Here is a 55,937-nt window from a genome sequence, read left to right as displayed (position 1 = left end):
CCGAGCCGGTGGTCATCCGCACCGCGACCACCAACGCGGCGGCGGCCCGGGTGGCCGAACGCCTCGGCTTCCCGCTGACCGGCACGATCGTGCTGGACGGCGCCGAGGCGTTCGTGTTCACGAGTCGACGATCGTGACCTGACGGGTCTCCGACGGCCCGTCCCAGGTCCGGGGCAGCGGCGTCGGCACCTCCGGGGCGACCCGGGCGACGAGCGCGTCGAGCACGTCCTCGGCCCGGCCCACCCACAGGTGCTTGGCGCCGGCGAACGGCACGACCTCGGCCTGGGGGATCGCGGCGAACCGCGTGCGCGCCTCCTCCGGCCGGAGGTAGTCGTCGAACTCGGGCACGAAGCAGTGCACCGGTCGGCCGGACTCGGCCCAGTTCCGCAGGTGCTCCGGCTGGGTGAAGCGCAGCGGCGGGGAGAGCAGGACCGCGCCCCGCACCACCGGGTCGCAGCCGTGCATGAGCGCGAGGTCGGTGCCGAACGACCAGCCGAGCAGCCAGATGTTCGGCAGGTCGTGGAAGTCGGCGTACTCCAGGGCGGCGGCGACGTCGAACCGCTCCCCCACCGCGTTGTCGAACTCGCCCTGGCTGCGGCCGGCCTCGCTCGCGGTGCCCCGCGTGTTGAACCGCAGGACGGCGATGTCGGCCAGCGCCGGCAGCCGCCACGCGGCCTTGCGGATGACGTGCGAGTCCATCATCCCGCGGTGCGTGGGCAGCGGGTGCAGGCAGACCAGGGTGGCGCGCGGAGTCCCGGACTCGGGCAGCGAGAGCTCACCGATCAGCTCCAGCCCGTCCGCGGTGTGCAGCGTGATCGGCTCCCGGTGGGCGGGCAGCACGGTGTTGGCGCGAATCTCGGTGCTCACAACCCTCGATCCTGCCACCGGACCTCACTCGACCGGAGGTCGAGGAGGAGCTGGATGTGACGGAACTCGCCGTTCGGGGGTGACCGCTCACCACCGCCGGCGGGCCGGCCGGCGGTGGTGCCGGCCGTTCCAGCACCCGCTGTGCCAGTGCCGGCGGTCCGCGGCCGAGCCGTACTCGTCGGCGGGCCAGGCGACCACGTGCGGGGTTCCCGGGGCGATCTCGTGGTCGCAGCCCGGACACCGGTAGGTCTTCACGGTCTGGCTCCCGGAGACGGTGCGGACGAGCCAGTCGCCGTCCTGCCCGGTCTCGTGCCGCGCCCAGCTGGCCGCGCCCAGCGGGCGCGGCTCGTCGCCCCCGGAGGCTCCCCCGGGGCGGCGGGGTCGGTTGCGGCGCGGCACGGCAGAACGGTAACTGGTCCGCTTCACCCGGAAGAGGCACGCACCACGCCGTGGGACGGACCAACCCCACCACCGGGTGTGGTGGGCACCCGGCTCACCCCGATCCGGGCCGGGGTGGCGTCCGTTCGCTGTCGTCGCCGTCGCTGCCTGTTCCACCGGCCGGCCCGGCACAATGGGAGCATGCCGAGGTACGAGTTCCGTTGCCGCGCCTGCGGGGACACGTTCGAGGTCAACCGCCCGATGAGCGCCGCCTCCGATCCCGCGACCTGCCCGTCCGGCCACGACGACACGGTCAAGCTGCTGTCCACGGTCGCCGTCACCGGTCGCGGCGGCGCGAGCGCCCCGGCTCCGAGCGGTGGCGGCTGCTGCGGCGGTGGCTGCTGCGGGTAACCCGTTCGTGTCGCGGCGTTGATGCGACGCTGAGATCAGCACCGGCCAGCCGGGGGTTGAGCGTGATGAGCGCGGCTCCGCACGATCCGCTTGGGCCGTTCACAGTGGAGGACTGGCTCAGGCTCGACCCACGACCGGGCGGCTCTCGCATCGAGCTGATCTTCGGGAAGTTCTGTGTGTCGCCTCCTCCCGCCATGCACCACCAGTACGTCGGCGACGTGCTCCGCACGGTGTTGACCAACGCGCTGCGGAGGGCCGGCCGCACCGACCTCCATGCGGTGACGGCGATCGGCGTCGAGCTCAGCACGGAACAACGGAACGCGTTCGTCCCGGGCATCGCGGTGATCGACACGAAGCCGGTCGGAGGGAGTCTCAGACCGGAGAACCCGCTCCTCGCCGTGGAGATCTGGTCTCCCGGCAACCGGCGGCGCGAACGCGAGGACAAGCGGCTGGCTACGCCGAAGCGGGCGTGCCCTACTTCTGGGCGGTGCACCAGGACGGAATCCCGCAAGCGCCGACCATTGTCGCCCACCGTCTGGTCAGCGGCCGATACGTCGAGGACACCACGGCCAATCCGGGAACCAGCGTGACCAACACCGGCGCCCCTGTTCCGGTGACGTTCGACCCCGCGGTCCTCTGGCCCTCGTGACAGCCCCCTCCCGCCCGGGGGGCGAGCCCCGCGTCCAGCCTATCGGCCATGCCAGGCGGGAAAAACCCGAACAAGGCCCACTGTGGACAACCTCCGGGCATGTGGATAACTCCGAGCCCGAAAGGGTGAACATGACGAGAGGGTTCGCCAGGTGTGGTCCAGTGGAAGGTTGTCCCTCTGACAGCGGGTCGCACTGGACTGCCATCGCCTACCAGTTCGACAACGGCCGGTAGCGATCGCCAGACCAGGGGCCAGCACGGTGAGCACCCCGGCTCCGGCACCCTCCCCTCGATCCCGGCGATCTCCTTCCGCAGAGCGAGTCCCGCCTCCCTCCCAAGGACGAGAGAAAACCATCGCCAGCGGGAGCCCGTGGCGTTCCGGGCCGACGAGAGTGGAAGGCGCACCGAGACGGACAAACTGTCCACAGTGGAACCAGAGAAGATCCACAGTGGACACATGGTTCGCGCTGACCGCCCGTGCGCGTCAGGAGACCCGAGCACCACGACATCGAGGTCTCCGGTGTGGCCGAGTACCTGAGGGGGATCTCATGTCCAGTCGCCAGAAGAGCCGCGTTCGTCGAGCCGGAGTCGTGCTCACCGGTCTTGCCGCCACCCTCGCCGCCGTCGCGGTCGCCGCGCCCGGCGCCAGCGCCGCGGAGCCGGCCGCCGCGCCGCCGGCCGAGTCGCACCTGGTCGGCAAGGGCGGCGGCAAGCTGCACTGGCCGGGGTTCGAGAACCACCCCGTGCGGTTCGAGATCAACGCGCACGGGAACCCGGCGACGAGCCGCGGCACGTTCCGGGTCACCCACCACCTGCCCGACGGCACGCTGTTCGCCCAGTTCGACGGCGAGGTGGACTGCCTGATGACGGGCGGGAACACCGCGGTCACCACCGGCGTGATCAAGCGCGCCACCGTGCCGGGGCTGCCGCCGAACGTCCAGCTCGTCGGGAAGCGGGTCGGCTTCACGGTGCAGGACAACGGCCGCGCGGACCGCGTCGGGTGGAGCTGGGCCACCAACGGCTTCGAGGAGAGCGTGCCCCGGTGCTCGGGTCCCGCGCCGTTCTACAAGGTCGAGCAGGGCGGGTACGTCGTGCGGGGCGTCGACTTCTGAGCGAGGGGACGGGGTGGTGCGGGCGAGGGAGTCCTCGCCCGCACCACCCTCCCACGTCATGCGGAGTAGTCGCGGAATCCCTTGCCGGTCTTGCGGCCCAGGCGGCCGGCGGTCACCAACTGCTCCAGCAGGGGCGCCGGGGCGAAGCCGGCCTCGCGGAACTCCAGGTAGAGGGTGCGCTGGATGGCCAGCGAGACGTCGAGGCCGACCACGTCGAGCAGCTCGAACGGCCCCATCGGCATGCCGCAGCCGACCTTCATCGCGTTGTCGATGTCGTCGGCCGAGGCGTAGTGCGCCTCCAGCATCCTGACCGCGTCGTTGAGGTACGGGAACAGCAGCGCGTTGACGATGAAGCCCGCACGGTCGCCGCAGGACACCGGCTGCTTGCCGAGGCTGGCGCACACGGCCTTCGCGGTGTCCACCACGTCCTGGTCGGTGGCGATGGTGCGCACGACCTCGACGAGCTTCATCACCGGCGCCGGGTTGAAGAAGTGCATGCCGACGACGTCGCCGGGGCGCGAGGTCGCGGCGGCGCACTCGATGACCGGCAGCGACGAGGTGGTGGTGGCCAGGACCGCGCCCGGCTTGCACACCTCGTCCAGGGTCTCGAACACGGCCTTCTTGACCGCGAGCTCCTCCACGACGGCCTCGATCACGAGGTCGCAGTCGGCGAGGTCGTCGAAGCGCACGGTGGTCTGGATGCGGGCCAGCGCCGCGTCCCGGCTCGCGTCGTCGAGCTTGCCGCGCACCACGGCCTTCTCCAGCGACCCGCGGACGGCGGTCAGCGCCTTGGCGGCCTTCTCGTCGCTGCGGGCCCGGAGGACGACGTCGTAGCCGGCCTTGGCGAAGACCTCCACGATGCCCGTGGCCATCGTGCCGGTGCCGACGACGCCGACCCGCTGGACCGGCCGGGTCGCCGGGGCGGCCTCGCCGGACTCGGTCGGGGTGTGCCCGTCCGGCACCACCACGGGCGAGTCCGGCTCGTCGTAGGTGTAGAAGCCGCGCCCGGTCTTGCGGCCCAGCAGCCCCGCCGTGATCATCTGCTTGAGCAGCGGCGCGGGGGCGTGCAGCCGGTTGCGCGACTGGTGGTACATCGTGTCGAGGATCTCGTAGGTGGTGTCCAGACCGATCAGGTCCAGCAGCTGCAGCGGCCCCATCGGGTAGCCGCAGCCCAGCCGCATGGCGGCGTCGAGGTCCTCGCGCGAGGCGTACCGCGTCTCGACCATGCGCACGGCGTGGTTGAGGTAGCCGAACAGCAGGGCGTTCGCGATGAACCCGGCGCGGTCGTTGATCACCACGGGGACCTTGCCGAGCCGCTTGGCCAACTCCACGACGTCGTCGACGACCTCGGGCTCGGTGACGACGGTGCGCACCACCTCGACCAGCTTGAGCACCGGCGCCGGGTTGAAGAAGTGCATCCCGACGACCTTGCCGGGGCGGCTGGTGTGCACGCCGATCTCGGTGACCGACAACGACGAGGTGTTGGAGGCGAGCACGACATCCGGCCGGCACACCCGGTCCAGCTCGGCGAAGACCTTGGCCTTGAGCTCCATGCGCTCCGGCACCGCCTCGACCACGAAGTCGGCCTCGGCCAGGTCGTCCATCGAGGTGCTGTAGCGGATGCGGTCCATCAGCGCCCGCTGCTCGCCCTCGTGCAGCTTGCCGCGCCGCACCGCGCGCTCCGTGGAGTGCACGATGTGGCCGCGTCCGCGCTCAACGCCCTTCTCGTTCGCCTCGACCGCGATCACCCGCAGTCCGTTGCGGGCGAACACCTCCGCGATGCCGGCACCCATGGTGCCCAGGCCGACGACGCCCACCGTTGTGATCTCCCGGGCCAAGGCCATCCTCCCGCTGCGTCGAGGGTCGGGCACACCGACGGCCGGTCACCCTACGCGCCAGTAATGTCCGTGATCCTGCCACGGCCTCCCTGACGGCCGGGGTGAGGTTCGCCACCCATCCCGGTCCGCCGGACGTCACTCGTCGAAGTGCCGGTCGGCGAGGTCCCGGACGCGCCGCACCGCCTCCTCGGCCTGGGCTCCCCACGCCCGCACCACGACGGTGTCGCCGCCGCGCGCGTTGAGGCCCATCAGCCCGAGGACGCTGCGGGCGTCCGCCTCCGTCCCCGCGTACTCCACCACGACCTCGGCGTCGAGGTCGGCGATCGACCGCGCGAGCAGCGCGGCAGGGCGCGCGTGCAGGCCGACCTCGTTGCGCAGCACCACGTTCGCGGACACCGCGGGCCCCCGCTCAGCGGCCCCGGCGCTCGGTGGGAGGGTCGACATGCCCGCGGCGCCCGCCGCGAACTCCTGGTCGGGTCCGCCGGCGACCTCGCCCGCGGTCCCGGCCGCCATGGCCGCCGCGGCCACCACGCCGTCCAGGTCGGCGCCGCCCTGCGCGGCCACCGCCGCCGCCACCGCGCCCTCCACGAGCGGCGCCTCCACCACGTGCGCGCGACGCGGCGCGCTGAGCCCCTCCACCACGAGCTCGGCGGTCATCTGGGCGCTGCCGAGGTCGTAGAGCAGGACCACGCCGTCGCCCCGGTCCGCGCGGTCGACGGCCGTCGCCACCGCGTCGTAGTCGGTGCCGAGGTCGCCGTCAGGTCCGCCGCCCGCCGGCAGGACGGGGACGTCCGGGGCCATCTGGGCGGCCAGCTCGGCCAGCCCCTCCGCAATTTTGGCGCTGTGCGAGACCAGAACCAGTCCGACCGTCATCGCGCACCCGCCGCCGTGGCCAGGGCGCGCAGGACCAACGCCGTGGACCGCGCGCCCGGATCGAGGTGGCCGGCGCTGCGCTCGCCGAGGTAGGAAGCACGCCCCTTGCGCGCCACCAGGGGTTTCGTCGACTCGGCTCCCCGCTCGGCCGCCTCGGCCGCCGCCGCCAGGACGGCTGGTACGTCGCCACCGCCCTCCGCCGCCGTCGCGGCGGCGTCCGCTGCCGGCGCCAGCGCGTCCACCATGGTCTTGTCCCCGACCTCGGCCCGGCCCCTGGCGACAACGCCGCCCAGCGCGGCCCGCAGCGCCGCCGCGACCGCGACACCGTCCACTTCGGACACATCCGCGAGGGAGGTGGCCGCGCGCAGGAACGCCGTTCCGTAGAGCGGACCGGAAGCGCCGCCGACGGTGGAGATCAGGGTCGTGCCGACCGCCTTCAGCACCGCCGCCGGCGTCGTCTGCCCTGGACTGTCCACTTTGGCCGCCACCGCGAGGAACCCGCGTCGCATGTTCTCCCCGTGGTCGGCGTCCCCGATCGCCCGGTCCAGCTCGGTCAGCTCGTCGCCGTGGTCGACGACCGCCGCCGAGACCGCGCGCAGCGCGACGACCAGGTCCTCCGCCGTGCAGGTCACGCTCACGCCCCCCACCGCAGCGCCGGGGTGCGCACCGGCGCGTCCCACAGCTCGGTCAGCTCGTCGTCCAGTCGCAACAGCGTGACGCTCATGCCCTGCATCTCCAGGCTGGTGACGTACGGGCCGACCAGCCGCCGCTCCACCCGGACGCCCCGCTCGGCCAGCAGCCGCTCGGCGATCCCGTGCGCCAGGTACAGCTCGACCAGCGGGGTGCCGCCCATCGAGTTGGTGAACAGCAGGACCCGGTCGCCCTCGGCGAACGGCAGGTCCTCGACCACCCCGGCCACGAGCCGGCGGACGATCCCGTCGGCCGGCTCCAGCGGCGCCCTGGCCCGGCCGGGCTCGCCGTGGATGCCGATGCCGATCTCCATCTCGTCCTCGGCCAGGGTGAACGTCGGCTCGCCCAGGTGGGGGACGGTGCAGGCGGTCAGCGCCACGCCCAGCGAGCGCACGCCGGCCACCACGCGCCGCGCCAGCGCCTCGCAGGCGGCCAGGTCGTCGCCCCGCTCGGCCGCCGCGCCGACGATCTTCTCCAGCAGCACCGTGCCGCCGACCCCGCGCCGCCCGGCGGTGTAGGTGGAGTCCTTGACGGCGACGTCGTCGTCGATGACGACGGTGCGCACGTCGATGCCCTCGGCCCCGATCAGCTCGGCGGCGGTCTCGAAGTTCAGCACGTCGCCGGTGTAGTTCTTGACCAGCAGCAGCACGCCGGCTCCGCCGTGCACCGCCGCCACCGCGGCCTGCACCTGGTCCGGCGTGGGCGAGGTGAACACCGCGCCGGGGCAGGCCGCGTCGAGCATGCCGAGCCCGACGAACCCGCCGTGCAACGGCTCGTGCCCCGAGCCGCCACCGGAGACGACCGCCACCTTGCCGCGTCTCGGGGCGTCCACCCTGGCGACGTACGCCGGGTCCTCGTGCACCCGCAGCAGGTCGCCGTGGGCGGCGGCCAGGCCGCGCATCGCCTCGACCACCACGGTGGACGGATCATTGATGATCTTCTTCACGGCGGGTCTCCTTGCCGTCCGAACAGCCGGCGAACACGCGTGCGACCTTCCTACCCGAGCCGAAGCCGGCGTCCAAGCAAGAACCAACACCGCGCCGCGCCCGCCACCGTCCACCAAGGACCGGACGCGACAGAAGCCGTCCGCCACATCACTCACGCGGCCGCGCGAACTGGCCCGAGATCGCGACCAGCACCGCCCTCGCCTCGTCTCCCCACAGAGCGCGCTCCTCGAAGTAGGAGAACAGCACCAGGTAGTACGCGACGTCGTTGGGGTCCCGCAGTGCGATTTGCCCGGTGAAGGTCTCCACAGTCGCCAGCGTTTCGTCATACACAGTGAAGGTGTTCATGGGACCCACTTCGACATCCCTACCCAAAGGCAGGATGCCGATCCGCACGGATGGAAGCCGGGACAGTGCGACAAGCCGGTCAACCTGGAGTGCCATGACCGGCGGCGGGCAAAGCTGCCACAGGACGGCCTGCTGGGTCAGCAGAAAACAGAACCGTTTGTCCGGATCCCGAAGAACGGCCTGCCTCTGGAGCTTGAGCGCGATGGCACGCGTTGTGTCACCCTGTGCTGGCTCCACAGCCATGTTCATGGCCCTGCTCATGTATTCAGGGGTCTGCAGAAGCCCGGTGACGAGTGCGGGAAGAAAGTACCGCATACTTGTCGCATTGGCCTCCAGAGTCGCCAGCTCCCGTTGACGATGGTGAAGCCCTCGACGAACCGACGCCCTGATGTTCCGAAACTCCGTGATCGCCACCCTGGCGAGCCCCAGAAGTTCCTCGCTCGTGGTCCTGTCCACGGAAAGCGCGTGCAGGATTCGCTCGACGTCCACGAGAGATGGAAGGACTCTGTCGTTCTCGATCCGGGATATCTTGGTCTGGCTCATGTTGCGGCGCCGGGCGAGCCGCTCACCGGACAGGCCCGACGCTTTGCGCAGCTTTCGAAGCGCCGACGCGAGACGCCGGCGATCCTCCCCCGCCCGCTGTGGGTCGAGCCTCACTCCTCGCGGTACTCCGAGAAAGGCACGGAGTGCAGCAAGGCCAGCCGCTTCAACTCCACATATGGGCTCGGGTCCTCGCCCTCCAGCAGCTCCCGGCCAATCTGCGTTCCGTCTTCCCGGTAGTGCATGAGCACCACCTCGGAGTCGTCGAACAACCAGAAGTCCTGCGCCCCGGACACCGGATCAGGGCAGTCGGTCACATCCAGAATTCGGATCTGCTCCCCCGCCGCCGAGCTGTGCCGGTAGAAGGCGAACTCGAACCGGAGGTACTCCGACAAGGGCCGTGTCACGACGTGGACACGGCCAACAGTGCGTCCCGTCATTCGGTAATTGCGCACACGCACCAGCCACGGATCGTCGTCCGCGACGTCCAGGCGGCCGGTCTCGCGCCAGACGCGGTACTCCTCGTCCTCACTCGCCACCCCGTAGGCCGGGAGGGTTTCCAACCGGAAGGCGTCGCGCTCGTACGCGTCGAAGAACGCTCGCCAGTCGTCACCTTCCAGGCGCATCGCCAACCTCCGTGAACAGCGACTCGGTCTCCACGGGCCAACCTCCTCGGTGGGGCGCGAACGCGGGGGGCACCTTAGGAGGGTGGTCACTCAGCGTCAATGGCTAGTCGCGTTCTCGCATAATCCGATGCCGGCGCGGGCCAGGGGCACCGGGGCGGGAGGGGCGAGTTAGGCTCACCTAAGCGAGTGAATCCGCAGGTGGTGAGGGGGCGAGACCGCCGGCGGCCGGAGAAGGAGTGACGAGTGACCCGTTGGATCAGACCGGTGGCCGCGGTCGTGGCCGCCGCCGCCCTGCTGTCGGTGACCGCGTGTGGCGACCGGTCGGCGCAGAGCCAGTCGCAGACCGCGCAGCCCCAGGTGGCCCAGGGCAAGGACGGGTTCCGGGACGCCGACCGGCGCACCGCGGAGTTCGGCACCACCGCGAAGCCCGGCGAGTTCCCCCGGACGATCAAGCACGCGAAGGGCGAGACCCGGCTGGAGAAGCGGCCGGAGCGGGTCGTGGTCCTCGACACGGGCGAGCTGGACAACGTGATCGCGCTGGGCGTCCGCCCGGTGGGCGTGGCCTACACCGAGGGCTCGCCGAAGATGCCGTCCTACGTGGGCGACCGGGGCGGCCAGCCGGTCACCGTCGGCAACAACAACAACCTGAACCTGGAGGCGATCCAGAACCTGCGGCCGGACCTGATCCTGGGCTCGGTGCTGCGGCTGGACCAGCAGTACGACAAGCTGGCCGCGATCGCCCCGACGATCTTCACCCTGCGCCCCGGCTTCACCTGGAAGCAGAACTTCCGGGTCAACGCCGCCGCGCTCGACAGGGCCGCCGACGCGGACCGGCTGATCGCCGACTACGAGCGGCGCGCCAGGGAGGTCGGCGAGCGCGTCGAGCAGAAGGCGGGCCGCCGGCCGACGATCTCGATGCTGCGCTTCATGCCGAACAAGGTGCGGCTCTACGCCGCGAAGTCCTTCGTCGGCACCATCCTCGCCGACGCCGGTCTGCCCCGGCCCGAGTCGCAGCGGGTCGAGGACCTCGCCGTGGAGATCAGCACCGAGAACCTCACGAAGGCCGACGCCGACTGGATCCTGGTCGGCAGCTACGGCGACCCGGCCAAGACGGGGATGGACGCGGCGCTGGCCGGTCCACTGTGGAGCCAGCTCGGCGCGGTGAAGGCCGGGCACGCGCAGCCCGTCGCGGACGAGACGTGGTTCCTCGGCCTCGGCCTGCTCGCGGCGAACGCGGTGCTCGACGACCTCGAACACCGGCTCACCCAGGGCTGAGCGTTCTTCTTCCCGAACGGGAGGGTGTGGTGACGCCACACCCTCCCGTTCGTGCTTCCGGCAGGGGCTACCGGCCGTGGAGGAGACGGACGAGCCGGACCAACCGGCGTACCGTGCGCGAGCCCCGGTCGAACGTCATGGGGTGCAGCACCGCCGCGAACCGGCGACGGGTGACGGCCTGCGCCCTGGCGAACTCGCGGAGGCCGTCCTCTCCGTGGATGCGGCCGAACCCGGAGTCGCCGACCCCGCCGAACGGCAACGCGGGCACGGCGACGAACGACAGCACCGAGTTCACCGCGACCATGCCCGCGCGGACGCGGCGCGCCAGCTCGGCGCCGCGCGACCGCGAGAACACCGCTCCGCCGAGCCCGTAGCCGCTGGCGTTCACGCGGCGCACCGCTTCGTCCACATCGGACACCCGGTTCACGACGACCACCGGGCCGAAGGTCTCCTCCGCGACGGCGGGGGAATCCTCCGGCGCGTCGACCAGCACCACCGGCTCCACGTAGGGCGGGCGGACCGAATCCCTGCTGCCCACCACGGCCCGCGCGCCGCCGTCCAACGCATCGCAGACATGTCTGCGGATCACGTCCACCTGGGCCGGCATGGTGATCGGCCCGAGGTCGGCCCCCGGCTCGCCGCCGGGCCGCAGCCCGGCCGCCCTGGCCACCAACAGCTCGACGAACCGGTCGGCCAGCGGCTCGACCACGTACACCCGCTCGACGCCGACGCAGGTCTGGCCGGCGTTGGACATCGCGCCCCACAACGCGGCCTCCGCCGCCGCGTCGAGGTCGGCGTCCTCGTCCACGATCAACGCGTCCTTGCCGCCGCACTCGATGAGCACCGGGGTCAGGTTCTCCGCGCAGGCCGCCATCACGCGTTTCCCGGTGGCCGTCGACCCGGTGAAGGCGATCTTGTCCACATCGGACCGGCAGAGCGCGGCGCCGGTCGGGCCGAACCCGGTGACCACGCTGAACACGGGCTGTTCCGGCACCACCTCGGCGAAGGAGGCCGCCAGCCACTCCCCCACGCCGGGCGTCAGCTCGCTCGGCTTGAACACCACGGCGTTGCCGGCCGCCAGGGCATAGGCGATCGAGCCCATGGGCGTGAAGGCCGGGTAGTTCCACGGTCCGATCACGCCGACCACGCCGAGCGGCAGGTACTCCAGGGACGCCACATGGTTGTACATCAGCAGGCCGGAGGGAACGCGCCGCCGGCGCAGCACCCGCTCCGCGTTGCGCGCCGCCCAGTGCAGGTGGTCGACCACCATCACGAGCTCCAGGCGCGCGTCGTCGAGCGGCTTTCCGGTCTCCGCGCAGACCAGCGCGGCCAATTCGTCGAGTCGGCGCACGAGGAGCCGGCGCCAGTCGGCCAGTCGCCGGGCGCGCCCGGCGAAGCCGAGCCCGGCCCACCACTCCCCGGCGGACCGCGCCTCGCGGACCACCGCCGCGACCTCGTCCGGGCCGTGCACGGGATGCCTGCCGACGACCTCGCCGGTGCGGGGATCGAGCGAGACGAGCGTCTCCGGCCCGTCCTCCTCCGCCCTGTCGTGCGGGGACATCGTTCGTCCTGGTGCCAGAGGGCTCATCGACACGCCTCCCTTGGGGCCGGCGGACGGGTTACCGAAGAGTAGCGGCAAATGCCGCGTTGTCCACCGAAACCGGCGTCCCCAACAGGTGTGTCGTCCCGACCTCGACCCGAGCCAGGCGCGTCAGGCCACCAACCGCACCCCTCCCCACCCCGACCGGCGACGAAGACCGAGGCGGAAACGGAGACGGGGACGGTCCGCCACCGCTAGACCGACATCCCCGCCGACTTGATCAGCTTCGTGAGTTCACACGCTCAGACCCGGAGTCCCAGCCACCCGGCGAAGGAGTTCAGGCTTTCCGAGCGCCTGCGTTCGGATTCCGCGATTCCTCGCAGGGTCTCGCGCACACCGGGATGAAGGCGTGTCTGCTGGGGAGCGATTCTTCGCGCGCAGTTCAACGCGTCGAGCGCCTTCGCGGGCTTCCCGGCGAGGAGCCATGCCCTGGCCGTGTCCTGCCAGTGGTGTCCCGCTCGTGGCGGCGCGATTCCCCGTGGGATGCGCAGCTGGGTCCCGTCGTGCGCCGCCTTCCCGGGGTCCCCCGCCTCCATCTCGACGGCGCAGGCGTGGATGCTGACGTTCGTCGGGCCGAACAACGTGCCGTACGCCGAGCTTTCCACTCCGCGCACTTTCTTGGCGAGGAGAGCCGCCTCTTCGAGATGTGCCCGGGCGACCGGGAGGTTTCGGGCTCGCGCCGCCGCGATCGCGCCGCAGAGATGCGAGTAGCCGCGCACCGCGACCGCCGCTTCGCCAGTGCCCTTGATCTCGGACAGGGCCTGCTCGACGAGCTTGAGACTCACGTCGGTCGCGTCGAGGTACATGAGGACACGGGCGCGTTTCACCTTCGCCTGCGCGACGTACAAGGGGTCGTCCGCGTGGCTCGCCGCCCACTCCATGCGGTCGACGGCCGGAGTGCACAGGGACATGTATCCGAAACGCCTGCAGAGACGCTCGGTGGTCACGTATCCCGAGGCCAACAACGAGTAGGCCCGAGCTCGCTCGCCCTCCGTCCTCGCTTCCCGCACCGCGCCATGAATCTGCCGCAGAATGCCCGGCAACCGCGTGAGGGCGTCTCGCCCCCGGTCAACCCGGTAGACCGCGTTGACTCTTTCCACCTCGGCAGCCAACTTCTCCGGCGGACTCGGCTCGACCGGGCGGACGTACACCCCCTCGGCGAGGATGGCGCGCAGTTCCGTCATGCCCTCCAGCGGGCCATCTTTCTCCAGGGTCTCCCGGTACGGAATCCCCAGAAGATCGTCCGGGTCGACGCGGAGTGCCCGCGAGACCGTCGCGATGTAGGCGGGGGACGCCGGTTCCCGCCCCTGTTCGACTGCCCTGACATACGAGAGCGAGTAGTGGGTCCGGCTCGCCAGCTGCGCCTGTGTGAGTCCTGCGAGCCTGCGGGCCGCCGAAATCTTCTGACCGAGAGCGACCACGGGAAACCTCCCGAGTGAGCTGAGCGCCTCCAGGGTAGGGGATCACCCGCACGAGCTGTCACCGCACTGTCACTCCAGGTACTTGATCTCCGACAGCGTGAGGGCGCGGGTGGGACGTGGCAGCGGGCAGCCGGTCCTGCCGGGAGGCCCCCAGCTTCCGGAGCGACCGGCGCTGGGAAGCACCGCGTCCCGCCCGCGTCCAACGAGAGCCGGGGGTGGTCCCGTGAGCGTTCACCTCGTTCTGCTGGTCGTGTGCGTCGTCGTGTGGCTGGGCGTGCTGTGGCCGGTGATCGTGAAGATCCGTCCCGTGCGGAAGCTGTGGCGGCGGTGGAACCAGTGGCGACTCAACCGGGCGGCGGCCCGCAGGCGGCGGGTGTGAAGGCACCCACGGGCAGGGTCTTGCCTGGCCTGACATCCCGAGGATCGCAGTCCACTGTGGAGACAGAGCCGCACAGCTTTTCGTTACCCAGAGGGGGAAACGGGGCAGCGGGCTGGTGCCCGGTGCCGGCTCAGCCCTTGGGGAGCTTGGGCAGGACGGCCTTGGCGACGCCGATCGCCTTCGCGCACGGGTCGAGGTTGGCCTTCTTGATGTTGTTCATCTCGACCCGCACCAGCTCGGCGCGGTTGCCGGCGGTCTTGCGGTGCTCCCAGGAGATCTGGCAGGACGGGTAGGCGCCCTCGTCCTTCTTCCGCTGCCGGGCCTTCACCCCGCCCAGGTCGACGGCCTCGCCGTTCTCGTTGGCAGCGGCCGAGCCGAGCAGGAGGTCGACCGAGACGTCCATGCCGGAGACGCCCCAGGTGCACTGGCTCAGGCCGTTGCGCCGCTCGCTGGTCTCGCCGCCGAGGGCCTCGGCCCGACCGGCCTGGTCGAGCAGCGAGCACGGCTCGACGGTGGCCAGGGTGCCCGGCTCGGCGGGACGCTGGGGCGGCTGCTTGCGGATTCGCTCGACGACCTGCTCGGCGACCCTGCGCGCCGGGGCGCACGGGTCGCCCTCGTCGACGGCGACCTGGAACGAGACCCCCATCGGCAGCCGGCCGCCGTGCGTGACGACCTTCAGGAAGCAGGTCTTCCCGATCGTCTCGCCGTCGACGTTCGCCTGGAGGCCGCCGATCTCGGCGTTGGCCTTGACCCCCAGCAGCGAGTCACCCACCGTCACCGAGATGCTCAGCTTCTTGCCGGCCTTGTCCTTCATGTAGTTCGAGCACTTGCTGTAGCCGGCCATCGAGGGCTCGCCCGGGGTGCCGAGCTGGCTCAGCATCTCCTTGTCGAGCAGCTTGCACACGTCGACCTGGCGGAGCTTGTCGACGGCGAAGGCGGGGTCGACCGGCCCCTCCGGCAGGTTCGGCGTCGTCCCCGTGGTGCTGCCGGCGCCGGCCGCGGGCACGGTGCTGCGGGGAAAGGTCACCTTGGCCAGGTCCACGGACGAGCCGCAGCCGGCGAGCACGACGGCGGCGGAGGTCAGGACGACGGCGAACGACGCGAGTCGGGTGGAGCGGGGCACGACGAGCACCGTAGCGAGCCGGGCGCGTTCCCGGAGGCAGAACCCGCGATTGCCCCGGATGGCGGACACGAAACGGCGTGGTCAGCGTCACGCTCCGGTTCGGGAACGATACAGAAGATCAACACGCTGGGAGGAGTGCGGGCAACGGGGCCCAAGCCGAGCCAGTGCGAGCACGAGGAGCAACGCCGAGCATGCCAGTGACGAGTGACCAGACCCGTCGCGGCCGTCAGCACCGAGCCCCGCTGCGGGACGCGGTGGCCAGGGCGGCCCGCCGTCTCGACGAGTGGACGTTGGAGGCCTTCAACCCGGTCTTCCCCCACCGCGGCCGTCGCCGCTGACGCGACGCAGAACCCACACCGCGCCCGTGCGCCCTCCCCTCCCGGGGACGGCCGCACGGGCGCGGCCGCATAACCTGACCGACCTCGGCCTGATCACCACCCATCGGCTTCCTGCCACTCCACGCACCTCGGCCGCCGTCCGCCGGACTCACGAAACTCGTGCACAGCAGCCCGAAGGTGATCGAGGGTGATAGCCGCATTGGTGGGAAACTCGGTGGCGGAGTCGATGTCCCGGTAAAGCCGCGCTGAAGAGGGCTCCCCGAGCGTTACTTGGCCGGCCGGATCGTCGGGTCCGAAGTAACGCAGGGCTGCCATCCCCGCCTCAGGATCGATGTCGAGCCGTAGTTCGTGGTCGGGCATGTCGTCCCACTTCGGCCTCTCAGCCACATGCATGGCGGGGTTGTGGTTGAACCCGGCAGCGGCGGCGGTGAGCCTGTCGACTGCCGAGTCCACCTCCTCACGAGTACGCGCGAACATCGGGAGCGCGTCCTCGACCTCGGATTGCAGGTAGATCTCCAGCGTGTAGTTCGCTCTCGCCACGTCGGCCTGATCACCACCCGTCGGCTTCCTGCCACTCAACGCACTTCGGACGGTGTCCACCGGACTCACGGAACTCGTGCACAGCAGCCCGAAGCTGATCGAGGGTGATGGCCGCGTCGTCCGGAAACGGAGTGGCGGAATCGATGTCCTTGTGCAGGCTCGCCCCGGGCACGGGGCGATCGGACTTCGTCACCCAGGGACAGTCGAAGTCCGGGCCGACCCAGGCGAGCGCCGCAACCCCGAGACGAGGGTCAACGTCGATCTTGAGCCCGTGGTCCGGAAACTGGAGAGGGCCGAACCTCGGGCGCTCGACCACGAACGCCGTCGGGTTGTGGTTGAACGTGGAGGCTGCGGCGATGACGCGTTCCAACGCGGCGTCGACCTCCTGCACGGTTCGGGCGATGATCGTGGCATCGTCGGTCGCGGCCTCCAGGCCGAACTCCAGCGTGTAGTTCGCTCCTGCCATCTCGGTCCGGACTTCACCACTCGTCCGCTTCCTGCCACTCCACGCACGTCGGCCGCCGCCCACCAGAGCGGCGGAACTCCAACACCGCCTCACGCACCTTCTCCAAGGGGATGACCGCGTTGGCCGGGAAGGGCTCACCGATGCCACGATCGCGATACAGAACGGGCGCGTGCGGAATCTCCGGCTCGGACAACGACATCGACGGGGCACTGAAGTCCGGGCCGAAGTAGGCCAGCGCACCTATCCCCGCAGCCACATCGACGTCGAGCTTCAGGCCGTGGTCGGGGACCTCCGCCGGGCCGAATCGAGGCCGCTCCACGATGTGGAGCGAAGGGTTGTGTTTGATGCCCTTGGCTTCGGTCAAGCGCTCGAACAGGCGGGCCAGTTCGTCGTCTGTCCGAGCGGCTTCGCTGAAAGCTCCCTGTCGGGCCTGCAGGTGGAAGTGCGCGCTGTAGGTCATTCGCTCCGACCTCTGTAGATCTTCGTGCCTTCGTCGTCGTGGATGATCAGCATCTGACCCCGTCGGAGGACCTGGGAGAGCAGGGCGTCACAGCCCCAGGTCGCCGTGTCCACCGTGTTGTTGATGGCCAGCTCCACACACGTCGTGTCGCTCTCCCGCATTCTGTAGGCGACTTTCATCTCCACATGCTTGGCAGCCCCCGGCTTGGTCATCTTGGTCGGCACCAACCCTCGCGTCCACAGGGGTGCGCCAGGTCCTTGTCGAGGCCGTCTTCCTCTCTGCCGCTGCGCACCGCGAAGCGGTTGAGTCTTTTGTGGAGACCTGGAGGAGTTGGGCGAGCTCGGCGAGGTTCTGCTGGGCGGAGGCGAGCCAGGCGCAGACCTGGGTGGGCTCGTCGGACCAGGTGCCCTCGGTGGCGGTCACGAGTGCGGTTTGGCTCTCCTGCGGGGAAATCGCCGCGACGGCGATCTCCTGGGCGGGGAGCCGGTCGGCGGCGGCGCGCACTTCGGCTGCCGCATCCTCCACAGCGGACACGGGGTCGAGGGTGGTGACGGGGGCGGTGGGGGGAGCGCGGTTTCGTTCGCGATCACTCAAACGGCAGAGCGCCCGTGTGCGGCCTCGGGAAGGGGCCGCACCGGGCGCTCTGCCGTGGTGGGGTGTTGCTGGTGGGCTCAGTGGTGGCCGTCGACGCCGGGGGGTGGTTCGGGGAGCTCGTCCGGCGCGGGGGCGGGCACCGCGAGCGGGCGCAGCTTGGCCCACAGGCCGAAGACCAGCGCGGTGGCCAGCATGGCCAGTCCGCTCCACAGGTTGATGTTCACGCCGGCGGCCTTGGCGACGTCGGCGTCGGTGGTGAAGCCGAGGCCGAGCACGGTGAGGACCACGCCGTAGACGGCGAACAGGAACCCGATGATCCAGCGCAGGTCGAACAGCCCGGCCCGGCGCGGGGCGGACGGGGTGGCGGTCCGGTCGGTCACGTCGTCCTCCTGACCTCAGCCGAAGATGATGTTGAGCACGAGGGTCAGCGCGAGCACGCCGCCGGCCAGCAGGTACGGCGAGCGGTACCAGCCCGCGTCCTCGCCGTGCGTGGAGTGCGTGCGCTGCTCCTTCGGCGTGAGCCCGTAGACGAAGCCGACCAGCTCCGCCTCCGGCCGGGGCCGGGTGACCAGGCTGACCGCCACGCTCACGGCGATGTCCAGCACGAAGGCCACGCCCGCGCCGAGGAAGCTCGCGCCCTGGCCCGGCAGGCTCAGCACGCCGGCCTTGTTGAGCACGAACACCGCGACCGCGCCGAGGGTGCCGGCCACCAGGCCGCTCCAGCCGGCCGCCGGCGTCATCCGCTTCCAGAACATGCCGAGGATGAACGTGGCGAACAGCGGGGCGTTGAAGAAGGAGAACAACGCCTGGATGTAGTCCATGATGTTGCCGTAGCCGGAGGCGATGAACGCGGTGCCGATGGCCACCAGCACGCCGGCGGCGGTCGCCCAGCGGCCGACCCGCAGGTAGTACTCGTCGGGCTTGTCCCTGACGACGTAGTCCTGCCACAGGTCGTAGGTGAAGACCGTGTTGAACGAGCTGACGTTGGCCGCGACGCCGGCCATGAACGAGGCCAGCAGACCGGTGATCGCCACCCCGAGCACGCCGTTGGGCAGCAGGTCCCTGATGAGCAGCGGCAGCGCGTGGTTGAACTCCAGCCCCGCCTCGCCGTGGCCGGCCTTGAGCGCGGCCACCTGCGGCACCGCGACGGCCGCGATCATGCCGGGGATGATCACGATGGCCGGGATCAGCGCCTTCGGGTAGGCGCCGATGATCGGGGTGCGCATCGCCGCCGACATGCTCTTGGCCGACATCGCCCGCTGCACCTCGGCGAAGTTGGTCGTCCAGTAGCCGAAGGACAGCACGAAGCCCAGGCCGAAGACCAGGCCGATGACGCTCGTCGTGGCGTCGCCGATGCCGGTCAGGTCGGTCGCCGGCCACGCCGAGAGCTGCTCGCCGCCGCCCGGGCTCGCGGTGATCTTCTCGACCAGCCCGCTCCAGCCGCCGACCTTGATCAGACCGATGATCGTCACCGGCAGCAGCGCGGCGACGATGACGAAGAACTGCAGCACCTCGTTGTAGATGGCCGCGGACAGGCCGCCCAGCGTGGTGTAGGCCAGCACGACCAGCGCCGCGATCACGATCGACAGCGGGATGGGCCAGCCGAGCATGAGGTTGAGCAGCAACGCGAGCGCGTAGAGGTTCACGCCGGCGATCAGCACCTGGGCGCAGGCGAAGCTGATCGCGTTGACCAGGTGCGCGCCCTTGCCGAAGCGCCGCCGCAGGAACTCCGGCACACTGCGGACCTTGGAGCCGTAGTAGAACGGCATCATCACCAGGCCGAGGAAGACCATGGCCGGGATCGCGCCGATCCAGTAGTAGTGCACGGTCGGGATGCCGTACTGGGCACCGTTGGCGGCCATGCCCAGCAGCTCCAGCGCGCCGAGGTTGGCCGAGATGAACGCCAGCCCGGTCACCCACGCCGGGAGCGACCGGCCGGACAGGAAGAAGTCCAGGCTGGTCGACACCGAGCGGCGGGCCAGGTAGCCGATGCCGAGGACGATCACGAAGTAGATCGCGAGCAGGGCGTAGTCGAGGGGGCCGGCGTCAAGCCGTAGATCCGATGCCGCGAGCACGGTCACCCAACCCCACCTCCCAAAGTCAACAACGTTGTCAACAGGACCGAACAGCAATCACCAGATCCGGTGAGTGGTGGCGGACACTACCGCACAGACTGTGACATTCCTAGCGCCATCCCGCCGGTCGGGGCGAATTTGTTGTGGCCGAACACTAATTCATCCCGGTGACCATGCCATCTCGGCCCCGTCACAAGCCAGCCATGGTCGGGCGTCGGAAGCGGGCAGGCCAGACGGGGAACGCCAGAACCGGGGCGATTCCGCGCCGCGCGCGACAAACCCCGCCCACCCGCCGCCCGGTGCTCGCGCGGCCGTCCGGCGGGCCGACGTCAGCTACTGGGCGTGACGGGCGCGCGGGCACGAACTCGCACAGGTCAACACCACGGAGAGCCACGACGGACGCGTCGCCGGAGACCGGAACGGCCCGCCGCCGCGAGCACCGGGGGGTCGTGCTCAAGGGCGGCGGGCCGCCGGGGCGCCCGCGGCGCTCCGAGGGGAAGGTCGGTGGGAGGGGCCGGTCAGGCCCCGATGGAGACGACCGCGGTCCGGTCCGCGGCCGCCCGGGAGCCGGCGTCCGGGGCGAGGGCGTCCCCGTCGGGCGCGCCGCCCGCGCCGGCCCAGTTCAGGGCCACCTCGCACAGCCGCTTGGTCTTGCGGCCCTCGTCGAGCCGCCAGACCGCCACCAGGCGGCGGCCGGGCGGCCCACCCCATCTGCCCAGGTAGTCCTCGGCGACGGTGAGGGCGTACTCCTGGGCGCCCCTGGCGACGTAGGGCCCGTGGTCGTCGATCTCCTCCACGTGTTCCAGGACCCGCTGCCCCCGCACGACGCGGAACAGTTCGACCCGGTGCCAGTAGCTCCACGCCATCCGTGCGCAGCCCCTCTGATCGAGGCGCGGACCCCCGCCGACGACGGCTGCCCGCCGGTCGGCCCGATCATGGCGCCGTCGCTGTTCCGCTGTAACGTCCGAGTGCGTGCCGTGACGAGGCAACACTGTCGGTGATGGCTCCGCACAGTAGTTGGCAATTGCCGACCGGCACATGCCCCAGATGGGTGGCGGGACGCCCCGGACGCGAGATGCCGCTATCGGGTGATGAGACACCCGTCTGGTCCCCTGCACGATCACAGGAGGTTGTCGATGACGACCGAGAGCCCCACCGTCCGCCGGCGTCGGCTCGCGATGGAGCTGCGCCGGTTGCGGGAGGCCGCGGGCCGGACCAACGAGGAGGTGGCCCGGCACCTCGGCTGCTCCCCGTCCAAGATCAGCCGGATCGAGCTGGGCCGTCGGCCGGCCAGCCCCGGCGACGTCCGGCTCCTGCTCGACTTCTACGGCGTGGACGGCAACGAGGCCGACGCGCTGCTGGCCATGGCCAAGGCCGCGAAGCAGAAGGGCTGGTGGCACGTCTACGAGGACGCGCTGCCGGAGAGCTTCCAGGTCTTCGTGGGCCTGGAGAGCGAGGCGTCGGGCATCCGCACGTTCGAGCCGCTGCTGGTCCCCGGGCTGATGCAGACCGAGGACTACGCCCGCGCCGTGCTGCTCACCGCGGTCGGGGCCGACCCGTCCGACGTGCAGCGCCGGGTCGAGGTCCGGATGAACCGGCAGAAGATCCTCCAACGCCGGGAGCCGGTGCACCTGTGGGTGCTGCTGGACGAGGCCGTCCTGCACCGGCCGGTCGGCGGGACCGCCGTCATGCGCGAGCAGTTGGAGCGACTGCTGGCGGAGGCGAGCGAGCCGCATATCACGTTGCAGGTGTTGCCGTTCGAAGCCGGCGCGCATCCGGCGATGTCCGGAGCGTTCGTCATACTCGACTTCCCGTCCTCCGCCGATCCCACCATCGTGTACTTGGACAGCCTCACCGGCGGCCTGTATACGGAAAAGAGCGCTGAGGTTCAGCGCTTTTCCTTGGTGTGGGAGCACCTGCGGGCGAAAGCGTGTGCTCCCGACGAGTCCGCCGCGATCATCGCGGCGAGGACGAAGGAGTTGGTGTGACCGACGACGGCGGCAAGCGGTCCGGACCTGCCCGGCCGCGGGCTACCTGGCGGAAGAGCAGCTACAGCGACAACATGGGGAACTGCGTGGAGGTGTCCGCCCGCCCCGGCGGGGTGGCGTTGCGGGACTCCAAGAATCCCTGCGCACCCGGCCTGCTGTTCTCCGCGACCACGTGGGGCGCCTTCATCCACGGCACGAGGTCCGGCGAGTTCGACCTGGGGTGAACGCGTCGACGGGAAACACCGGAGGGACGGCCCGGCGGGCCGTCCCTCTTCCTTTTCCCGACGGCCGGCCAACGGGCCGACAAAACCCTCCAAACCCACACGGGTCATGTTTGGCGGGCATTACGGGAAATCATTACCGAGCGTTTTCCGGATCGTGCCGGTTTTCCGTCCCAGCTACCCGTTCAGAGCAGCGCGCACGGTCGCCGCGAGCTCGTCGAGCTCCGCACGGGGCCGCACCCGCCAGTCGGCGCTGAGCCGGAAACCGTCGCCGGGGTGCCGGGGGATCACGTGCAGGTGGGCGTGGAAGATCTCCTGTCCGGCCGCGACGCCGTCGGCCAGGAAGAGGTTCACGCCCGCGCAGCGGACGCCGCTGCGGCGGAGCGCCGCCGCGAGCCGCTGACCCACCTGGAACATCCTGCCGCCGACATCAGGGGGGAGGTCGGCGAGCCCGACGGCGTGGGCGCGCGGGATGACCAGGAGGTGCCCGGTGGTCACCGGGCGCAGGTCGGCGATGCCGAGCAGCTCGCCGTCGTCGTGGACGACGCTGGCCTCGGCGCGCCCGTGCGCGATCGCGCAGAACACGCACTCGCCGTTGACCGTGGCCGGTAGGTCGATGCGCCCGCTCATGCCCCCGACGCTAGGCGCTCGGCGGGTGCGCCCCAAGGAGGCGACCCGCGCAGCCCGACCCCAGGTCTCATTCCCGCGCCGCTATACGGCTCCCGCAACATTTGCACGTACATGCTTTTCTGCTACGGTTGTCCCCGTCAGCCCACCCCTCGCCCGGAGGAAGCTCCCATGAGCGCGTTGTTCGAGCCGATCACGCTGCGCAACCTCACCATCCCCAACCGGGTCTGGATGTCGCCGATGTGCCAGTACTCGGCGGCGCACGACGGGCCCGACGCCGGCGTGCCGCACGACTGGCACCTCACGCACCTGGCCAGCCGGGCCGTCGGCGGCGTCGGACTGGCCATGGTCGAGATCACCGCCGTGCGCCCCGAGGGCCGGATCACCCCGGGTGACCTGGGTCTGTGGAACGACCGGCAGCGGGACGCCTTCCGCGTCATCACCGCGATGCTGGAGTCGCACGGCGTCGTGCCGGGCATCCAGATCGGCCACGCCGGGCGCAAGGCGTCCACCCGCGCCCCGTGGGAGGACAAGGGCTCCCCGCTGCGCCCCGACGAGGGCGGCTGGCAGACCGTGGGGCCCAGCGCCGTGCCGTTCGGCTCCTTCCCGACGCCGACCGAGCTGAGCCGGGACGAGATCGCCCAGGTCGTCGCCGACTTCCGCGCGGCGGCCCAGCGCGCCCTGGACGCCGGCTTCAAGGTCATCGAGGTGCACGGCGCCCACGGCTACCTGATCCACTCGTTCCTCTCGCCGCACAGCAACCAGCGCACGGACGAGTACGGCGGGTCCTTCGAGAACCGCACCCGGTTCGCGCTGGAGGTCGTCGACGCGGTGCGCGAGGTGTGGCCGGCGGAGCTGCCCGTGCTGTTCCGCGTCTCGGCCACCGACTGGCTGAGCGAGAACGAGGCCGACGAGCGCGAGGGCTGGACCGGGGAGGACACGGTCCGCCTCGCGAAGGAGCTCCAGGCGCACGGCGTCGACCTGTTGGACACCTCCAGCGGCGGCATCGCCCCGGACGCCCGCATCCCGGTCGGCCCCGGCTACCAGACGCCGTTCGCGACGCGGGTGCGCGAGCGGGTCGGGCTGCCGGTCGGCACGGTCGGCCTGGTGACCAGGCCGGAGCAGGCCGAGGAGATCATCGCCTCCGGCCAGGCCGACGTGGTGCTGCTCGGCCGCGAGCTGCTGCGCGACCCGTACTGGCCGCGCCGCGCCGCGCTCGCCCTGGACGGCGACGCGGGCTGGCCCAACCAGTACGCCTGGGCGATCTGAGGTCGTACCGTCCCGAGGGGTGGCCGAGATCTTCTCGGCCACCCCTCGCGCCGTCCACGCCGGACTCCTCCCGCCGCACCGTCCACGGCGGACGCTCCTCCCCCACCGTCCAGGGACCGGAAAACGCCTTGCGCGACGCGAGCGGGCGAAGGAGGTTGGACGCGTGGGGATCGTCGTGTCAGTGAACATCGCCCGGTCGGCGAGCACCGGCCCGTGGGCCGGGCGGCTGGGGCGCAGCGGGATCGACAAGCGTCCCGTCGACGGGCCCGTCCGGTTCGAGGTCGGGGGCGTCGCCGGGGACACGGTCTGCGACCGCGAGCACCACGGCGCCTCGCACCAGGCCGCGTACGCGTTCACCGTCGACGAACTGGCGTTCTGGAGCCAGGAGCTGGGGCGCGAGCTGGGCCCGGGCAACGCCGGCGAGAACCTCACGCTGCGCGACCTGGACTGCAGCGACTCCCTGGTCGGGGAGCGGTGGTCGGTGGGCTCCGCGGTGCTCCGGGTGACCGGGCCGCGCTCGCCCTGCCGGGTCTTCGCCGGCTTCTGGGACGTGCCCCAGCTCGTCCGGCGCTTCAGCGAGCGCGGGCGCACCGGCGCCTACCTGGCGGTCGAGACGCCCGGCGAGGTGCGCGCCGGGGACGAGGTGCGCGTGCTGGACCGGCCCGCGCACGGAGTCACCGTCGCCGAGCTGTTCGCCTTCACCATGCGCCGTCGGCCGGAGCTGGCCGACCACGTCGCCGGCGCGTTGGCCGACCTGCCCGCGCCGTGGGCCGCGACGGTTGCGGCGGAGATCGCCCGGCGCTGACCAGCGACACCGTCCAGCCAGCAGAGTCCAGCCAGCAGAGTCCACCCGGCACCTGTCCAGCCGGCACCGTCCGCCTGGCACTGTCCAGCCAACACTGGCCACCCGGCACTGACCACCCGGCACTGACCCGTTGGCGCCGACCGGTCGCCCGAGCGACACCGGCGTCGGGCCGCCCGGACGCGAGGGGTCAGTTCTGCGCCGCGGCCACCTGGGCGCGACGCCGGCTCCCCAGCCAGGCGAGCCAGGCGAGTCCGCCGAAGGGGATCTCGACGGCGTAGGTGAAGAACGAGAACAGCAGGACGGCCGCGGCCACCGGGCCCGGCGCCGACCCGAACGCGACCAGCAGGGCGACCGTGCCGTTCTCGCTGACCCCGACCCCGCTCGGCGTGATCACCGCCGTGGTGAGCAGCCGGCCGAGGGCGAAGGCGGCGACCGCGGGGCCGAACGCGACCACGGCGTTCGTGGCCTCCAGGCACCACCAGAAGAGCACGCCCTGCAGGGCCATGTAGACGACCATGCCGACGCTGAGCTGGAGCCAGGCCGTGCGCATCAGGTCGACCGTGTCGTGCCGGAGCTTGTGCAGCGCGTCGCCGATCCGCCCCGGCGCCGGGCGCCACCGCTTCGGCAGCCCGCGGGCGCACCGCTCCAGCAGCGCGCTGATCCGCCGGCTCGCCGCGTCCGAGACCAGCACCGCCACCAGCACCGCGAGCACCACCACCAGGGTGCCCACCGCCACGCCGGCGGCCACGGTGAGCCGCTCGTCGGGCAGGTGCCCGGAGACCATCAGCGCGGCCAGGCCCACCGCCGGCAACGCCAGGCGGGAGAGCATGTTCCACACGCCGCTGACCACGGTGGAGATCGCGATGGCCCGCCGGCGGTGCCCCCAGGTGCCGGCCATGGCGAAGGTCACGGCGACGCCGAAGGCCCCGCCGAAGGGCAGCAGGTTGCTGACCGCGCTGCCCACGGCGTTCATCGTCAGCGCCTGGGTGTTGGTCAGCCCGGGCAGCGACCCGGTGAGCACGTAGGTGTAGGCCCACAGCCCGGCGAGCCAGAGCGCGACCAGCCACAACACCATCGGCCCGCTCACCGCCGAGAACTGGTCGCCGATCGACTCCCAGCTCACGCCGGCCACCTTGGGCAGGGCGAACGCGATCAGGGCGACCGACAGTCCGAAGGACGCGATCGTCGCCGTGATGCGCACCCAACGCATGCGCAACGTGCTCACTCAGCTCTCCGTCAGTGTGGCCAGCGGGTGCCGGTGCACCCGACCGGGTGGCGTCCCCCGTTGGACGTACCACTCCGTGCCCAGTGTCCAACGGAACAGAGGTCGGGGAATCCGGAGGAGTGCGGCCAGGGTCCGGGTGGAGTCCCCTCCGGTCGCCTGCGTCACATGCGCGGCCATGCTCTGCCGCTTCGCCGGGGTGTATCGGCGAACATCCACCTTGTGGGTGATGGCGGCGCGGGGCGAGTAGGCGGTCTCGAACGTGCGCGGGTCGAACTCGGGCGGGAAGGGGTAGACCTTCGACGCCAGGCGCAGCCCGCGCAGCAGCAGGTCGCGGTCGACCGTCGCCTCCAGCACGACCGGTGTGCCGGCGATCTCGGCGGCCCGCGCGCCCACGTGGTGCACCCGCACGTGGTCCGGGTGCCCGTAGCCGCCGGCCGGGTCGTAGGTCGTCAGCAGGCTGGCGTTCTCCTCGCGCAGCAGGTCGGCGAGCCGGGTGGCGGCCTCCTCCACGTCGGCCGAGGCGAACGGCGTGGGACCGCCGGGCGCGGCGACGGCGGCGCCGTCGAGCCCGGAGTCGGCGTAGCCGAGGAACTCCACCCGCGCGCAGCCCAGCGCCTTCGCCGAGGCGTGCAGCTCCGCGGTCCGCACCGTCCCGAGGGAACCCTCGCCGACCGCCTCGGGCGCGGCCAGGCCCTGCTCACCGGCCGTGGCCACGACCAGCACCACCCGGTGACCCTCGGCAGCCAAACGGGCCATTGTCCCGGCCGTCAGCAACGCCTCGTCATCCGGATGCGCATGAAAGAAGACACAAGCGTGTCGCATGCGCCCAGCCTGCCAGGAGGTGCACGATCGTCGGGGGAAGACGGGCAGGGGGAGTCAGCGCAGTGATCGTTCACGTCAGCGACTGCTTTCACCCGCGCCTGGGCGGGATCGAGGTCCAGGTCGGGGAGTTGGCCAGGGCGCAGCGGGCGGCCGGCGCGGAGATCCACGTGATCACCGCCACACCCGGCGGGGACGCCGGAGCCCCCGATCCGGGCTACCCCGTCCACCGGGTGACCGCCGCCCTGCCGTGGGAGCTGCCGGTGCACCCCCGCGCCGGCCGGCACGTCCTGCGGCTGCTGCGCGAGATCCGGCCGGACGTCGTGCACGTGCACGTCGGCGCGGTGTCCCCGTTCGCGTGGTCGGCGGTGCGCTGCGCCGTCCAGGCCGGTCTGCCCACCGTCGTCACCGTGCACAGCATGTGGGACCCGGTGACCAGGGGCGTCTACCGGGTGTTCGACCAGCTCACGCGGTGGAGCGGCTTTCCGCTGGTCGTCTCGACCGTCAGCTCGGCGGCGGCCGCGCTGGTTCGGCAGGTGTCGCCGGAGCTGGAGGTCGCCGTCGTCCCGAACGGGATCGACCCCGCGCAGTGGCGCGCGGAGGCCAGGTCAGCCGGCGCCGACAGCGACGACAGCGCCGGGGACGTGCACGTGGTGGCCATCGGCCGGCTCGCGCCCCGCAAGCAGCCGATCGCCCTCCTCGACGCGCTGCGGGTGGCCCGCTCGCGGCTGCGCCCCGAGGTGCCGATGCGCGCCACGGTGGCCGGCTCGGGTCCCGCGCTCGGGGCCATGCAGCGCTACCTGCGGCGACACGACATGGGCGACTGGGTGCGGCTGGCCGGTCGGCTCGACCGCGCCGGCATCCACGAGCTGCTGCGCGGCGCGGACGTGTTCGTCAACCCGACCGTGCGGGAGTCCTTCGGCATCGCCGCCCTGGAGGCGCGCACCGCCGGGGTGCCGGTCGTGGCGAGGGCCGGCACCGGCGTCGCGGACTTCGTGCGGCACGGGGAGGAGGGCCTGCTCTGCCACAGCGCCGGCGGCCTCGGCACGGCGGTGGCCCAGCTCGCCGGTGACCACCAGCTCCGCCAGCGCATCGCGGCGCACAACCTCGCCACCGAGCCGACGCACTGCACGTGGCCGGCGGTGACCAGCGCGTTCCAGCGGCTCTACGAGCGGGCCACGGCGATCACGTCGGGGAACGCGTCGCTCGCGCGCCCCCTCCCCTCGTGACCGGCGGGCCCCTTCGGAACAGGCGGGATCAGAACAGGCGGAACTCGTCGGACTCGATGCCGCGCAGGGCGTCGTAGTCCACGACCACGCACCGGATGCCCCGGTCCTCGGCCAGCGTGCGCGCCTGCGGCTTGATCTGCTGCGCGGCGAACACGCCCCGCACGGGGGCCAGCAGCGGGTCGCGGTTGAGCAGCTCCAGGTACCGGGTGAGCTGCTCCACGCCGTCGATCTCGCCGCGCCGCTTGACCTCGACCGCGATGGTCGCGCCGGCGCCGTCCCGGCACAGCAGGTCCACCGGGCCGATCGCGGTCGGGTACTCCCTGCGCACCAGCGACCAGCCCTCGCCGAAGGTCGTCACGTGCTCGGCCAGCAGCTCCTGGAGGTGGGCCTCCACGCCGTCCTTGACCAGGCCGGGCTCCGCGCCCAGCTCGTGCCGCGAGTCGTGCAGGATCTCGTCGAGGGTGATGACGAGCTTCTCCCCCGCCTTGTTCTGCACCGTCCAGACGCCCTCGCCCTCGGTGAGCCAGCACGGCGGGCTCATCCAGTTCAACGGCTTGTAGGCGCGGTCGTCGGAGTGCACCGACACCGACCCGTCCGCCTTGACCAGCAGCAACCGCTGGGCCATCGGCAGATGCGCGGTCAGTCGGCCGACGTAGTCCACCTGGCAACGGGCGATCACGAGACGCACCTGGCCAGCGTAATGACCCGCTGATCGGCGGGAACCGCTGGGCCGCGCGGGGGTCGCCGGCCGGCGAGGACCCCCGCTTCCAGCTCCGGGCGGACGTCGCGGGGTGGGCCGGGCGGCGACTGTGACGAAGTCGCCCAGCGTCACTCGACAGCCCTGCGTGATGATCGCGGACGCCTCCTCGCCCGAGCGGGTGCGGCGGGAGTTCGGTGCGCGGCCGAAGGGGCTTCCGCAACAAACCTGACAGATTCTCGGCGCAGAACCTCGGTTCGTTGCGTGGTGGTACAACGGTTCTACGCCCTTCCGGCACTCTCCTGGGTGACAAAGCTCACTCTTCGTGACCGCGTTCACCTTGCGGGATCCTGGTCCGAACGGGCTACCGTCGCGCCTTGTGCTGACCCCCCAGACCCTGCTGCGCACCAAGCCCGTCGAGCAGATCGCCGACGAGGGCGCGCACACGAAGCTCAAGCGCAGCCTGGGCCTGCTGCCCCTGGTGTCGCTGTCGGTCGGCGCCACCCTGGGCACCGGGATCTTCGTCGTGCTCGGCAACTCCGCGCCCCTGGCCGGACCGGCGGTGGTGCTGTCGTTCGTGCTGGCCGGCCTCGCCGCGCTGTTCTCCGCGCTGTCCTACGCGGAGCTGGCCGGGGCCGTGCCGGTCTCCGGCTCGGCGTACTCCTACTCGTACGCGACGCTCGGCGAGCTGGTCGCCTGGATCTGCGGCTGGTGCCTGCTGCTGGAGTACGGGGTGTCGGTGGCCGCCGTGGCGGCCGGGTGGGGCGAGTACCTCAACTCGTTCCTCGACTCGGCGCTCGGCCTCCGCATCCCGGACGCGCTGGCCGCGCCGCCCGGCGGGGGCGGGATCATCAACCTCCCGGCCGCGATCGTCGTGCTGCTGGCGACCGTGGTCCTGTTGGGCGGCATCCGGGAGAGCGCGGCGGTCACCACGGGCACCACGCTGCTCAAGATCGGCGTCCTGGTGTTCTTCGTGGCGGTCGCGGTGACCGGCTTCCGGTCCGGCAACCTGACCCCGTTCTCGCCGCAGGGGCTGAGCGGCATCGCCAGCGGCGCGTCGCTGGTGTTCTTCTCCTTCATCGGCTTCGACGCCGCGTCGACCGCCGGCGAGGAGGCGCGCAACCCCCGGCGCGACCTGCCGCGCGCGATCGTGATCTCGCTGGCCATCGTGACCGCGGCCTACGTGCTGGTCGCGCTCACCGCCGTCGGCGCCGTGGGCGTGGACGTGCTGAGCTCCTCCAAGGCGTCGCTGGCCACCGTGCTCCAGACGGTGACCGGGATGGGCTGGCCGGCGACGCTGCTGGCCTTCGGCGCGGTGGTGGCGATGGCGTCGGTCGTGCTGACCGTGCTCTACGGCCAGACCCGGATCCTGGTGGCGATGTCCAGGGACGGCCTAGTGCCGAAGCTGTTCTCCCGGGTCAACCGGCGGGCCGTGCCGGCGGCCAACACGGTCCTGGTCGGCGTCGTGGTGGCGCTGCTGGCGGGGCTGGTGCCGCTGGGCCAGCTCGCCGAGGCCACCAGCATCGGCACGCTGGTCGCCTTCGGCCTGGTCAACATCGGCGTCCTCGTGCTGCGCCGGACCCGGCCCGACCTGCCGCGCACCTTCCGCGCGCCGCTCGTGCCCCTCACCCCGCTGATCGGCCTCGGGCTGTGCCTGTGGCTGGTGTTCGGGCTGGCGAAGGAGACCTGGCAGGCCTTCGGGATCTGGACCGCGGTGGGTCTGGTCGTCTACCTCGGCTACGGCATCCGGCGCTCCCGGCTCAACCGCCCGTCCGCCGGCGAGGCGGAGCGCCCCGACCCCGCGTCCTGACCGCACGGCAGGATGGCGGCGTGGAGACTCTGGACAGCCGTGAGGTCTATGCCAACCCGTGGATGACCGTCCGCGAGGACCGCATCCGCCGCGCCGACGGGTCGACCGGGATCTACGGCGTGGTCGACAAGCCGACCTTCGCGCTGGTCGTCCCGCTGGACGGGGACCGGCTCCAGCTTGTCGAGCAGTTCCGCTACCCGATCGGGCTGCGGCGCTGGGAGTTCCCCCAGGGCACCGCGCCGGAGCCGGAGCCGCTCGCCCCGACCGCGCTCGCCGCCCGCGAGCTGCGGGAGGAGACCGGGCTGTCGGCCGGCCGGATGGTCGAGCTGGGCCGGCTCGACCTCGCGCCGGGCACGTCCAGCCAACGCGGGTGGGCCTTCCTCGCCACCGAGCTGACCCAGGGCGAGCCGGCGCGGGAGCTGGAGGAGCAGGACATGCGCGCGGCCTGGTTCACCAGGGCCGAGTTCGAGGACATGGTCCGGCGGGGCGAGATCACCGACGCCCAGTCGCTCGCCGCGTACGCCCTGCTCCTCCTGCACGAACGCCGCACGGCCGGCTGAGGCGCCCCGGCCCCGCCCATACCTGATCTTGCGGGACACTCGCTGAGCCGGGTGAGCCCCGGCTCTCGCGATTCGGCCCCAGGACGGGAGAACCGCACCCGTGTCCGAGCAGTCCGCGCTGGCCGCCCTCCGCTCCGACCTTCACGACCTGGAAGCTCGCGTCGTCGGACTGGAGGGGAAGATCGAGGTCACTCGGGCCGACACCGCCGCCGCTCGCACCCTGGCTCGTGCCGCCCTGCGCGCCGTCGCCGAGTTCCGGGACGTCCAACGCGACCACACCCGGATTCTCGACGCGATGCGCGCAGACCTCGACGGCCTGCGCGTCACCCTCGACGACATGGGCAACAAGGTCGACACGGGGTTCGCGGTGGTCGGCGCGGGGTTCGCGGAGATGCGCCGGGGGTTTGACACGCTGCTGGCGGGGCAGGATCAGATCACCGATCTGCTCCACCAGTTGCTCGCCCGCCGGACCGGCACGAACGCCTGAGCGGCTGGCGGGCGCGGCGCGTTCCGGACGCGGCCACGAGTGTCCACTGTGGACACATGGCGGACGCGTCGACTGGGCGAGCAGCGCTTTTCCCGCTCCGCCAAGGACTTTGACCACGCCATAAAACATTCAGTCTTGACTGTTTGTTGGGGAGCGGGCACGGTGTGGCCATGGTCACGGCCGTGCCGGCCAGGAGCCGGCAGGAGGAACGCAGCCAGCAGACCCGCCAGCGACTCATGGCGGCCACCGTCGAGTGCCTCGCCGAACTGGGCTGGTCCGGCACGACGACCACCGTCGTCGCGGAACGGGCCGGGGTCTCCCGGGGCGCGCAGCTCCACCACTACCGGACGCGCGCCGAACTCGTGCTCGCGGCCGTCGAGCACCTGGCCGAGGTCCGCCGCGAGGAGGTGCTGCGCGAGGCCGCCGCGCTGCCCGCCGGCGAGAACCGGACGGCGGCGGTGCTCGACATGCTGGCCCGGCTCTACACCGGGCCGCTGTTCCAGGCCGCGCTGGAGCTGTGGGTGGCCGCCCGCACCGACCAGGAGCTGCGCGCGGCGGTCGTGCCGTTGGAGGCCAAGGTCGGCAGGGAGTCGCACCGGCTCACCGTCGAGCTCCTCGACGCCGACGAGAGCCGCCCCGGGGTCCGGGAGGCCGTGCAGGCCACCCTCGACCTGATGCGCGGGCTGGGCCTGGCCAACACCCTGACCGACGACGGAGCCCGCCGCTCCCGGCTGCTGGCGGAGTGGGCCCGAACCCTGGACCGGACGCTGGGCCGGGCGGCACCGAACCGGACCGGGGCAACGAAGAAGGGGACGAGGGAGGCACCGTGAACACGGCGAACCTGGTCGACGACCTGCGGGCCGAGGGCAACGAGCTGGACGCGCTCGTCGGCGACCTCCCCGCCGAGGGCTGGGCCACGCCCACGCCGGCTCCGGGGTGGAGCGTCGCGCAGCAGATCGCGCACCTGGCCTGGACCGACACCCAGGCGTTGTGGGCGATCAAGGACCCGGACGGCTTCACGGCGGGACTGGCGAAGGCGGCCGAGGACCCGACCGGGTTCGTGGACGCGGGCGCGGCGGCCGGCGCCGAGGAGGAGCCGGCGCGGCTGCTGCACCGCTGGCGCACCGGCCGCGCCCAGCTCGCCACCGCGCTCCAGCACTTCCCGGTCGGCAGCAAGATCGTGTGGTACGGCCCGCCGATGGCGGCCGGTTCGATGGCCACCGCCCGGCTGATGGAGACCTGGGCGCACGGCCTGGACGTCGCTGAGGCGTTGGGCGTGCGCCGCGAGCCGACGCGCCGCCTGCGGCACGTCGCCCACCTCGGCGTGCGCACGTTGACGCACTCGTTCCTGGTCAACGGGTTACCCGCGCCCTCGGACACGGTGCGGGTCGAGCTGGTCGGCCCGGACGGCGAGCACTGGGCGTGGGGGCCGGAGGACGCCGACAACCGGGTGAGCGGCCCGGCACTGGACTTCTGCCTCCTCGTGACGCGCCGCCGGCACCCCGACGACCTGGCGCTGGACGCCGTGGGCGAGATCGCCCGGCAGTGGTTGACCGTGGCGCAGGCGTTCGCCGGTCCCCCCGGGCCGAGCCGCGCTCCGGAGCGCGCGTGACCGCGCCGCTGCGCGTCGGGAACGCCTCCGGCTTCTACGGCGACCGGTTCTCGGCGATGCGGGAGATGCTGGAGGGTGGCCCGCTCGACGTGCTCACCGGGGACTACCTCGCCGAGCTGACCATGCTCATCCTGGGCAGGGACCGGATGCGGGACCCAACGCGCGGGTACGCCAGGACCTTCCTGCGGCAGATGGAGGAGTGCCTGGTCCTCGCGAGGGAACGGGGCGTCCGGATCGTCGCCAACGCCGGTGGCCTCAACCCGGCCGGCCTCGCGTCGGCGCTCGGCGAGGTGGCCGCCGGGCTCGGGCTCAACCCGAGGATCGCGTACGTCGACGGCGACGACCTGCGCGAGCGCGCCACCGAACTCGGCTTCGGCTCGCCCCTCACCGCCAACGCCTACCTCGGTTGCTGGGGCATCGTGGAATGCCTCCGCGCCGGCGCGGACGTCGTCGTCACCGGCCGGGTCACCGACGCGTCCCTCGCCGTCGGCCCGGCGGCGGCGCACTTCGGGTGGGCGCGGGACGACTGGGACGCGCTCGCCGGCGCGACCGCCGCCGGGCACGTGCTCGAGTGCGGAGCCCAGGCCACCGGCGGGAACTTCTCCTTCTTCACGGAACTGTCCGATGTGGACAGACCGGGTTTCCCGGTCGCCGAGATCTCGGCGGACGGGTCCTCGGTCATCACGAAACACCCCGGAACCGGGGGCGCGGTGACCGTCGACACCGTCACGGCCCAGCTCCTCTACGAGATCGATGGCGCCCACTACGCGGGGCCGGACGTCGTGACGCGCTTCGACACCGCGGTCCTGACCGACGACGGCGCGGACCGCGTGCGGATCATCGGGGTTCGCGGTGTCCCGCCGCCTCCGGATCTCAAGGTCTGCCTGAACACCCTCGGCGGGTTCCGCAACGCGACGACGTTCGTGTTGTGCGGCCTGGACATCCCGGCGAAGGCCGCGCTCGTGCGACGCCAGCTCGAAGCGGCGGTGGGCGCGGACGGTCTCGTGTGGACACTGGCCCGCACGGACCAGCCGGACGCGGACACCGAGGAGACCGCGAGCGCCCTGCTGCACGCCGTGGTCAGGACGGCGGACCCGGCCAGGGCCAAGGCCTTCTCCCGCGCCGCGATCGAGCTGGCCCTCGCCTCCTACCCCGGGTTCCACGTGACCGCGCCGCCTTCGGACGGCACGCCGTTCGGCGTCTACTCCGCCGCGTACGTCCCGCAGAGCGCGGTCGAGCACCGGGCGGTGCTCCCCGACGGCTCGTCGGTGGTCGTGCCGCCTCCGCCGGAGATGGCGCCGATCCCGCCCGCGCCAACGACATCGCGGCCCGGTCCGTTGCCGAAGGGCAGCACGCGGCGCGTGCCGCTGGGTCAGGTCGTCGGAGCGCGGTCGGGAGACAAGGGCGGCTCGGCCAACCTCGGCGTCTGGGCGCGGTCCGATCCGGCCTACCGCTGGATCGCGCACGAGCTGACCACCGACCGGTTGCGCGAGCTCCTGCCCGAGACGGCGACGCTTCCCGTGGAGCGTCACGACTTCCCCCACCTGCGCGCGGTGAACTTCGTCGTGCACGACCTGCTCGGGGACGGGGTGGCCTCGGCCACCCGGTTCGACCCCCAGGCCAAGGCGCTCGGCGAGTGGCTGCGCTCCCGACTCGTGGACGTCCCGGAGGTTCTGCTGTGAACACCGAGGTTCCGTCGAACGCCCCGTCAACACCGAACGCCCAGCCGACATCGAACAGTGAGATCTCGCCGAACACCGCGGCTCCGCCGTACGCCGGGGAGACGCCGGAGCGCCGGGCGTTGCGGGAGACCGTGCGCCGGTTCACCCGGCGCGAGATCGTGCCGCACCTGGCCGAGTGGGAGCGGGCTGGCGAGGTCCCGCGAGACCTGCACCGGCTGGCCGCGGACGTCGGGCTACTCGGCGTCGGTTTCCCCGAGGAGGCCGGCGGCAGCGGCGGAAACCTGCTGGACGCGCTGGCCGTCTCCGAGGAGGTGATCCTCTCGGGCGGCTCCTCCGGCCTGGTCGCGGCGTTGTTCACCCATGGCATCGCGCTCCCGCACATCGTCGACCAGGGCGATCCCGGGCTGGTCGAGCGGTTCGCGCGGCCGACGCTGGCCGGGGAGCTGATCGGCGCGCTGGCCGTGACCGAGCCGGACGGCGGGTCGGACGTCGCCTCGCTGCGCACCACCGCCGTGCGGCACGGCGACGAGTTCGTGGTCAACGGAGCCAAGACGTACATCACCTCGGGCGTCAGGGCGGACTTCGTCACCGCCGCGGTCCGCACCGGCGGCCCGGGGCACGCCGGGGTGAGCCTGCTGGTCATTCCCCGGGGCACACCGGGGTTCACCGTGACCCGGCGCCTGGACAAGATGGGGTGGCACTGCTCGGACACCGCCGAACTCGCGTTCGTCGACGCCCCGGTGCCGGTCGCCAACCTGGTCGGCGAGCAGGACCAGGGTTTCGCCGTGCTCATGCGGCAGTTCCAGGTCGAGCGGCTGAGCCTGGCCGTCCAGGCGCACGCCACCGCGCGGCGCTGCCTCGACCTCACGGTGGACTGGGTCCGCGCGCGGACGACGTTCGGCCGCCCGCTGATCTCCCGCCAGCTCGTCCGGCACCGGCTGGTGGAGATGCGGCAGCGCGTCGAGCTGGCCGAGACCTACGTGCGGGCGGTCGCGGCGCGGGTGGCCGCCGGCGGCGAGGCCGTCGCCGAGGTGTGCATGGCCAAGAACGCGGCGGTGGAGGCGTGCCAGCACGTGGTGGACGCGGCCGTGCAGTTGCACGGCGGGTTCGGCTACATGCGGGACGCCGAGGTCGAACGGCACTACCGGGACGCGCGCATCCTCGGCATCGGGGGCGGCGCGAGCGAGGTCCTGGCCGAGCTGGCCGCCCGACGGATGGGGTACACGGCATGACGGTCCTACGGTCCACTGTGGACAGACGAGCACCGGAGTTCCGCGCGAACCGCGAGGCGATGCTGGCCAAGCTGGCGGAACTGGCGACCGAGCACGGCAGGGCGCTGGCGGGCGGCGGACCCAAGTACGTCGACCGGCACCACTCGCGGGGCAAACTGCTGCCGAGGGAACGCGTCGAGCTGCTGGTCGACCAGGACAGCGCGTTCCTGGAGCTGTCCCCGCTGGCGGCGTGGGGCACCGACTTCGCCGTGGGCGCGAGCGTCGTGACCGGTATCGGCGTGGTCTCCGGCGTCGAGTGCCTCATCGTCGCGAACGACCCGACGGTGCGCGGTGGCGCGAGCAACCCGTGGACGCTGCGGAAGACCTTCCGCGCGACCGACATCGCCCTCGCCAACCGACTGCCGGTGGTGAACCTGGTGGAGTCCGGGGGCGCGGACCTGGCGAGCCAGAGCGAGATCTTCATCCCCGGCGGCCGGCTGTTCCGCGACCTCACGCGGTTCTCCGCCGCCGGCATCCCGACGGTGACCCTGGTGTTCGGCAACTCCACCGCCGGCGGCGCGTACGTGCCGGGCATGTCCGACCACGTGGTGATGGTCCGGGAGCGGGCCAAGGTGTTCCTCGGCGGCCCGCCGCTGGTGCGGATGGCCACCGGCGAGGAGGCCGACGACGAGGAGCTGGGCGGGGCGGAGATGCACGCCCGCACGTCCGGGCTCGCCGACCACCTCGCCGAGGACGAGCGGGACGCCCTCCGCATCGGCCGGCGGATCGTCGCGCGGCTGAACTGGCGCAAGCGGGGGCCGGGCCCGTCCCTGCCGCCCCTGGACCCGGTGCACGACGCCGAGGACCTGCTCGGCCTGGTGCCCACCGACCTCCGCACGCCGTTCGACCCGCGCGAGGTGATCGCGCGGATCGTGGACGGCTCGGAGTTCGACGAGTTCAAGCCGCGCTACGGCACGAGCCTGGTCACGGGGTGGGCCTCGCTGCACGGCTATCCCCTTGGCGTCCTCGCCAACGCGCGCGGCGTGCTGTTCAGCGCCGAGGCGCAGAAGGCGGCCCAGTTCATCCAGCTCGCCAACTCGGCGGAGGTCCCGCTGCTGTTCCTGCAGAACACCACCGGCTACATGGTGGGGCGGGACTACGAGCAGGCGGGGATCATCAAGCACGGCGCGATGATGATCAACGCGGTGTCGAACAGCGCGGTGCCGCACCTGACCGTGGTGATGGGCGCCTCCTACGGGGCCGGCAACTACGGGATGTGCGGCCGGGCCTACGACCCCCGCTTCCTGTTCACCTGGCCCAACGCCAAGTCCGCGGTGATGGGGCCCGCCCAGCTCGCCGGCGTGCTGTCGATCGTCGCCCGCCAGGCGGCGGCAGCCAAGGGCCAGCCCTACGACGACGAGGCCGACGCGAACCTGCGGGCCATGGTCGAGCACCAGGTGGAACAGCAGTCGCTGGCGCCGTTCCTGTCCGGCCGGCTGCACGACGACGGCGTGATCGACCCGCGCGACACCCGCACCGTGCTCGGCATCTGCCTGTCGGCGATCCACAGTGGACCGGTCCGCGGCGCGGAGCGGTTCGGCGTGTTCCGGATGTGAGGGGACCAGCGTGATCACACGTCTGCTCGTGGCCAACCGGGGCGAGATCGCCCGGCGGGTCGTCCGCACCTGCCGCGCCCTCGGCGTCTCCCCGGTCGCGGTCTTCTCCGACCCCGACGCCGGAGCGCCGCACGTCGCCGAGTCCGACCTCGCGGTGCGCCTGCCGGGTGCCACCCCCGCCGACACCTACCTGCGGAGCGACCTCCTCGTCCGGGCCGCGCTGGACGCCGGCGCGGACGCGGTGCACCCGGGATACGGCTTCCTGTCGGAGAACGCGGACTTCGCGCGGGCGGTGCTCGACGCGGGGCTGACCTGGATCGGCCCGCCACCCGAGGTCATCGCCGCCATGGGGTCGAAGGTCGAGGCGAAGGAGCTCATGGCCGGGGCCGGTGTTCCGGTGCTGCCGGAGCTGGACCCCGCCGAGGTCACCGAGCGGGACCTGCCCGTGTTGGTCAAGGCCTCGGCCGGCGGTGGCGGGCGGGGCATGCGCGTCGTGCGCTCCCTGGCCGACCTGCCCGCCGAGATCGCCGCGGCGGAGGCGGAAGCGGCCAGCGCGTTCGGGGACGGCACCGTCTTCTGCGAGCCCTACGTGGAGCGGGGCCGGCACGTCGAGGTCCAGGTGCTCGCCGACCAGCACGGCACGGTGTGGGCCTTCGACGAGCGGGACTGCTCCCTCCAGCGCCGGCACCAGAAAGTGCTGGAGGAGACGCCTTCTCCCGCCGTGGACGAGAAGCTGCGGGCGGCGCTCCGGTCCGCCGCGACGGCCGCGGCCACCACGATCGGATACGTGGGCGCGGGCACCGTGGAGTTCCTGCTGGCTCCGGACGGCCAGTTCTTCTTCCTGGAGACCAACACCCGGCTGCAGGTGGAACACCCGGTCACGGAGTGCGTCACCGGGCTGGACCTCGTGCGGTGGCAGCTCGCGATCGCGGAGGGCGCGCGACTCCCCGCCACACCGCCACCCGCTCGCGGCCACGCCATCGAAGTCCGGCTCTACGCCGAGGTTCCGGCCGAGGGATGGCGTCCGTCGACCGGGCCGTTGCACCGACTGACCCTGCCCGGGCAGGGCGCGGACGACAGTACCTCCACTGTGGACAGTTCCGTTGTGGAGTTCCAGGCGGGCGAGGCGGACCACGGACTTCGGCTGGACTCGGGCATCGTGGGCAGCACCGTTGTGGGCACCCACTACGACCCCATGCTCGCCAAGGTGATCGCGTGGGGGCCGACCAGGACCGAGGCCGCCCGCCGGCTCGCGGCGGCCCTGGCCGGCGCCCGCGTCCACGGTCCCGCCACGAACCGCGACCTCCTGGTGCGGGTCCTGCGCCATCCCGCGTTCCTCGCCGGCGACGCCGACACGGCTTTCCTGACCAGCCACGACCTCACGGCGCCGCTGGCCGACCGGCGGGCGCAGGAGCTGTCGGCGTTGGCCGCGGCGCTCGCGGACGCGGCGGCCAACGCCGCGCGCGCCCGGGTCCAACCCGGCGTCCCCGCGGGCTGGCGGAACCTTCCCTCCCAGCCGGAGCGCAAGAAGTACCAGGCCCCCGAGGGAGAGCTGGAGATCGCGTACCGCGTCGACCGCGACGGCCTGACGGCGGAGGGGTTCTCCGACGTCGCTCTGGTCGAGCACGGCGCGGAGCGGGTCGTGCTCGACGTCGCCGGGGTGCGGGTTCCGTTGTCCGTCACCGCCTACGGCGACGAGGTGTTCGTCGACTCGGCGCTCGGACCGGTGGCGTTGCGGCGGGTTCCCCGGTTCGCCGAGCCCGGCGAGGCCGTCGCCGAGGGCTCGCTGCTCGCGCCCATGCCCGGCTCGGTGGTGGCCGTGGAGGTGGTCGAGGGCGACCAGGTCCACTCAGGACAGTCCCTGGTCGTCCTGGAGGCGATGAAGATGCGGCACGCGGTGCGGGCGCCGGGCGACGGCGTGCTCCGCGCGCTCAGGGTCGCCGTCGGCGACCAGGTGGACGCGGGGACCGTCCTCGCGGTCGTGTCCTGACCAATGTCCGGCCGCCTTCCCCTGTTTGTCGGGGGAAGGCCGGAGTTCCTCGGTCACGGGAGTGGTGGGAGGCGGGATGGATTTCCGGGAGAACGACGAGCAACGCGCCCTGCGGGTGGCGGTCGCCTCCCTCGCGGCGAAGTACGGCCACGAGTACTGGGTTGCGAAGGCGCGGAGCGGGGAGAAGACCACCGAGCTGTGGGCGGAGGCCGGGCGGCTGGGCTACCTCGGGGTCGCGGTGCCCGAGGAGTACGGCGGGGGCGGCGGCGGGATCACCGAGCTGAGCATCGTGTGCGAGGAACTGGCCGCCGGCGGCTGCCCCCTGCTGCTGCTCGTGGTCTCCCCGGCCATCGCCGCGACGGTGATCGCGAAGTCCGGCACGCCCGAGCAACGGCGCGCGTGGCTGCCCGGCTTCGCGGACGGCTCGGTGCGGATGTCCTTCGCCATCACCGAACCCGACGCCGGGTCCAACTCGCACCGCATCACCACGACCGCCCGCCCGGACGGCGACGGCTGGCGGCTCAGCGGCAGCAAGGTCTTCATCTCCGGGGTTGACGAGACCGACACGACGCTCGTCGTGAGCCGGCTCGCCGACGCCCGCACCGGAAAGCTGCGCCCGGCCATGTTCCTGGTCCCCAACGACGCGCCCGGCGTGGAGTACCGGCCGATCCCGATGGAGTTCACCTCGCCGGAGCGGCAGTTCACCATGTTCTTCGACGAGGCCGCGCTGCCGGCGGAGTCCCTGGTGGGCGGCGAGGACGCCGGGCTCGGCGCGTTGTTCGCCGGGCTGAACCCCGAGCGGATCACCGTCGCCGCCTACGCCTGCGGCATCGGCCGCTACGCCGTCGCCAGGGGCGCCGCCTACGCCGGGAGCCGGAAGGTCTGGGACGGGACCATCGGCTCGCACCAGGCGATCGCGCACCCGCTGGCGAAGTCGCACATCGAGGTCGACCTGGCGCGGCTGGCCACCCGGCGCGCGGCGTGGGCCTACGACCAGGACGACCCGGCGACCGGGGAGTACGCCAACAGCGCCAAGTACGCGGCGGCGGAAGCCGCGATCGGCGCGGTGGACGCCGCCGTTCAGGCACACGGCGGCAACGGGATGACAAGCGAGTACGGCGTTGGCACGCTGTGGGGCGCGGTGCGCGCCGCCCGCATCGCGCCGGTGAGCCGGGAGATGATCCTGAACTTCGTCGCCCAGCACTCGCTGGGCCTGGACCGCTCGTACTAGGAGACCGCCACCCCCACAACCCCGCCCGGGAGGTCGCGATGCCCCACCGCAGCCCGTTCCCCGACGTCGAGATCCCCGACCTCCCGTACCACGAGCACGTGCTCGCCGACGCCGTCGACCGGGGCGACGCGCTCGCCCTGGTCGACGGCCGCGAACCGGGCGGCACGCGCGTCACCTACGCGCAACTGGACGCCGCGGTCCGGCGGCTCGCCGCGGGGCTGGCCGAGGCGGGCCTGGCCAAGGGCGACGTGCTCGCGTTGTTCAGCCCGAACACGGTGGCGTTCCCGGTGGTCCTCTACGCCGCGTCGATGTGCGGAGCCGTCGTCACCACGGTGAACTCGCTGTACACAGTGGACGAGATCGCGACCCAGCTCCGGGACTGCGGCGCGCGGTTCCTCGTCACCGTCTCGCCTTTCCTGGACCGGGCGGTGCCCGCCGCCCGCGCGGCCGGCGTCGCCGAGGTCATCGTGTGCGACGAGGCCGAGGGCCACCGCTCGGTGCCTGAGCTGATGGCGTCGACCGCGCCGGAGCCGCGGGTGTCGATCGACCCGGCGACGGACGTCGCGGTGCTGCCCTACTCCTCGGGAACCACGGGGCGGGCCAAGGGCGTCATGCTGACCCACCGCAACATCGTGGCCAACATGGTCCAGACCCAGTCGGCGGTCCGGCTCGACCCGGGCGCGGCGGTGGTCGCGGTGCTGCCGTTCTTCCACATCTACGGCCTCGCCACCCTGCTCAACATCCCGCTCCACGTCGGGGGGACCGTGGTCGTGCTGCCCCGGTTCGACCTGGAGCGGTTCCTCGCCCTGATCCAGGAGCACCGCGCCACCCGGGTCTCGGTCGCGCCGCCGATCGTGCTCGCGCTGGCCAAACACCCCGCGGTCGACCGCTACGACCTCTCCTCGGTGCGGATAGTGCTCAGTTCGGCCGCGCCGCTGGACCCCGCGTTGGCGTCGGCCGCCGCCGGGCGGGTCGGGTGCCGCGTCATCCAGGGCTACGGCATGACCGAGCTGTCGCCGTGCTCGCACGTCGTCCCGGACGGGGAGGAGAACCCGCCGGCCGGCACGGTCGGCAAGCTCGTGGCCAACACCGAGTGCCGCGTGGTCGACCCGGCGACCGGCGAGGACACCGAGGACGTCGGCGAGCTGTGGATCCGCGGCCCGCAGGTGATGAAGGGCTACCTGGGCCGGCCGGCGGAGACCGGCGCGACGGTCGACCGCGACGGCTGGCTGCGCACCGGCGACCTGGGACGGGTCGACGGCGACGGGCACTTCTTCGTCGTCGACCGGCTCAAGGAGCTGATCAAGTACCGGGGGTACCAGGTGCCGCCGGCCGAACTGGAGGCCGTGCTGCTCGCCCACCCGGGGATCGCCGACGCGGCCGTGATCGGCGTGCCGAACGGGGCCGGCGACGAGGTGCCCAAGGCGTTCGTCGTCCGCGGGGAGGACGCCGGAGCGCTCGACGCCGACGCCGTGATCGCGTTCGTGGCCGGGCGCGTCGCCCCGCACAAGAAGGTGCGGGCGGTGGAGTTCCTCGACGCCATTCCGAAGTCGGCCGCCGGAAAGATCCTGCGCCGCGAGCTGCGGGCGCGGGAGCGGCGCGCCGCCGCCGGCTGATTCCCGCCTCCAGCCAGTATTCACCTTTCACATGAAGAGCTGTTCCGAACCGCTCTGACGCGTGTGAAATTACCCGCCCGCGCGAAACATCAGTGAGAAACAGACAGCAGGCGCGACCCGGTTGACCTGGCGAGGTGGCGACCGGTCGCGCCGGCCGGTCGCCCGCCGCCCGAAAATGATCATTTCCGAATCCGCTCGCCCTCCTGCTCCGTTCGCACTCCCCCGTTCGTCCCACGTCGTTCGTTGGTTCCGCGACCGCCGACCGTCCTCTACCGTCCGTTCTCCACAGGGCGCCGGCCAGCGGGAAATCGCCGGTCCGAATTGGTCGAACCATTTCGGGTCATTGCGGAGACCACGACCGGAAACGGAATGCGGGGACGACCGGGCCGAACCTCGGCACCCCCGGGCGGCGTCCCGGAACCAGGGGCGGAAAACGGCGGAGGCGGCGCACCTCCGAGAGGGCGGGAAATGACCAGGAACGACACCGCGGCCACCCGGAGACCGGCGCCGGGCCGGACCAGCCGTCGGACCCTGTTGGCCGGTGGCGTCGCCGCCGGGGCGTGGCTGCTCGGCGCGTGCGGCGGCCGGGGATCCGAGGGCCAGTCGACGCCGCCGCCCCCGGAGAAGGGCGTCGTGCGCGTCGGGGTGCTCCCGGTGCCCGACGTGGCGGCGCTGCACCTCGGCATCCGGGACGGGATCTTCGCCAGGCACGGGCTGCACCTCGACCTGGTGTCGATGGACCTGACCGGCGAGAACCGGGTCGACCTCGACGCCGGTCCGGTCGACGTGCTGTTCGACAGCTGGGTGTCGGTGTTCACCAACTACGGGGGCAACCGCGACCTGCGGCTGGTGGGCGAGGCGTACCAGTCCGCACCGCTGACCACCGGCCTGGTGACCCCGCGCGACTCGACCTACCGCAAGCCAAGGGACCGGCCGAAGCCCCGCATCGCGGTGAACAACCCGAAGGGGCTCGGTGTGCTGCTCACCAGCACCGCGCTGCACCCGCACGGCGTCGCGGCGGGCGACATCCAGTGGGCGCACCTCCCGTTCGAGGCGATGAGCGGGGCCATGACCAGGGGCGAGGTGGACGCGGCCTGGCTGATCGAGCCGTACCTCACCGGCCTGCAGATCTCCGCCGGCACGCAGCTCTTCGCCGACACCGCCACCGGCCCCACCGCCGACATGCCCCTGTCAGGCTACGTCTGCGGCCGCAAGTTCGCGGAGCGCAACCCCCGGACGCTCGCGGCGTTCCGCGCGGCCCTGACCGAGGCGCAGCACCGGGCCGGCGACCGGGCGGAGGTGGCCAAGGTGTTGCCGAGCTACGCGGGCATCGATCCCAGCACCGTGGCGTTGATGGCCCCCGGCGTCTACCCGCCGACCCTGACCGCGGTGAAGATCCAACGCGTCGCCGACCTGATGCGCGCCTACAACCTGCTGCCGGCACCGATCCAGGTGAACGACTTCATCGCCCGGTGACGCGCCCGACCGCGTGGCGACCACCTGTCGGCGTCCCCTGCCAGCGTCCCCGCCGGCGCCCTCAGTCGTCGTCGAAGTCGGGCTCGCGCCAGGGGAGCTGCGGCCACGGCAGGTCCGCCCACCGGCGGGCCCACGCCCGGCAGTGGCGGCACCGGGGGACCCACGAGCTCAGGTGGGACGGCGCGGGCAGCACCGGCCGGCCGCACACCGCGAGGTAGGTCCCCGGCTGGCCGACCCGCCACCCGTCCGGCCGGCCGAGCCTGGTGTCGGGCACGCCGTGCGCGACCGCCTCGTTGACCGCCCGGACCCACCACAGCGGCGCCTCCCTGGCCCTGCGTCGACGCATGCGGTTGGGTACCACACCCCGGGCTACCCCCCATCGAGTCATCCCCGGGCAGGCGATGCCCGACCACGCACCGTCAGGCCCCCAACCGAGGGCTCACCGCCGAGGGCTCACCGCCGAGGACTCACAGCCGAGGACTCAGAGCCACCAGCTCACGGGGACCGCTCCGCCGCGCGGGGCTGGAGGTCGAGCACCGCCAGTCCCCCGCCGTCGGGCGCGTTGCCGAGGGTGAGCCGCGCGCCGAGCACCGCGGCCTGCCCGCTCGCGATCGTCAGCCCCAGCCCGTGCCCCCGCCCCCGCTCCCGCGCGCCGGTGCGGAACCGCTGCGGCCCCAGCTCCAACAGCTCCTCGGGGAACCCCGGCCCGTGGTCGCGCACCTCCACCGTCGCGCCGACGACCCGCACCTCGACCGGCGGCGCGCCGTGCCGACGCGCGTTGACGAGCAGGTTGGTGAGAATCCGCCGCACCCGGCGGGGATCGGTGCTCACCAAGGCATCCCGCTCGACGGTGAGCGCGGGGGCCGGCTCGCCGTCGTCGCCGGACTCGGCCACCGCGCCGCGCGCCACCTCGCTCAGCAGCACCTCCTCGGCCTCGACCGACTCCGCCCCCGCGTCCAGCCTGGCCACCTCCAGCACGTCCTCGACCAGCCGCCGCATGACCGTCACCCGGTCCCGGACCAGCTCCGTCGGCCGCCCCGGCGGCAGCAGCTCGGCCGCCGTGACCAGGCCGGTGACCGGGGTGCGCAGCTCGTGCGCGATGTCCGCCGTCACCCGGCGCTCGGCCTCCAGCCGGTCGTGCAGCGCGGCGGCCATCGCGTCGATCGCGTTGCCCAGCTCCGCCACCTCGTCCCGGCCCCGGGTGCCGATGGTGTCGCGGACCCGCGCGTCCAGCTCGCCGGCGGCGATGCGCCGCGCCGTGCGCGCGGCGGCCCCGAGCCGCCGGGACATGCCCACCGCCAGCAGCACGCCGAGCAGGCTCGCTCCGCCGACGGTGATCACGCCGGCCAGGACCAGCGTCTGGTCCAGCTCCCGCAGCGCGTCCCGCTCGGCCTGGTAGGAGGACCGCACCGAGAGCAGCTCGCCGTCGACCACGGTGGCGGCCCACAGCAGCGGCCCGTCGTCGGTCTCCTGGAGGTAGGTGGCCCGGTGGCCGGAGCGGGCGGACTCCACCAGCTCCCTCGGCACGCCGGGGTCCTCGACCGTCACGCCGAACGGGGTCCCGCCCTGCTCGACGTAGGCCTCGGCGGCGAGCTGGAGGCGCTGGTCGATGAGCTGCCGGCCGTTGGCGAGCCGGTTCTGCTCGGTCGCCTCGTGCACCGCGTAGCCCAGGGTCAGCGCGCCGAACGCGGCCGTTCCGGCGATCGCCGCGGAGAGCCGGACCCACAGTCGCATCGCCTCAGCGCCTCAGCTTGTACCCGAAGCCGCGCACCGTCTCGATGCGTTCCTTGCCGATCTTCGCCCGGAGCCGCTGCACGTGCACGTCCACGACCCGCGTGTCGCCGCCCGCCGGGTAGTCCCACACCCGGCGCAGCAACGTGTCCCTGGACAGCACGATGCCCGGCTCGGCGGCGAACTCCAGCAGCAGCCGGGACTCGGTCGGCGTCAGCGACAGCAGCTCGCCCTCCCGCCGCACCTCCATCGCGGCGCGGTCGATCTCCAGGCCGCCGAAGACCTCCACGCCGCCCGGGTCGGTCACCGGCTCCACCCCGGAGCGCCGCAGCACGGCCCGGATGCGCGCGACCAGGACCTGGGTGTCGAACGGCTTGGTGACGTAGTCGTCGGCGCCGGCCTCCAGGCCCTGCACGACGTCCAGCGGGTCCGATCTCGCCGACAGCAGCAGCACCGGGACGGCGGAGGCGTCCCGGATGCGCCGGCACAGGCTGATGCCGTCCAGGTGCGGCAGCATGATGTCGAGGACGGCGATGTCCGGCGCGGCCGCGGTGAAGGACTCCAGGCCGACCAGCCCGTCCGGCGCGGTCCTGACCCGGAAGCCGTAGCGCTCCAGGGCGAGCTGGGTCGCCTCGCGGATGACCGCGTCGTCCTCCACGAGCAGCACCTCGGTGGCGGGTTCGGAGCTCACCGGGTCTCCTTCGGCATCGGGGTGACGGTGGGAAGTCTGCTCCGCGTCGGCGGTCGGCGCTCCGGGTACCGCTTCGCCTCGGCCAGCCGCCGCCCGTCCCAGGCGTAGCGGACGGTCTCCTCGCCCGAGGGGCAGCAGTACCGGTCGCCGGGCGAGTAGATCGCGCGCCACAGCATCAGGTCGCCGTTGTCCGGCCACACCTCCATCGCGCTCGTCCCGGTGACGCCGAAGATCTGCCGGACCGCGCCGCCCTGCAGACTGTAGACGTAGTACGCCATCTCGCCGCCGGTGTCCTCGGCGCCGGAGGCCACCTGGGCGATCACGTCGTCCCGCCCGTCCCCCGTCAGGTCCACATAGGACGGACTCTGCAGGCCGCAGTCGTCGCACCGGGTGAGGAAGTCCTTGACGTGCTGGGAAACCGCGGTGTCCGCCAGCACCGTGCTCCGCAGGTCGATGTCGTGCACGCTGTCCGGGGCCGGCTGGCCCGACAGCGGCGCGGGGACCGCCGGCGCGGTCGTCCTGCCGACCGGGCTGGGCGCGGCCCCCTCGACGTGCAGGGCCGTCTGCCGCGCGCAGCCGACGAGCGAGCCGACCGCCACCACGACCACGAGCGCGGTCAGCGCGCGCGTCACCGGCTCGGCCCCTTCACCGTGGGCCCCTTCGCCGAGGAGGACGGGGGCGCGCTCGCCGACGGCCCCGGCCCGACCGGCCCCGGCGCGGTCGGCCCCGGCCCGACCGGCCCCGGCGCGGTCGACGCCGGCCCGGTCGGGCGCAGGCGCCCGTCCGAGCTCTCCACGACCGACAGGAGGACGCCGTCCCACCGCGCGCGCACGACCTCCGCGCCCGACCGGTGCCGCACCACCAGGTCGCCGCCGCTCTCCCTGGCCGAGATGTCCTCGTTGCCGTAGAAGGAGAAGATCTGCCGGATCTCGCCCCGCTGGAAGCTGTAGACGAACAGGGCCGCGACGTCCTTGCGCTCCGGCTGCCGGATCACGACGACGACGTCCTCCACGTGGTCTCCGGTGAGGTCCACGTAGGTCGGGTTCTCCTGCCCGCAGGTGTGGCAGGTGAGCACCGCCTGCTTGACCAGGGGGCCGACCCCGGGGTCGGCGAGGATGACGCTGCGCAGGTCGACCGTGCGGATGTCGGTGGGGTCCAGCGACACCGCCGACGGCCGCGCGGCGGAGGAGGACGGGGCGCTCCCCTCCACCCGCAGCGCCGGGGCCGGCGTGCAGCCGGTCATCGCGACCGCCACGCCCAGTCCCGCCGCCACCACCACGGCGGCGACGACGCCACCGCGAACCCCACGCACTCTCCCGGCTCTCCCGTCCCGTTCGTGCCCTGGCGCCGGGACACCCGCCGTCCCCCGCTCACGCGGCGAGCAGCCCCCGCTCCGCCAGCGCGGGCGGGGCGGGGACCGGGCTCGGCTCCGGCACGGCGATCCCGTTCTCCACCCGCATCGCGAGCACCGCGGGCAGGTTCCGCATCCTGGCCAGCGCCCGGCACACCGTGCTCTTCACGGTACCCACCGAACAGCCCAGCATCCTCGCGGTCTCCGCCTCGGTCCGCCCGTCGACGTACCGGAGCAGCACCGCGCTGCGCTGACGCGGTGTCAGGGAGCCGAGCGCGGCGCGGAGCGTCACCAGCGACCGGTCGAACTCGTCGCGCGCCACCACCTCCGCCTGCGTGTCCCACTCGTCGGGGCGCTCGGGCAGCTCGGCGGTCGGGAGCTCCTGGTGCCGACGGGCCTTGCGACGCAGCCACGAGGTGAACGTGTTCGTGATCGCGCGCTGGACGTAGGCGTCGGCCGCCGCGGGCTCGCGGAGGCGGTCCCACGCGGCGAAGGTGTTGGTCAACGCCGTCTGGACCAGGTCCTCCGCGTCCGCGCGGTTGCCGGTCATCGTCCACGCGCGGCGCACCAACGCCTCCCGGCGGGACGCCACGAACTCCCCGAAGTTCACCCTGCTTCCCCTTCCGTCGAGTGGCGACGAAGGTAAGCCGGGTGTTTCGCGGCGAACCGACAGTTGTGTAACAGCCGTTCATCGGTCCGGGTCGGATGACAGCCCGGTCACGCCCTGCCGATCCGGCGGAGGGCCCGCAACATCAGGGTGTAGCCCCTGGCCAGGAGGGGGTAGCTCACCCCGGGCGGACGGCCCAGTCCCATCACGTGCTGCGTCACGACGGCCTGCGCCTCGGTGAACCGGAGGAGGCCGTCCGCGCCGTGCCGGCGACCCACCCCGGAGGCTCCCACACCGCCCATCGGCACGTCCACACTGCCGTAGCTGGCGGCGTAACCCTCGTTGACGTTGACCGACCCCGCGCGCAGCCGGGCCGCGACGCGGGCGCCCCGGCACCGGTCCCGGCTCCACACGCTGGCGTTCAGCCCGTACGGCGTGGCGTTGGCGGCGGCGACCGCCTCCTCCAGGTGGTCGAAGGGGTGGATCGCGACCACGGGGCCGAAGGTCTCGTCCGCGAAGCACGCCATGTCCGGCGTCACGTCGGCGAGCACGGTCGGCTCGAAGAAGTACGGGCCGAGGTCGGGCCGGTGCCGACCCCCGGCGAGGACCCGCGCTCCCTTGTCGACGGCGTCGTCCACGTGCGCCCGGACCGCGTCGAGCTGCCGCTGGGACACCAGCGAGCCCATGTCCACCGACCAGTCCGTGCCGGGGGCGAGCCGCATCGCGCGGACCCGGCGCAGGAACGCCGCGACGAACACGTCGTGGACGCGCCGGTCCACGTAGATCCGTTCGATCGAGACGCAGAGCTGGCCGGCGGAGGAGAAGCAGGCCCGCACCGCGCCCTCGGCCGCCCGGTTCACGTCGGCGTCGTCGAGCACGAGCATCGCGTTCTTGCCGCCCAGTTCGAGCGAACAGCCGACCAGGCGCTCGCCGGCCCGTCGGCCGACGGTGCGCCCGGTGCGGGTCGAGCCGGTGAAGCAGACGTAGTCGGCGCTGTCGACGACCGCGCCGCCGACGGTCGGCCCGTCGCCGAGCACCACCTGCCACAGCCCCTCGGGCAGGCCGGCCTCGTGCAGCAGGTCGACGCAGCGGAGCACGGCGAGCGCGCCCTGGTTGTCCGGCTTGTGCACCAGCGCGTTGCCGGCGACGAGCGCGGCCAGACCGTCCGAGACGCCCAGCGCCACCGGGTAGTTCCACGGCGAGACCAGGCCGACGACGCCCTTGGGGTGGCGCAGTTCCCGCGCGGAGGTGAGCCCGGGGATCACCCCGCCCCGCCGGCGGCGGGCCAGCAGCCCGGGGGCGCGCCGGCCGTAGTAGCGGGCGTTGATCGCCGCGATGGCGATCTCCTCGTAGGCGTGCCACCGGGCCTTGCCGGTCTCCAGCTGGAGCAGGTCCAGGATCTCGTCCTGGCACCGCAGCACCAGGTCGTGGAACCGGAGCAGCACCGCCGCGCGGTCCCGGACCGGGACGTCCGCCCAGGCGCGCTGGGCCTCGGCCGCGCGCCCGAGGGCGGTGGCCACGTCCTCCGGCGTGGACTGGGGCAGGTCGGTGAACGGCCGACCGGTGAACGGCGCGACGGCGGGCTCGCTGGCGCCGCTGGCGACCACCCGGCGCAGCAGGTGGCGTGCCCGGTCAGCCGGGAGGTTCGTCTCGTCCATCCGCGCGCTCCGTTCGCCGGTGCCGACCATTTCCGTTAACGCTTCGTTCCGTTAAGGGATTGTGCCGGCGCGGCGGGGTTCGCGGGAGCCCCGGAACCGGGCGGCCGGTCCGGTTGGCGATCCCGATCGGCGTTCCCGCTCGGCGAGGGCGGGCGGCAACGGCGCGCGGCGCGGGCGCGCTGCTAGTCGGGCCAGACCGGGGGCCGCTTCTCCAGGAACGCCGTCATGCCCTCCTTGGCCGCCGGCGACTGCGAGGTCGCCGCCATGACCTGGACCGCGATCTCGTAGGCGTCGGTTTCCGGCCGGTCGAGCTGCGAGTAGAGCGTGGCCTTGCCCATCGCCTTGCTGTCCCGGCTGCCCCTGGTGGCGCGGGCGAGCAACTCGTCCACCGCGGTGTCCAGCCCGGCGTCCGGGACGACCCGGTTCACCAGTCCCCACTCGCCCGCCGTCGCGGCGTCGACGACGTCGCCGGTCAACGCCATCTCCATCAGCCGCTTGCGCCCGATCGCCCGTGCCACCGGCACCGCCGGGGTGTGGCAGAACCAGCCGCCCTTGCCGCCGGGCAGGGCGAAACCGGCGGACTCGGCGGCGACCGCGAGGTCGCAGGAGGCCACGAGCTGACAGCCGGCCGCGGTGGCCAGGCCGTGCACCCTCGCGACGACGACCTGGGGCGCGAACTGGATGGCGCGCATCAGATCGGTGCAGAGCGCGAGCAGTTCCCGCACCTCGTCGGCGTTCCTGGCGACCACGTCGGCGAAGTCGTGGCCGGCGGAGAAGACCGGGCCGTTGCCGGCCAGCACCACGCCGCTGGCGTCGGTCGCGGCGATCTCCTCGAACGCCGCCCGCAACTCGGTGAGCATCGCGGCCGACAACGCGTTGCGCCGCTCCGGCCGGTTCATGGTGACCCGCACGACGCCGGCCTCGCGGGAGACGAGAATGTGCTGGTAGTCGCTCACCGTCGCGACGGTACGCCCCTTGTGCGGCCCTTGTCTGGCGCCGAAAAGCTCTTAGCATGGCTAAATGCCCGAACTGATCCTCCCCTTCCTGCTCGTCGTCGCCGTCCTCACCGTCACGCCCGGACCGGACTGGGCGATCGTGCTGCGCAACGGGATGCGCGGCGGGGCGAGCCTCGCCTGGTGGACCGGACTCGGTTGCTGCACGGGCATCGCGGCGCACGCCGCCGCGGCGGTCCTCGGGCTCTCCGCGCTGCTCGCCGCCTCGGCCACCGCCTACACGGTGGTGAAACTGGCGGGCGCGGCCTACCTCGTCTACCTCGGGGTGACCGCGCTCTGGCACGCCAGGCGCGGGATCGGGGCCGGTTCCGCGCCAGCGCCGGAGGTCGCGGCGGAGGCGGGCGAGCCGGTCACGCGCGGGGCGGCGTTCCGCCAGGGAGTGCTGAACAACCTGCTCAACCCCAAGATCGCGCTGTTGTTCCTCACCCTGCTGCCGCAGTTCGTCGCGGCCGACGAGCCGCGCGCGACGACCTCGGCCGTGCTCGCGGTGGTGTTCCTGGTCAGCGCCGTCCTGTGGTGGCGGGTCTTCTCGTTCGCGGTCGGCGCGCTGGGCCGCGCCCTCACCCGCGACCGGGTGCGGCTCACCCTGGAGCGCCTGACCGGCGGCGTGCTGGTCGCCCTCGGCGTGCGGGTGGCGCTCGACCAGTCCTGAGCACGCGCTCCCTCCCCAGTGGTTTCCCCGCTCGGCGGCCGGGACGGAAGATCTCCCGCACCGGGCCTGGCGTGGGTCGCGACGCAGATCCCCTTACAGCGCAAGGGTTCCGCGTCAGGCGGGATGTCGCGGGATCAACCAGGACCGAGACACCGGGCCTCGACCGCGACGACCTCGCTCCCCTCCTACCCGATCCCGGCGGCGATCTCCGTGATCATCTTGACCGACGCGTCCCGGTCCAGCGCGAACTCCTGCAGGCCGGCGAAGTTGAGCGTGTAGCCCGAAACGATCTCCACGTCCTCCATGTAGGAGCCCTGCGCGAGGCTCTCCAGGTACACGACGTCGTCGTAGTGGTCCTGGTCGAAGGACAGGACGTCGAAGGTGGAGCCCATCGCCGGGTAGGCGCCCACGCCGAACGGGATGACCTGGATCAGGACGTTGGGCATCTCGGAGAGGTCGACCAACCGGCGGAGCTGCCCGCGCGCCACCTCGGGGCCGCCCACCACCTGGCGCAACGCCGCCTCGCTGATCACCGCCTCCACCCGGATGGGCCGGTCGCCGTGCAACCGCTTCTGCCGCGTCATGCGCACGGCGGCCCGCTGCCGCGCCGTCTCCTCCGTGACCCGGGGGAGGTCCACCACGGCGAGCGCGATGGCGTACTCCTCGGTCTGGAGCAGCCCGGGTATCAGGTCGGCCTTGTACGACCGCAGCAGCGACGCCTCGGACTCCAGCTCGACGAAGTCCTGTGCCGCCTCGACCAGCGCGTACGGCCCGATCTCGGCCCACCAGCCCCGCTGCTGGGCGCTCTGCGTGGTGAGGAACAGGGCGTCGCGCTCGTCCTCGGGAATCCGGTAGACCAGCCCGAGCGCGAGCACGTCGACCGGGTTGATGGGCTGGGTCGCGTTCTCCAACCGGCTCAGCTTCGCCTGTGACCAGCCGAGGCTGCGCGCGACCTCCAGCCCCCTGCCCTTCATGCCGGCGCGCTCGCGCCACTGCCGCAGAACCCGACCGACCCGGCGCAACCGCACACTGGCCCTGAACGCCTCCGCCACGGCAACTCCTCGACCTGAACGACGGTGGTGGTGGCCGGAAGCCTACGGATTTCGGCCTAGTCGATCTCTCCCTCGATCGGCTGAACACCGAAACTTGCGACGATGATTCGCTTGCATGCCACGGCGGACAGGGCCGAAGGTCAGCCCGGCTCGCGGACGAGCCCTCCGGAGCCCGGATCTCGTGTGGCTCTCCGTTTCCCCACGCGACCCCGGGCTCCGGGGCCGGTCGACGCCGAGGCGGCCCACACCCTCGACGTCGGCCCGGGCCGGGGCGCCGTCGCTCCCCCGCGCAGCGGCGCCCCGGCCCACCCACCTGCCCTGGCCCTCACCTGAATTCCCCTGGCACCACCGCGTTTCGCGTCGCTCTGACCGAGGAGGCGACGGAAAACCTCGGTACCACACGGAGGTCCCGGCCCGCCTGCGACAGAAAGCGGACAGAATCCCACGGGCCAGCTTCCCACCTGCGTCCATTGTGGATGTTCACTGTGGACAGACCGAGATGACGGGCAACCGCCCATGTCCCGGTCGCGGGAACGCCGAGCCAGGCCCCCGGCTCGCAGGGCGGCGGAGCAGCCGGTTCGGGCGCGGGGGACAGCCCCCACACCCGAGGGGGCGGGACAAGAGCACAATTGACCCAGCGAGACATGCGCGGAGGGACACCAGAGCGAGTCAGGGGGGCCTACGGTGACCGAGTCCGTGGAGGCGGTCGTCCCGCACCACCCGGTGGTCGGCGTCGTGGGGCCGGCCGACCTGGTCAAGCAGATCATCGAACTGGGGGCCGGCCTCACCCGCGGCCTGGCCGACTGGTGCCTGGCCGGCATCGCCTACACCGACGAGCACGACGTGGCGCACCGGCTGTCCCGGGCAACGGGCGAGATCGACGCGTGCCTGTTCGCCGGCCCGCTGCCCTACGACCTGGCGCGGCGGTCCGGCGTCGTCACCGTGCCCTCGACCTACATCCCGCTGTCCGGCGCGGCGCTCCACAGCACCCTGTTGCGCGCCACCCTGACCGACCGCTGCGACGTCAGCCGGGTCAGCGTGGACACGCTGTGCGAGGCCGAGATCACCGACGCCTACCAGGACATCGACGTGCCGGTCCGGGACGTGCACGTGATGGAGTACCGCGGCCCCGAGTCACCCGGCGAGTTCGTGGCCTTCCACGAGCGGCTCTGGCGCGAGGGCCGGACGACGCTGGCGGTCACCAGCGCGCAGGCCGTGGCGCACTGCCTCGCCGCCTCCGGCGTGCCGGTGCTGCTGATGCGCCCGACCACCGCGACCATCCGCGAGTCCCTGCGCGCGGCGGCCCTGCTGGGCGTCGACAGCCGGCTGGAGGAGACGCAGGTCGCGATCGGCATCGTGGAGCTGCCGCCGTCGGCCGTCGACGTGTCCGACCCGCACTGCCAGCACGACCGCCGACTGGCCGTGTACCGCGCCCTGTGGGAGGAGGCGCGCCGGGTGGGCGCGACGGTGGTGCCCAGGGACGAGGACAGCTACTACGTCGTGGCCACGCTCGGCGGCCTCGTCGCCGCGACCGAGGACTTCCGGGTGGCCCCGTTCGTCGAGCGGGTCCGCTGCGACCTGGGCCTGGACGTCGACCTGGGCATCGGGCTCGGCCGCACGGCGCGGGAGGCCGACGCCCACGCGCGGGCCGCGCTGGCCCACGGCCGGGCCGCCGGCGACGGCGGCAGCCACGTCGTCGGCCACGACGGGGAGGTCCTCCCGCTGCCGGCGCTCGCGTGCGCCGCGCCGCCCACGCAGGCCGAAGCCATGGCCAAAGCGATGTCCACTTTGGACCGCCTGGTCACCGCGCTGCGCGAGGCCGAGTCCTTCCCCGCTCCGCCGGTGGTCGACGCCGGCCGGGTCGCCGACCTGCTGGCGATCACGCCCAGGACGGCGCGCCGCCTGCTGCAGACCCTGGCGGAGATGGGCCTGGCCTGGCAGCTCCCGCCGGTGCGCACCGTGGGGCCCGGCCGGCCGCGTCAGCTCTACCGGCTGATGGTGGAGAAACTCGGCTCCCGGTCGGCGACCTGACGCCGGGTCAGGCGGCGGGCCGGAAGGTGCGGCGGTAGGCGGCGGGGCCGACGCCGAACTCGGCGCGCATCCGGCGCCGGAGGTTGGCCGCCGTGCCCAGGCCCGCCCGCCCGGCGATCCGCTCGACGGACAGGTCCGTCGTCTCCAGCAGCCGCTGCGCGTGCCGAAGTCGTTGCAGCAGAAGCCATCGGCCCGGCGTGCTGCCGGTCGCGGCGCGGAACGCCCGGTGGAACGTGCGCTCGCTCATCCCGCTGCGCGCGGCGAGGTCGGCGACCCCGATCGGCTCGTCGAGCCGCCGCACCGCCCAGTCCACAATGGACGCGATGTCCGGGCGATCCGGCCGGCGCGGCAGCGGCGCCTCCACGTACTGGTGCTGGCCGCCCTCGCGCACCGGGGGCGTGACCATCCGGCGCGCGAGGGCCGAGGCCACCTCGGTGCCCCACGCCTGGCGGACCAGGTGCAGGCACAGGTCCACCCCGCCGGCCACTCCCGCCGAGGTGAACACCCCGTCCGCCTCGGTGAACAGCACGTCGCGGCGGACCTCGACCCGGGGAGCCGCCCGCTCCAGCTCGTCGAGCAGCAGCCAGTGGGTGGTGGCGGGACGGCCGTCGAGCAGGCCCGCGGCCGCCACCGTGAACGCGCCGGAGCACAGCGACGCCACCACCGCGCCCCGCTCGTGCGCCGCCCGGAGCGCCGCCAGGACCGACGGGGGAACGGCCGCGTGCGGGTCCTCCCGCCCGGGAACCACGACCAGGTCGCAGTCGGCCAGCCCGTCCAGGCCGTGGGTGGCGCGCATCGCGCCGGCGGGGCTCAGGTCCACGCCGCGCCGGCCAGGAGCGCAGATCCGCAGCTCGAACACGCCCACCCCACTGGAGGTTCGATCGACGCCCCACACCTCGGTGGCCACGGCCACGTCGAACATCCGACTGCCGGGCAGCACCACCAGCCCCACGACCCGCATGGCGGGAAAGTACCGCAAGGCGCCGTTTCCGCCACTCCTCCGGCGGGCAGGGCGGCCGGCAGGCTCGACGCCATGACCAAGACCGCTCTGATCGTGATCGACGTCCAGCGGGGTTTCGAGTCCCCCACCCTCGGCCGGCGGAACAACCCCGACTGCGAGACCAACGTGCGCGCGTTGCTGGACGGCTGGCTGGACGCCGGCCAGCCGGTCGTGCTCGTGCGCCACGACTCGGTGTCCCCGGACTCGGTGCTGGCCCCCGGTCAGCCGGGCAACGCGTTCAAGCCCGAGCTGGACGGCGTCCGCCCCGACCTGCTGGTGCCCAAGAGCGTGCACTCGGCCTTCCACGGCGAGGTCGACCTGCACGCGTGGCTGACCCGGCACGGCATCCGCGACCTCGTGGTGTGCGGCATCCAGACCAACCGCTGCGTGGAGACGACCAGCCGGGTCGGCGGCGACCTCGGCTACCGCGTGCG

59 protein-coding genes and 1 pseudogene (2 of these 60 cut by a window edge) are annotated in these 55,937 nt (G+C 72.6%); 28 read left to right on the top strand and 32 right to left on the bottom strand.

The window, feature by feature from the left end; genetic code table 11:
- Window positions 1–137: the 3' end of a GNAT family N-acetyltransferase gene (locus tag BUE43_RS19315; RefSeq protein ID WP_073485235.1), read on the top strand. Its footprint begins 379 nt before the window's first position; 137 of the gene's 516 nt are visible here — the last part of the coding sequence; its start codon lies off the left edge, out of view; the stop codon is at window positions 135–137.
- On the opposite strand, the gene BUE43_RS19310 is transcribed toward BUE43_RS19315, so the two are convergent.
- Window positions 118–867, bottom strand: coding sequence for an alpha/beta hydrolase (locus BUE43_RS19310; protein ID WP_073485233.1), 750 nt, complete (start codon window positions 865–867; stop codon window positions 118–120). The genes BUE43_RS19315 and BUE43_RS19310 overlap by 20 nt on opposite strands.
- Window positions 868–954: 87 nt before the next feature.
- On the bottom strand, window positions 955–1,266 hold the full coding sequence (locus tag BUE43_RS19305) for a hypothetical protein (protein WP_073485231.1): 312 nt from the start codon (window positions 1,264–1,266) through the stop codon (window positions 955–957).
- Window positions 1,267–1,446: 180 nt separating this feature from the next.
- Here BUE43_RS19305 and BUE43_RS19300 point away from each other — a divergent pair, with 180 nt between their 5' ends.
- From BUE43_RS19300 to BUE43_RS19290, 4 genes and pseudogenes are all read left to right on the top strand, one after another.
- Window positions 1,447–1,656, top strand: a complete 210-nt coding sequence (locus BUE43_RS19300) for an FmdB family zinc ribbon protein (protein ID WP_073485228.1) — start codon at window positions 1,447–1,449, stop codon at window positions 1,654–1,656.
- A 65-nt stretch (window positions 1,657–1,721) separates the two neighbouring features.
- Window positions 1,722–2,093: pseudogene (locus tag BUE43_RS35990) on the top strand (Uma2 family endonuclease); the annotation flags it as partial.
- 32 nt (window positions 2,094–2,125) lie between these two features.
- Window positions 2,126–2,305 (top strand): hypothetical protein, encoded by a 180-nt coding sequence (locus BUE43_RS35225; protein ID WP_234995802.1) that lies wholly within the window; start codon window positions 2,126–2,128, stop codon window positions 2,303–2,305.
- 547 nt (window positions 2,306–2,852) lie between these two features.
- The gene (locus BUE43_RS19290; RefSeq protein ID WP_234995801.1) at window positions 2,853–3,416 is read left to right on the top strand and encodes a hypothetical protein; all 564 of its coding nucleotides are present in this window, start codon (window positions 2,853–2,855) and stop codon (window positions 3,414–3,416) included.
- A gap of 56 nt (window positions 3,417–3,472) precedes the next feature.
- Here the strand turns inward: BUE43_RS19290 and BUE43_RS19285 are convergent, their stop codons facing one another.
- The 6 genes from BUE43_RS19285 to BUE43_RS19260 form a co-directional block, all read right to left on the bottom strand.
- Window positions 3,473–5,254: a 3-hydroxyacyl-CoA dehydrogenase family protein gene (locus BUE43_RS19285; RefSeq protein WP_073485221.1), complete on the bottom strand. Its 1,782-nt coding sequence runs from the start codon at window positions 5,252–5,254 to the stop codon at window positions 3,473–3,475.
- 135 nt (window positions 5,255–5,389) lie between these two features.
- Window positions 5,390–6,127, bottom strand: coding sequence for a dihydroxyacetone kinase phosphoryl donor subunit DhaM (dhaM, locus tag BUE43_RS19280; protein WP_073485219.1), 738 nt, complete (start codon window positions 6,125–6,127; stop codon window positions 5,390–5,392).
- Window positions 6,124–6,759 (bottom strand): dihydroxyacetone kinase subunit DhaL, encoded by a 636-nt coding sequence (gene dhaL, locus BUE43_RS19275; protein ID WP_073486039.1) that lies wholly within the window; start codon window positions 6,757–6,759, stop codon window positions 6,124–6,126. The genes dhaM and dhaL overlap by 4 nt, the downstream gene beginning before the upstream one ends.
- Before the next feature lie 2 nt (window positions 6,760–6,761).
- Window positions 6,762–7,763 carry a dihydroxyacetone kinase subunit DhaK gene (gene dhaK, locus BUE43_RS19270; protein ID WP_073485216.1) on the bottom strand — a complete coding sequence of 334 codons (1,002 nt, stop codon included), beginning with the start codon at window positions 7,761–7,763 and terminating at the stop codon, window positions 6,762–6,764.
- Window positions 7,764–7,911: 148 nt separating this feature from the next.
- Entirely contained in the window at window positions 7,912–8,766 is an 855-nt protein-coding gene (locus tag BUE43_RS19265) for a helix-turn-helix domain-containing protein (RefSeq protein WP_073485214.1), read from the bottom strand.
- On the bottom strand, window positions 8,763–9,275 hold the full coding sequence (locus tag BUE43_RS19260; protein WP_073485212.1) for a DUF6879 family protein: 513 nt from the start codon (window positions 9,273–9,275) through the stop codon (window positions 8,763–8,765). The genes BUE43_RS19265 and BUE43_RS19260 overlap by 4 nt, the downstream gene beginning before the upstream one ends.
- Before the next feature lie 243 nt (window positions 9,276–9,518).
- Here BUE43_RS19260 and BUE43_RS19255 point away from each other — a divergent pair, with 243 nt between their 5' ends.
- The gene (locus tag BUE43_RS19255) at window positions 9,519–10,550 is read left to right on the top strand and encodes an ABC transporter substrate-binding protein (RefSeq protein ID WP_073485210.1); all 1,032 of its coding nucleotides are present in this window, start codon (window positions 9,519–9,521) and stop codon (window positions 10,548–10,550) included.
- A 67-nt stretch (window positions 10,551–10,617) separates the two neighbouring features.
- Here BUE43_RS19255 and BUE43_RS19250 read toward each other — a convergent pair whose 3' ends face one another.
- Together BUE43_RS19250 and BUE43_RS19245 are read right to left on the bottom strand one after the other, a co-directional pair.
- Window positions 10,618–12,111, bottom strand: coding sequence for an aldehyde dehydrogenase family protein (locus BUE43_RS19250; protein WP_143174260.1), 1,494 nt, complete (start codon window positions 12,109–12,111; stop codon window positions 10,618–10,620).
- 281 nt (window positions 12,112–12,392) lie between these two features.
- A complete protein-coding gene (locus tag BUE43_RS19245) occupies window positions 12,393–13,571 on the bottom strand; it encodes a helix-turn-helix domain-containing protein (protein WP_073485206.1) in 1,179 nt (392 codons plus the stop codon).
- 223 nt (window positions 13,572–13,794) lie between these two features.
- On the opposite strand from BUE43_RS19245, the gene BUE43_RS34285 reads away from it, so the two are divergent.
- Window positions 13,795–13,950 (top strand): hypothetical protein, encoded by a 156-nt coding sequence (locus BUE43_RS34285; protein WP_159447759.1) that lies wholly within the window; start codon window positions 13,795–13,797, stop codon window positions 13,948–13,950.
- Window positions 13,951–14,080: 130 nt separating this feature from the next.
- Here the strand turns inward: BUE43_RS34285 and BUE43_RS19240 are convergent, their stop codons facing one another.
- Complete coding sequence (locus BUE43_RS19240; RefSeq protein ID WP_159447758.1) at window positions 14,081–15,073, bottom strand: DUF3558 family protein; 993 nt, start codon at window positions 15,071–15,073, stop codon at window positions 14,081–14,083.
- A 191-nt stretch (window positions 15,074–15,264) separates the two neighbouring features.
- Between BUE43_RS19240 and BUE43_RS34280 the strand changes: the two genes are divergently transcribed.
- A complete protein-coding gene (locus BUE43_RS34280) occupies window positions 15,265–15,411 on the top strand; it encodes a hypothetical protein (protein WP_159447757.1) in 147 nt (48 codons plus the stop codon).
- A gap of 93 nt (window positions 15,412–15,504) precedes the next feature.
- Here BUE43_RS34280 and BUE43_RS19235 read toward each other — a convergent pair whose 3' ends face one another.
- From BUE43_RS19235 to BUE43_RS19205, 7 genes are all read right to left on the bottom strand, one after another.
- Complete coding sequence (locus BUE43_RS19235; RefSeq protein ID WP_143174259.1) at window positions 15,505–16,011, bottom strand: Imm1 family immunity protein; 507 nt, start codon at window positions 16,009–16,011, stop codon at window positions 15,505–15,507.
- Entirely contained in the window at window positions 15,962–16,417 is a 456-nt protein-coding gene (locus BUE43_RS19230; RefSeq protein ID WP_073485200.1) for an Imm1 family immunity protein, read from the bottom strand. Before BUE43_RS19230 ends, BUE43_RS19235 begins: the two co-directional genes overlap by 50 nt.
- Window positions 16,418–16,430: 13 nt before the next feature.
- Window positions 16,431–16,877, bottom strand: a complete 447-nt coding sequence (locus BUE43_RS19225) for an Imm1 family immunity protein (protein ID WP_073485198.1) — start codon at window positions 16,875–16,877, stop codon at window positions 16,431–16,433.
- Window positions 16,874–17,089, bottom strand: a complete 216-nt coding sequence (locus BUE43_RS19220) for a DddA-like double-stranded DNA deaminase toxin (protein ID WP_268844438.1) — start codon at window positions 17,087–17,089, stop codon at window positions 16,874–16,876. Before BUE43_RS19220 ends, BUE43_RS19225 begins: the two co-directional genes overlap by 4 nt.
- A gap of 459 nt (window positions 17,090–17,548) precedes the next feature.
- Window positions 17,549–17,851 carry a hypothetical protein gene (locus BUE43_RS19215; protein ID WP_073485194.1) on the bottom strand — a complete coding sequence of 101 codons (303 nt, stop codon included), beginning with the start codon at window positions 17,849–17,851 and terminating at the stop codon, window positions 17,549–17,551.
- 15 nt (window positions 17,852–17,866) lie between these two features.
- Window positions 17,867–19,552, bottom strand: a complete 1,686-nt coding sequence (locus tag BUE43_RS19210) for a sodium:solute symporter family protein (protein WP_073485192.1) — start codon at window positions 19,550–19,552, stop codon at window positions 17,867–17,869.
- Between the two features lie 512 nt (window positions 19,553–20,064).
- A complete protein-coding gene (locus tag BUE43_RS19205) occupies window positions 20,065–20,412 on the bottom strand; it encodes a hypothetical protein (protein WP_073485190.1) in 348 nt (115 codons plus the stop codon).
- 270 nt (window positions 20,413–20,682) lie between these two features.
- Here BUE43_RS19205 and BUE43_RS19200 point away from each other — a divergent pair, with 270 nt between their 5' ends.
- Window positions 20,683–21,534: a helix-turn-helix domain-containing protein gene (locus tag BUE43_RS19200; protein ID WP_073485188.1), complete on the top strand. Its 852-nt coding sequence runs from the start codon at window positions 20,683–20,685 to the stop codon at window positions 21,532–21,534.
- Window positions 21,531–21,758 carry a DUF397 domain-containing protein gene (locus BUE43_RS19195; protein WP_073485186.1) on the top strand — a complete coding sequence of 76 codons (228 nt, stop codon included), beginning with the start codon at window positions 21,531–21,533 and terminating at the stop codon, window positions 21,756–21,758. The genes BUE43_RS19200 and BUE43_RS19195 overlap by 4 nt, the downstream gene beginning before the upstream one ends.
- 174 nt (window positions 21,759–21,932) lie before the next feature.
- Here BUE43_RS19195 and BUE43_RS19190 read toward each other — a convergent pair whose 3' ends face one another.
- On the bottom strand, window positions 21,933–22,385 hold the full coding sequence (locus BUE43_RS19190; protein ID WP_073485183.1) for an HIT family protein: 453 nt from the start codon (window positions 22,383–22,385) through the stop codon (window positions 21,933–21,935).
- A 168-nt stretch (window positions 22,386–22,553) separates the two neighbouring features.
- Here BUE43_RS19190 and BUE43_RS19185 point away from each other — a divergent pair, with 168 nt between their 5' ends.
- Window positions 22,554–23,651, top strand: coding sequence for an NADH:flavin oxidoreductase/NADH oxidase (locus BUE43_RS19185; RefSeq protein ID WP_073485181.1), 1,098 nt, complete (start codon window positions 22,554–22,556; stop codon window positions 23,649–23,651).
- Window positions 23,652–23,814: 163 nt separating this feature from the next.
- Window positions 23,815–24,456, top strand: a complete 642-nt coding sequence (locus tag BUE43_RS19180) for an MOSC domain-containing protein (RefSeq protein ID WP_073485179.1) — start codon at window positions 23,815–23,817, stop codon at window positions 24,454–24,456.
- Between the two features lie 187 nt (window positions 24,457–24,643).
- Here the strand turns inward: BUE43_RS19180 and BUE43_RS19175 are convergent, their stop codons facing one another.
- Window positions 24,644–25,681 carry a lysylphosphatidylglycerol synthase transmembrane domain-containing protein gene (locus BUE43_RS19175; protein ID WP_143174258.1) on the bottom strand — a complete coding sequence of 346 codons (1,038 nt, stop codon included), beginning with the start codon at window positions 25,679–25,681 and terminating at the stop codon, window positions 24,644–24,646.
- Complete coding sequence (locus BUE43_RS19170; RefSeq protein ID WP_073485177.1) at window positions 25,682–26,503, bottom strand: PIG-L deacetylase family protein; 822 nt, start codon at window positions 26,501–26,503, stop codon at window positions 25,682–25,684.
- Between the two features lie 62 nt (window positions 26,504–26,565).
- Here BUE43_RS19170 and BUE43_RS19165 point away from each other — a divergent pair, with 62 nt between their 5' ends.
- Window positions 26,566–27,729 carry a glycosyltransferase family 4 protein gene (locus BUE43_RS19165; protein ID WP_073485175.1) on the top strand — a complete coding sequence of 388 codons (1,164 nt, stop codon included), beginning with the start codon at window positions 26,566–26,568 and terminating at the stop codon, window positions 27,727–27,729.
- Window positions 27,730–27,757: 28 nt separating this feature from the next.
- Here BUE43_RS19165 and nucS read toward each other — a convergent pair whose 3' ends face one another.
- Entirely contained in the window at window positions 27,758–28,417 is a 660-nt protein-coding gene (gene nucS, locus BUE43_RS19160) for an endonuclease NucS (RefSeq protein ID WP_073485173.1), read from the bottom strand.
- Window positions 28,418–28,805: 388 nt separating this feature from the next.
- Here nucS and BUE43_RS19155 point away from each other — a divergent pair, with 388 nt between their 5' ends.
- From BUE43_RS19155 to BUE43_RS19100, 12 genes are all read left to right on the top strand, one after another.
- Window positions 28,806–30,236, top strand: coding sequence for an amino acid permease (locus tag BUE43_RS19155; protein WP_073485171.1), 1,431 nt, complete (start codon window positions 28,806–28,808; stop codon window positions 30,234–30,236).
- A gap of 20 nt (window positions 30,237–30,256) precedes the next feature.
- Complete coding sequence (locus BUE43_RS19150; protein WP_200797597.1) at window positions 30,257–30,796, top strand: NUDIX domain-containing protein; 540 nt, start codon at window positions 30,257–30,259, stop codon at window positions 30,794–30,796.
- A gap of 100 nt (window positions 30,797–30,896) precedes the next feature.
- Window positions 30,897–31,283 carry a hypothetical protein gene (locus BUE43_RS19145; RefSeq protein ID WP_073485169.1) on the top strand — a complete coding sequence of 129 codons (387 nt, stop codon included), beginning with the start codon at window positions 30,897–30,899 and terminating at the stop codon, window positions 31,281–31,283.
- Window positions 31,284–31,453: 170 nt separating this feature from the next.
- Entirely contained in the window at window positions 31,454–32,113 is a 660-nt protein-coding gene (locus BUE43_RS19140; protein ID WP_083959922.1) for a TetR/AcrR family transcriptional regulator, read from the top strand.
- Window positions 32,110–32,895 carry a TIGR03084 family metal-binding protein gene (locus BUE43_RS19135; RefSeq protein WP_200797596.1) on the top strand — a complete coding sequence of 262 codons (786 nt, stop codon included), beginning with the start codon at window positions 32,110–32,112 and terminating at the stop codon, window positions 32,893–32,895. Before BUE43_RS19140 ends, BUE43_RS19135 begins: the two co-directional genes overlap by 4 nt.
- Before the next feature lie 56 nt (window positions 32,896–32,951).
- Window positions 32,952–34,577, top strand: a complete 1,626-nt coding sequence (locus tag BUE43_RS33555; protein ID WP_234995828.1) for an acyclic terpene utilization AtuA family protein — start codon at window positions 32,952–32,954, stop codon at window positions 34,575–34,577.
- Between the two features lie 62 nt (window positions 34,578–34,639).
- Window positions 34,640–35,809, top strand: coding sequence for an acyl-CoA dehydrogenase family protein (locus BUE43_RS33550; RefSeq protein ID WP_073486030.1), 1,170 nt, complete (start codon window positions 34,640–34,642; stop codon window positions 35,807–35,809).
- Window positions 35,806–37,404 carry an acyl-CoA carboxylase subunit beta gene (locus BUE43_RS19120; protein ID WP_073485164.1) on the top strand — a complete coding sequence of 533 codons (1,599 nt, stop codon included), beginning with the start codon at window positions 35,806–35,808 and terminating at the stop codon, window positions 37,402–37,404. The genes BUE43_RS33550 and BUE43_RS19120 overlap by 4 nt, the downstream gene beginning before the upstream one ends.
- A 10-nt stretch (window positions 37,405–37,414) precedes the next feature.
- Window positions 37,415–39,394 (top strand): ATP-binding protein, encoded by a 1,980-nt coding sequence (locus BUE43_RS19115; RefSeq protein WP_073485162.1) that lies wholly within the window; start codon window positions 37,415–37,417, stop codon window positions 39,392–39,394.
- A gap of 76 nt (window positions 39,395–39,470) precedes the next feature.
- The gene (locus tag BUE43_RS19110; RefSeq protein WP_073485160.1) at window positions 39,471–40,625 is read left to right on the top strand and encodes an acyl-CoA dehydrogenase family protein; all 1,155 of its coding nucleotides are present in this window, start codon (window positions 39,471–39,473) and stop codon (window positions 40,623–40,625) included.
- Window positions 40,626–40,663: 38 nt separating this feature from the next.
- Window positions 40,664–42,241, top strand: coding sequence for an AMP-binding protein (locus BUE43_RS19105; RefSeq protein ID WP_073485157.1), 1,578 nt, complete (start codon window positions 40,664–40,666; stop codon window positions 42,239–42,241).
- A gap of 468 nt (window positions 42,242–42,709) precedes the next feature.
- The gene (locus BUE43_RS19100; RefSeq protein WP_159447755.1) at window positions 42,710–43,717 is read left to right on the top strand and encodes an ABC transporter substrate-binding protein; all 1,008 of its coding nucleotides are present in this window, start codon (window positions 42,710–42,712) and stop codon (window positions 43,715–43,717) included.
- Between the two features lie 61 nt (window positions 43,718–43,778).
- On the opposite strand, the gene BUE43_RS19095 is transcribed toward BUE43_RS19100, so the two are convergent.
- From BUE43_RS19095 to BUE43_RS19060, 8 genes are all read right to left on the bottom strand, one after another.
- Window positions 43,779–44,063 carry a hypothetical protein gene (locus BUE43_RS19095; RefSeq protein WP_073485153.1) on the bottom strand — a complete coding sequence of 95 codons (285 nt, stop codon included), beginning with the start codon at window positions 44,061–44,063 and terminating at the stop codon, window positions 43,779–43,781.
- A gap of 149 nt (window positions 44,064–44,212) precedes the next feature.
- On the bottom strand, window positions 44,213–45,451 hold the full coding sequence (locus BUE43_RS19090; RefSeq protein WP_073485151.1) for a sensor histidine kinase: 1,239 nt from the start codon (window positions 45,449–45,451) through the stop codon (window positions 44,213–44,215).
- A gap of 4 nt (window positions 45,452–45,455) precedes the next feature.
- The gene (gene cseB / locus BUE43_RS19085) at window positions 45,456–46,139 is read right to left on the bottom strand and encodes a two-component system response regulator CseB (RefSeq protein ID WP_073485149.1); all 684 of its coding nucleotides are present in this window, start codon (window positions 46,137–46,139) and stop codon (window positions 45,456–45,458) included.
- A complete protein-coding gene (locus BUE43_RS19080; RefSeq protein WP_073485147.1) occupies window positions 46,136–46,771 on the bottom strand; it encodes a hypothetical protein in 636 nt (211 codons plus the stop codon). The genes cseB and BUE43_RS19080 overlap by 4 nt, the downstream gene beginning before the upstream one ends.
- Complete coding sequence (locus BUE43_RS19075; RefSeq protein ID WP_073485144.1) at window positions 46,768–47,451, bottom strand: hypothetical protein; 684 nt, start codon at window positions 47,449–47,451, stop codon at window positions 46,768–46,770. The genes BUE43_RS19080 and BUE43_RS19075 overlap by 4 nt, the downstream gene beginning before the upstream one ends.
- A 58-nt stretch (window positions 47,452–47,509) precedes the next feature.
- Complete coding sequence (locus BUE43_RS19070; RefSeq protein ID WP_073485142.1) at window positions 47,510–48,100, bottom strand: SigE family RNA polymerase sigma factor; 591 nt, start codon at window positions 48,098–48,100, stop codon at window positions 47,510–47,512.
- Between the two features lie 107 nt (window positions 48,101–48,207).
- Window positions 48,208–49,755, bottom strand: a complete 1,548-nt coding sequence (locus BUE43_RS19065) for a succinic semialdehyde dehydrogenase (RefSeq protein WP_234995799.1) — start codon at window positions 49,753–49,755, stop codon at window positions 48,208–48,210.
- A gap of 182 nt (window positions 49,756–49,937) precedes the next feature.
- Entirely contained in the window at window positions 49,938–50,711 is a 774-nt protein-coding gene (locus tag BUE43_RS19060) for an enoyl-CoA hydratase-related protein (RefSeq protein ID WP_073485137.1), read from the bottom strand.
- Window positions 50,712–50,775: 64 nt separating this feature from the next.
- Between BUE43_RS19060 and BUE43_RS19055 the strand changes: the two genes are divergently transcribed.
- Window positions 50,776–51,420, top strand: coding sequence for a LysE family translocator (locus BUE43_RS19055; RefSeq protein WP_073485134.1), 645 nt, complete (start codon window positions 50,776–50,778; stop codon window positions 51,418–51,420).
- A gap of 185 nt (window positions 51,421–51,605) precedes the next feature.
- On the opposite strand, the gene BUE43_RS19050 is transcribed toward BUE43_RS19055, so the two are convergent.
- Window positions 51,606–52,472: a helix-turn-helix domain-containing protein gene (locus BUE43_RS19050; protein ID WP_073485132.1), complete on the bottom strand. Its 867-nt coding sequence runs from the start codon at window positions 52,470–52,472 to the stop codon at window positions 51,606–51,608.
- A 684-nt stretch (window positions 52,473–53,156) separates the two neighbouring features.
- Here BUE43_RS19050 and BUE43_RS19045 point away from each other — a divergent pair.
- A complete protein-coding gene (locus BUE43_RS19045) occupies window positions 53,157–54,503 on the top strand; it encodes a helix-turn-helix domain-containing protein (protein ID WP_083959834.1) in 1,347 nt (448 codons plus the stop codon).
- Window positions 54,504–54,510: 7 nt separating this feature from the next.
- Here the strand turns inward: BUE43_RS19045 and BUE43_RS19040 are convergent, their stop codons facing one another.
- Window positions 54,511–55,464: a GlxA family transcriptional regulator gene (locus BUE43_RS19040; RefSeq protein WP_073485130.1), complete on the bottom strand. Its 954-nt coding sequence runs from the start codon at window positions 55,462–55,464 to the stop codon at window positions 54,511–54,513.
- A 72-nt stretch (window positions 55,465–55,536) separates the two neighbouring features.
- Between BUE43_RS19040 and BUE43_RS19035 the strand changes: the two genes are divergently transcribed.
- Window positions 55,537–55,937, top strand: partial view of a cysteine hydrolase family protein gene (locus BUE43_RS19035; protein WP_073485128.1) — the 5' portion only. The gene runs 166 nt beyond the window's last position; only the first 401 of its 567 coding nucleotides appear in the window; the start codon lies at window positions 55,537–55,539; its stop codon lies off the right edge, out of view.

Source organism: Streptoalloteichus hindustanus, from assembly GCF_900129375.1.
GTDB lineage: Bacteria > Actinomycetota > Actinomycetes > Mycobacteriales > Pseudonocardiaceae > Streptoalloteichus > Streptoalloteichus hindustanus.
This window is presented reverse-complemented; position numbering and strand designations above follow the sequence as displayed.

What these genes read in the sequence shown, in the direction of transcription:
- BUE43_RS19200 (WP_073485188.1), top strand. Translation starts at nt 20,683, where the DNA reads ATGACGACCGAGAGCCCCACCGTCCGCCGGCGTCGGCTCGCGATGGAG.
- dhaM (WP_073485219.1), bottom strand. Translation starts at nt 6,127, where the DNA reads ATGACGGTCGGACTGGTTCTGGTCTCGCACAGCGCCAAAATTGCGGAG.
- BUE43_RS19090 (WP_073485151.1), bottom strand. Translation starts at nt 45,451, where the DNA reads ATGCGACTGTGGGTCCGGCTCTCCGCGGCGATCGCCGGAACGGCCGCG.
- BUE43_RS19110 (WP_073485160.1), top strand. Translation starts at nt 39,471, where the DNA reads ATGGATTTCCGGGAGAACGACGAGCAACGCGCCCTGCGGGTGGCGGTC.
- BUE43_RS19140 (WP_083959922.1), top strand. Translation starts at nt 31,454, where the DNA reads ATGGTCACGGCCGTGCCGGCCAGGAGCCGGCAGGAGGAACGCAGCCAG.
- BUE43_RS33555 (WP_234995828.1), top strand. Translation starts at nt 32,952, where the DNA reads ATGCGGGAGATGCTGGAGGGTGGCCCGCTCGACGTGCTCACCGGGGAC.
- BUE43_RS19040 (WP_073485130.1), bottom strand. Translation starts at nt 55,464, where the DNA reads ATGCGGGTCGTGGGGCTGGTGGTGCTGCCCGGCAGTCGGATGTTCGAC.
- BUE43_RS19290 (WP_234995801.1), top strand. Translation starts at nt 2,853, where the DNA reads ATGTCCAGTCGCCAGAAGAGCCGCGTTCGTCGAGCCGGAGTCGTGCTC.
- BUE43_RS19120 (WP_073485164.1), top strand. Translation starts at nt 35,806, where the DNA reads ATGACGGTCCTACGGTCCACTGTGGACAGACGAGCACCGGAGTTCCGC.
- BUE43_RS19190 (WP_073485183.1), bottom strand. Translation starts at nt 22,385, where the DNA reads ATGAGCGGGCGCATCGACCTACCGGCCACGGTCAACGGCGAGTGCGTG.
- BUE43_RS19220 (WP_268844438.1), bottom strand. Translation starts at nt 17,089, where the DNA reads ATGACCAAGCCGGGGGCTGCCAAGCATGTGGAGATGAAAGTCGCCTAC.
- BUE43_RS19095 (WP_073485153.1), bottom strand. Translation starts at nt 44,063, where the DNA reads ATGCGTCGACGCAGGGCCAGGGAGGCGCCGCTGTGGTGGGTCCGGGCG.
- BUE43_RS19205 (WP_073485190.1), bottom strand. Translation starts at nt 20,412, where the DNA reads ATGGCGTGGAGCTACTGGCACCGGGTCGAACTGTTCCGCGTCGTGCGG.
- BUE43_RS19100 (WP_159447755.1), top strand. Translation starts at nt 42,710, where the DNA reads ATGACCAGGAACGACACCGCGGCCACCCGGAGACCGGCGCCGGGCCGG.
- BUE43_RS19185 (WP_073485181.1), top strand. Translation starts at nt 22,554, where the DNA reads ATGAGCGCGTTGTTCGAGCCGATCACGCTGCGCAACCTCACCATCCCC.
- BUE43_RS19170 (WP_073485177.1), bottom strand. Translation starts at nt 26,503, where the DNA reads ATGCGACACGCTTGTGTCTTCTTTCATGCGCATCCGGATGACGAGGCG.
- BUE43_RS19260 (WP_073485212.1), bottom strand. Translation starts at nt 9,275, where the DNA reads ATGCGCCTGGAAGGTGACGACTGGCGAGCGTTCTTCGACGCGTACGAG.
- BUE43_RS34280 (WP_159447757.1), top strand. Translation starts at nt 15,265, where the DNA reads ATGCCAGTGACGAGTGACCAGACCCGTCGCGGCCGTCAGCACCGAGCC.
- BUE43_RS19055 (WP_073485134.1), top strand. Translation starts at nt 50,776, where the DNA reads ATGCCCGAACTGATCCTCCCCTTCCTGCTCGTCGTCGCCGTCCTCACC.
- BUE43_RS19250 (WP_143174260.1), bottom strand. Translation starts at nt 12,111, where the DNA reads ATGTCCCCGCACGACAGGGCGGAGGAGGACGGGCCGGAGACGCTCGTC.
- BUE43_RS19105 (WP_073485157.1), top strand. Translation starts at nt 40,664, where the DNA reads ATGCCCCACCGCAGCCCGTTCCCCGACGTCGAGATCCCCGACCTCCCG.
- BUE43_RS19300 (WP_073485228.1), top strand. Translation starts at nt 1,447, where the DNA reads ATGCCGAGGTACGAGTTCCGTTGCCGCGCCTGCGGGGACACGTTCGAG.
- BUE43_RS19065 (WP_234995799.1), bottom strand. Translation starts at nt 49,755, where the DNA reads ATGGACGAGACGAACCTCCCGGCTGACCGGGCACGCCACCTGCTGCGC.
- BUE43_RS19230 (WP_073485200.1), bottom strand. Translation starts at nt 16,417, where the DNA reads ATGGCAGGAGCGAACTACACGCTGGAGTTCGGCCTGGAGGCCGCGACC.
- BUE43_RS19225 (WP_073485198.1), bottom strand. Translation starts at nt 16,877, where the DNA reads ATGACCTACAGCGCGCACTTCCACCTGCAGGCCCGACAGGGAGCTTTC.